The sequence below is a fragment of the Zhongshania borealis genome (assembly GCF_039539625.1).
Taxonomy (GTDB): Bacteria; Pseudomonadota; Gammaproteobacteria; order Pseudomonadales; family Spongiibacteraceae; genus Spongiibacter; species Spongiibacter borealis.
Map to the genome: position 1 here is coordinate 1,095,278 of NZ_BAABDM010000001.1, position 57,671 is coordinate 1,152,948.

Consider the following 57,671-nt stretch of genomic DNA (forward strand, 5'->3'; position numbering starts at 1 on the left):
GTCGCGGCAGGTAACCCGATTACCCGACCAATTATGAAAATATTCGTGGGCAACAACGCCCTCCACTCTCTGGAAACCCGCATCTGTTGTGGTTTCTGGCTTAGCCAATACACAGGACGTATTAAAAATATTGAGGCTCTTGTTTTCCATTGCCCCCATATTGAAATCATCGACAGCGACGATATTAAAAATATCGAGATCGTACTCGCGACCATACACGTCTTCGTCCCAGCGCATCGCGTTCTTTAACGACGCCATGGCGTGATCACATTTATCCGCGTCTTTATTTTCAACGTAGATCTTTAAAGCCACTTCTCGGCCATTCATGGTCGTAAATCGATCTTCAACACAGGCCAGCTTGCCTGCCACTAGAGCGAATAAATAGGCTGGTTTAGGAAAGGGATCTTGCCATACCGTTTTATGGCGACCATCCGCTAAGGTTTCGGTCGCACTTAAATTGCCATTAGACAGCAGCACCGGGTAGCGTTGGGCGTCGGCAATAATTTCAACAGTAAACACCGACATCACATCGGGCCGGTCGAGATAGTAAGTGATTTTACGAAAGCCCTCAGCTTCACACTGAGTACAAAACATACCACTGGATTTATACAAGCCTTCCAGCGAGGTATTGTCCTGGGGACGAATAAGGGTTTCGCAGCGCAGCACAAATTCTGTTGGGACATCCGCAATAATTAATTGCTCACCGCTTTGTGTCCATTCCGTCGCATCGAGAGTCCGGCCGTCAATCGCCAAGGAGATCAGGTCTAACTCGGTGCCGTGCAAAGCTAGAGGCGCATTGCTTGTTTTCGACGCAGGGTTACGACGAATATGCAATTGCGATGTCACCTTGGTGCTTTCTTCGCCTAAGTCAAATGCCAAATCCGTGGTATCAATCAGATACGCTGGAACTTCATAATCACTTAAATAAATCGTACTCGGCTGCGCGTCGCGCATGTAACTACTCCTGAGCCGCTAAGACTCACAACTTAATGCAATATGGTAACCAGCGTATTTACGAATATTAATTACGCCGGTATCAAAAATAAGGTACTGCGCTTTAATACCCATTAAGGTCCCTTCAATATTGGGAACCTTATCTAAATTAAAAGACTTTACCTTTACCGGGTATTCACTTACTGGATATTCAATGTGCTGAACAGGGACGCCTGTTATCGGCTGAATCGCCTGTAAACCAAAACGTTCCTGCAAGGCCGCAATATCATCTGCGCATTCAGCGGCAAGAGCATCTCGCCGCGCAGCAAGGTCTGCCGCACCAGGCGACCCTTTAAGCATTGCCTGCCAACTGGTTTTATCAGCAACGTGATTTTTATAAAGCGTCTCTACCAAGCCAGATTGCAAGCGCGTACTCACCCGAAATATCGGTAGTGCACTGACCGCGCCTTGATCAATCCAGCGCGTAGGCACTTGGGTGCCACGCGTAATACCAACTTTCACACCAGAAGAATTAGCCAAATAGACGATATGATCTATCATACAATGGCTTTCGCCCCACTCGGGCTCACGACACGTTCCCGCTGCGTAATGACATTTTTCTGGGCTAACAATACAGATATCACATTGCGCCAAACGCTGAAAACAGGGGTAACAGTAGCCCTGATTAAAGCTTTTCTTGGTTGCGCGACCGCAGTGCACGCAATTAATTTTCTGTTGAAAATCCAAACGCAAGGACTTACCGATGAGCGAGTTCATCGCTACCAACTGATCGCCGATCGGCATACTGTACTGCGCCAAATCACCCTCTAGGTGGGTTTTCATTTTGGCGACGGCACCAGCTATTAACTGCTCAGCCATGGGCTTATTCCGCCCACTTTAAAATTTGATCGCCATCGTCGTGGGTGTGGTCATCGCCGCACACTTCACCCTCAGCCTTTTTACCTCGATCGATATAACCGACTCGCGCGGTTTCATCTTGAATTTTCAAATCGTAGGCAATAACGCCTGCCATGCAGTGTTCACGCTGATCAACAGTTAATACCCGGCCATCGGGCCATTTGCCAATTTCCACCGCGCGTTTTAGCCCCTCGTAAATTTCCGGGGTGATATTGTCGACTAATTGTTCAAAATCCATAACACATTCTCTTGAAATCTGTGTTTAAAACACATCTATAGAATATCTACGCAGCAAACCGCGCGGCATTATATCAGCTAAGACTGGATTCTGGTTTTCGATCTAGCAATGCTGCAGCCAAACCCAAGATCAACCCCAGCACCAGTCCGCTAAGATGTGCTGTATTCGCAACCGCCCCTAAGCCCAACAGTTCGGTAAAACCGGCCATACATACCAGCAACCACACCACCATGACCACGGCTACGCCTTTAACAAGCGGAAACTGCGTCGCTGGTCGCAGGCGATTCCAGGCCACGATGTACCCCAATAAGCCGTAAATCACACCTGACATCCCGCCAAATAACGATACGCCGGTCATGGCTTGCGCGATATTGGAACCCGCCGCAATCAATAAAACCAAACCTAAAATTCGAATCGCACCCTGGCGACGTTCAATCATCCCGCCTAATTCCCACAACCATAGGGCATTAAATACAATGTGCATAAGGCCAAAATGCAAAAATGCAGGGGTAATCAAGCGCCACAACTCGCCACGCGGCCACGCGCCCTGCAGGTCGCTACCAACCACCTGCAATTGATAGAAACTCAGCAGCGGCAGAATCTCAAAATTACGGTCTAGGTAGGGCAAAATGCTCCCTGCCAGACTCAACAATAATAATACGACTACCACCGGCACAGCGGCTAATTTCTTGGACCACTGCGACGGGCCTTTTATGGTGGCAGGCGCAGTCTCGACTTTTATCTCTAGGTCACCAGACTCCAAGCGCTGATATAGGTCCTGCACCTGAGCAACATGGGCCTCTGTTCCAACCCACACCACCAACATACCGCGCTCTTCGCTAATTCGGTGAGGTAAAGAGAGCTTCCAGAGCAACGCAGAAAATTTTTCAAGATCAGCTGTCACCGGGATACGTAGGCCTACAAGTTCAGACATCGTCTTCGTCGTCCTCCTTACCTATTTGCCCACCCCAACCGAGCTTATCCCGGCAACTAGCATAAAAGCTGTGATCTAAAGGGTGCACCAAACGCATTTTATGAGGTTTTTTGCGCACATAGATAATATCGCCGGGCTCGGTCGTAATACGCAACTGGCCATCACAGGTCACGGGCGGCTGCACAATATTATTCTTACCGACAACCATTTTGATCTCGCTTTTACCGTCGATCACAATTGGTCGACTGCTCAGCGTGTGGGGGAACATTGGCACAATTACAATGGCATCTAAGCGAGGGTGCATGATTGGCCCCCCAGCCGACAGTGAGTAGGCGGTTGAGCCGGTTGGCGTTGCGATAATCAAACCATCAGAGCGTTGACGATATACAAACTCGCCATCGACATATAATTCAAACTCCATCATATGACCGGAGGTACCAGAGTTTAGTACCACGTCGTTCAGCGCATCACCTTTGCCGACAGGCTGACCGTTACGAGTCACTTCAACATCGAGTAAAAAGCGCTTCTCTAGGCGGTATTGCCCGTCCAGTACCGCGCCAACTTGAGTCTCAATTTCGTCTGGCGAAATATCCGTTAAAAACCCCAGTCGGCCACGATTCACACCCAATACTGGCGCATTATGGCGCGCCAAAGTCCGCGCCGCACCCAATAGACTGCCATCACCACCAACCACAATAACTAGGTCGCAGACTTCACCAATCATCCGCCGAGTACTAACCCGCAGACCATGGTCTGGCAATAACTCCGAAACCGCCTCGTCGAGCACCACATTGAGTTCACGGCCTTGCAAAAAGTCAATTAAACGCCGCAGGGTTTCTGCTACGCCGTTGCCTTCCCGGCCGATCACACCTATATTGCGAAACTGTTCCATAATACCTACTGTTTATGCTTGGCCGTCTATTATACAGAAGCAGGCTCAATATGACCGCCGCGCTGAAGTTTGCGACACAATAGCGCGTTAATGCAAACCAAACACCACTCCGAGCACGCGATTTTGCGCCCCTGGCGCCCCCAGCTTAAGTTAAAGAAATATGGAGACCGCTATTAATTCCGCCAAGCAGCCCCTATTCAGCTCGCCGTTAGTACGCGCACTCGCGTGGAGCTGCTTTAGCCCGCCACTGATTAACAGCATGCAGTGTGGCAAAACAACGGTCACCGCGCCGCAGCTAAGCCTGACAAGTGCGCGACAAGAATGGCTAGCCGCCCTAGACAGCAATGACGAACCTCTGCGCAAATACATGCTCGAACACTGTCACAGCAAACGCCTTGGGCTGGTATTTGAGAGCCTGTGGCATTTCTTTTTGACGCAAGACCCAGCCACGGAGTTAATAGCTCACAATATTCCGGTGCGCGACGAACACAAGACCCTCGGCGAATTCGATGTGTTGTATTACTGCCACCAAACAAAACAAACCGTTCATCTGGAATTGGCAGTTAAATTTTTCCTCGGTCTCAATTCAACACAACAGGCGCCCTCACTAAGCCATTGGTTTGGCCCTAATCGTGCCGATCGATTAGACCGAAAACTCGCTCGACTTCGCCAACATCAATTGCCCCTCGCGCACACTGAGGCAGGTCAAATCGCACTGCGAGAGTACGGCATTAACACACTTCGGCAGGAGCTCCAGGTGAGCGGCATTCTCTTTCACGCCAAGAACCAAACCCCACCCCACCACAGCCTTAACCCAGAACACCTGCGAGGTCGCTGGCAAACGGTTGCTGAATTTACATACAGCACGCGGAACAGTGACCGCCAGCAATGGCGATACCTAGCAAAACCCTATTGGCTAGAGGGGCGATACAGCACTGCAACAGAGTTAATAGACGAGCATAAGGAACTCGCCAGCGAGCGGCCGATTATGGCAATTAACGCCCTAGAAGAGCGGCTATTTATTGTGCCTAACCACTGGCCAGAAGCTGTGTAAGCCTCCGCAGTTACGCGCTAAGCGAGCTCGGGGAAACCGCGCCGCCCCTGTATTCCGCCAGTATGGATCGCCAGTACGCGAGAGCCCGCAGTGAACTCGTCGCAATCAATCATATGACGAAGACCATACATCATTTTTGCTGTATACACGGGGTCTAGCGCAATGTCATGAGCCAATTCAAAATCAAGTATAAATTTACGCAATGGCTCCGACAGTCGCGCATAAGCGCCGCCATGAAACCGATGGTCCAGAGTCCAATTCTGCCGGCAATGCCCGAGGTCAAGCTGCATTCGCTGAATATCTGCAGCCATGTAGGCCTCAGCCTTCAGCACGGGAATACCGATAGCTTTTACCCCATCCGCCAGCTGGGCCGACACGCCCGCCAACGTAGTCCCCGTGCCACATGCCAACACAACCGCTGAATACGCTCGTCCGTTATATGGAACCAGCGCTGCGATTCCACGACACCCCTCTGCACCCAATAAATTTGAACCGCCCTCAGGAATTAAATAGGGCCGAGAATATTGCGCCATAACTGCCGCCACAAACTCAGGGTCGTGACGACGCCGGTAATCGCTTCGGCTTAAAAAGTGCAAATGCATTCCCCAAGCCACCGCATCTTGCAGGGTTGGGCTCAATTCTTTATCAGGATCGGCCCGCACACAAGCCACCGCCGACACACCCTCTACTTGAGCGATGGCAGCTAAAGCATGAAGATGATTAGAATATGCCCCGCCGAAGCTTAATAAAGTTTCCGCGCCAGCATCCCTCGCCGCCGCCAAATTTAAGTGTAACTTAAACCATTTATTACCCGGCGCCAGGGTATTTAATGTGTCGAGCCGCAGAATATCAACGCTAATTCCGTTCCGAGTAAAGACCGCTTCAATCAAAGCTTACACCTTATCCTGACCCGACATTACAATTGATAACGCCACTAGCGCAGGGAATCACTGTGTTCGTGACAGCGATCGCTTTCACCCGGACGGAACAAGCGTGGTCGCATGATTTTAGGGATCGTCTCACCACAATACTGGCCATTGGCATCGCGATGTCGACAAATTGGCAGACGATAATGCGCCAGCCATTCGTGGTACTGACCACCAGGAACCTCGCAGCGTGAAGCAACAAACTCAAGAGGGTCGTTTAAATAAACCGGCATTTCTTCTTGCGAGATAACCAGATGCTCAACACCAGGATGGTATGCAACAAAGACCACACCTTTTTCCGACATTTGCTGTAGAAGCTGGTTGTCACTATTCAGCATCAAGCCTCGATTTTGCTCGCGCAGAATACTGAGCTCACGCCGTAAATCGACAATTTCTTTTGCGCGCGCATACAATTCGCGCTCACGCTCATGTATTGGTTCAGCAAGCTTCAGCGCCTGCTCCTTTAATTGCCGCTCCATACTTTCGGCGTATTCTGCCCGCAGTATCGCCACCTGCTGCTTATGATCACGGCCACCACGCTCCATCAGCGCTTCGATCTCTTCACTTTTTTGAACAACGAGCTGCTTGTGACTCCCAAGCTGAGCTTCGGCTTCTTTCACCCGCCTATTCAAATCAGCCAAATGCTGCTTCTGAGCCTTTATAACAGACTCGCGCTCGCGCAACTGGGTGGTCAAGTCCTCACCCTGCTGCTCTAGTTTGACCTGAAAGGCTTCCGCCTGCGTAAGCAAACTTAGGTTTTCTGCGCTGCGCCATGCCAGTAGCTTAGCGCGATACTTGCGATTAAATACGGGGCCGGAAGGACGTTTGAGCGCTTCCTTAGCGAGCTGCCGCTCAGGCCTCGATGCTTTCCCGCCCCCGACCGCCGCCACTGGTTCAGCAGCTGCGCTAGGTGAACTTGTATTAATAGGAGACTTAAAAAAATCGGCGACACCGGATTGTGGCGTATTCCGTGCGCTGCGATCGCTGATAATACCGAGGCGATTTCGCTCTGCGGCTGCGATCATTTTCTGAAAAGTAACACCCGAGCTCATCTCCGGATCCCACAACTGACGCCGGTACCAGGCCACAGGGCAGGCACTGCGGCAAGCCACTTTAATTGGGCCACCACCAAGATCTGGGCCAAAGCTAGCATGATCAAGCAAATGCCTAAGGGGAACATTCCAATTTCCCGTGACTCGGCCACGCGTATCAAAACTTATCGTAAAAAAAACGGCACCCAGAATCTTAAGCGTATCTTCAATTTGAACAAAAGCCGCCTGCACTTCGTCGCCAGCAAAATCCGGGACACCAACCACGTCATCCAAAACTGCTTCAAACTCAGCAAAAAACATTTCCTTAACGACATTGTCGTCCTTAAAGAAAACCACCGCTTCGGTTAATGCGCCCAAAGTGAACCTCCCAGCAATGCTAAATACTTAGCAACCAACACGGCTTATGAAAAACAACCGATAAGAAATCATTATAGGAAGACAATCAAGGGGCGGATAGTAAAACTGGTTTTATACAGGCAGGAATTTCGATTAACAGTAAATAAAGAATAAAAGATAGGCTTAACTAAGAGTTGGCGGACCGGACGAGACTCGAACTCGCGACCTCCGGCGTGACAGGCCGGCATTCTAACCAACTGAACTACCGGTCCAGTAACAGCATCAAACCTAAAACATGCTAGCCGCACCAATTAGGTAAGATTTTAAAAAGGAGGTCTAACAAAAAAGTTGGCGGACCGGACGAGACTCGAACTCGCGACCTCCGGCGTGACAGGCCGGCATTCTAACCAACTGAACTACCGGTCCGCATACTTTTACACGATAATGGTGGGTGATGACGGGATCGAACCGCCGACCCTCTGCTTGTAAGGCAGATGCTCTCCCAGCTGAGCTAATCACCCTTCTCATCAATCGAGTGAGGCGCATTCTACAGCAACCACTCCCCCTGTCAAACACTGAGGAGAAGTTTTTTACATTTTCTTTAAAAAAAAGCTATAACACTGATTTTGCTCATTTTTTATACAGAAAATAGGCAAAAATCTGCATTCAAATACCACGCCCCAAACAATGAGCTAGCGCCGCGCTGTACAGCAAGGCCAGAGCTGATTACCATTGGCGCAAAATTTAGTTAGGCAACGCCTTCTAGCACACCACCCCTCTTACTGACCCGCCAAGCCACCGGAGCGCCACGTGGAAATATACAAAGACTTCACCTTTGAAGCAGCCCACTTCCTTCCCAATGTACCCGCCGGTCATAAATGCGGGCGACTCCACGGCCACAGTTTTTTAGTACGCCTATATATAGCAGGTGATATTGACGCTCATACCGGCTGGCTGATGGACTTCTCTGAAATAAAACAGATTTTCAAGCCAATATACGAACGATTGGATCATTATTACTTAAATGAAATACCCGGCCTCGAAAACCCAACAAGTGAGAACTTGGCAATTTGGATTTGGCAACAATTAAAACCCAGCTTGGCCGCACTAAGTCAGGTCGAAATCCGGGAAACCTGCACTAGCGGGTGCATTTACAGCGGCGAGTAATTATTCAGCTTGCACCAGCTTCGAACAAATATCTGAGTAACTTTTCGCATAAGGGAAAATACGTAACACGTTACATTATTAAACTCTTGACGTAACACTTATTCACAGATAGGCGTTCGCGTCATCAAATCCACCACTTAAGCAATAATATTTAATACGAATACTTCAAAACTTAACTAACCCATTGTTTTATATACATTTTATTAAAATGACTATTTTTTGAACAATTTGTTAAGGTCCCGATAAGCTCTCCGTTTCAAGGCAGTACTTACAAGTTACCCACCAACTTATCCACAGATACTGTGGACAAGTCAGGGCAAATATTATTCCGCGCAGCGTTACCATAAGAAAAGCGTTAGATCTGCACCCGTATTTAAAACATCCGCCTAAATGCAATACTTTTTGCCATATATTTTTACTAAAACCAAAAATATCTACGCTCCTTGGACTATGCTGCGAATAAGCAATTTCCGGGAGTCACTTATTTGAAATATTAATGTAGCAATAACGTCACAAACTCCAGCCATTGTCATATTACTGTCATAAACACCCCCCACAATGGCCGCAGCCCAGAAGGTCGTGAGATCAATAATTGAGTCCACCCCCTTAATAGAAGGCTCACCACTTAACCTATTTAGTATGCGGAGAGAGATTAATGAAGCGTCTGTTATTACCAGCAAGTATCTTACTCGCCAGTGGCGCCCAACTAGCCCATGCGGACCTTAGCTTTTATGGTAAAGCCAATGTCTCTTACCAGCGTACAGAAATGGAGCTGAATGGCACTGAGCAGTGGGAACTCAACAGCAATGCCTCACGCGTCGGCTTAAAGGGCTCCACGCCTATTCAAGACTCTGGGTTTACCGTTATCTATCAAGCCGAATATGAAATAGCTGTCGACAGCGGCTCAACTGGCAGCGAGACCTTTAAGCAGCGCAACACCTTTGTTGGCATTAAAGGCAATTTCGGTACGGTGAGCGCAGGCCAATTCGATACAGCCACTAAGCTGTTAGCCAAGAAGGTCGACCTTTTCAACGATCTGGCGGTAGCTGACATCAAAAACATCATGGAAGGTGAAAATCGTCAAAAGAACATCATCCAATACTCAAGCCCAACAGTTCTTGGTGGACTGAGTTTCACCGCTGCGGCCTCTCCTGGCGAAAATCGCGACACCAATGAAGATAACACCGCCGACGGCAATGTTTTTTCCGTAGAATACCGAACCAAGCAGTTTCTATTAGCACTTGCGCACGACACTGATATTGGCGGCTACGATACTACCCGCGGCGTTGCCACCACTAGCCTAGGCCCCGTCGATCTGGGATTGCTGATTCAAACGGCGGAATTAGCCGATGACAGCGATGCAGAGCAAGAGGACAGCACTTTGATCAGCGCTGCATTCAATGCCAGCGATGTATGGGTATTTAAGGCGCAGTATGGCGTAGCGGAAACCGAACTGGCGACTGGCGACCAAGAGAAAATCCAAGCCGCTATCGGCGCTGATTATAAAGTAAGCTCAGAACTTACCATCTTCGCCTATGCCGCCCAAGTCGAAACAGATACGGTTGGCACTGAAAGCACCACCGACAGTACCGCAGGCGCGGGTATTTGGTTTAAATTCTGAAATAGCCCTGCAAAGAAAAGCCCCGCTAGGCATTACCTAGCGGGGCTTTTCTTTTTAAACATCGAACCACGCAGGCACTCTCTCACAGCAACATTTCCGAGCTTAAACACTATCGCCCCAAAACCGTAGCGCTAAGTCCTAGCGCGTACAATCCAACACGACCTTGCCAGCGATATCACCACTATCCAAGCGCCGATGAATCTCGACTATATCGTCCAAGCTAGCGCACTCAGCAATAGCGGGATGCAATTTCCCGTCCGCGAGCAATTGGAACAACGCGGCGAGATCTTCTTTAAAATCGTTTGGATAACGCTTGCGACGCGTTTGAATATTATAAAAGGACGAAGATTTGCCATCTGGCAACAATCGCCACAACAGCAGCAATTTTGAAAAGCCAAGCAGCAATTGCGGCACAGTTTCCTGCCCGGTAGTCAGCTGAAGCGCGCCGAAAGCAACTAAACGACCGCCTTTTCGTAAGCAATGATAAGACACAGACCAACTTTGGCCACCAAGAGTATCAAACACAGCGTCCACCCCGCCCGGCGCCAACTGCGCAACACGCTCACTAACGCTCTCGTTGCGATAATCGATAAACTGCGCACCAAAGCCCTCTATCAAGGCTTTTTTGGCTTGCGACCCCGTGCCAATCATCTCCAGCCCAAGTAGCGCACCCAACTCAAGTAAGGCGCTACCGACCGCGCCACCAGCGGCATGAACCAAGCAGCGCTGCCCACGCTGCAAGTGAACTTCACGAGTTAACATTTGATAGGCCGTGGTATAGGACAAAATCATACACACAGCCTCGGCGGGATCTAAGCCAGAGGGCGCGGCAACCAATTGGTCTGCCGCTACACAGAGGTATTGGCTATAGCCACCAATTACCGGCATATCTGCCACGCACTGGCCCAGCTCTACGCTCGACACCCCTTCTCCTAACCTATCTACCACACCAAACCAATCATAACCGAGGGTAAACGGCGGCTTGTCTTTGACACCAGGATATTGCCCCTGACGAATAATTGTGTCGGTAAAACCAGTGCCTGCACTTAAGACCCTGACTCTTACCTGGCCCGGTGCAGGCTCAGGCAAACTTGCCTCGGTCACAATCCGCAACACCTCTGGGCCACCCAGCGCAGTAAGCTCTACTCTTTTATACATATTTTCCTCAATTGGCATAAAACCGACGCCAGCTGATTTACATTATCAAACCGATCAACTGAGCGATCAGCGAGAAGAACCACGTTTTAACGCCTACCCACCAATCTGATTGCGCCCGTAATTCCTTGTCAACATTCGCACGTTCCAAAATAAAAGCATGAATAGCATAGGCGTCGTCCTCATTCAGCACATCGCCAAAACCGACCATACCGGCTTTACTCATTACGCCATCAAGCACAATTGCATTAAAACTATTATGGAAAGCTGTTGGCAAATGGCGCAGATCTGGAATCGCACCATTAGAGATCGCCTCAGTGCCATGACAGGCATTGCAATAGGCGTAATACAGGCCGCGTCCTTTTTCTAAAATCGCTTCGTCATTTGTTAAGCGCGCCGGCGGTTCATGCAACTGTTTAATCGGGTTTTCAGGCAGTGCGCCGTTGGCCCCCAATTTAAAGGTCAACACCCGGCTAGGTGGCGGCGTCACTTCCCGCTCCAAGCCCGCGATCAAACCAAAAGCACCACCCCAACCAGCGAGAATCGTTACATATTGTTCGCCGTCGACGGTATAGGTCACCGGGGGAGCCATGACGCCGGTTTTAGCGGCAAAGGACCATAGTTTTTCACCGTTGTCGGCCCGGAACGCGAGTACTTCACCGTCAGCAGATCCCTGAAAGACCAAGCCACCAGCAGTAGCCAAAACCCCGCCGTTCCACGTTAGTTTATGTGAGACCTGCCATGCAGCCTCCTGCTTTACTGGGTCCCACGCCAACAATGTGCCCTGGGTAATTTTGCTCGTCAGTAGTTGCGACAATATCGGGTCAGCCACCGCCGGCTGCTGCAAATATATGCCAAGATTCCATTGGCCCCATTGGTGGAGATACTCGTCCACCGAATTGTATTCAAAAAGGCTGCTAATCGCCGGGATATAAACTAGGCCAGTTTGCGGGCTATACGCCATTGCCTGCCAATTATGGGCCCCCATCGATGAGGGTCTAATCAATTCCGGTGCATCACGGTAACGCGCTTTGTCAGTTTCCACTGGCCGGCCCGTTGCCATATCGTAATGGCTGGCCCAATTTACCTCGGCATAGGGCTCGGCCGATAAGAGCTTGCCGGATTGACGGTCTATAACAAAGAAAAAACCATTTTTTGGCGCATGCCAAATAACTTTGCGCTGCTCACCCGCCACATCCATATCGGCCAGCATAATATGTTGGGTTGCAGTGTAATCCCAGGATTCAGCGGGGGTTTCCTGATAATGCCAAATATACTCGCCGCTATCAGGGTTTAGTGCCACTATCGATGACAGATAAAGATTGTCACCACCCTCAGGACTGCGTATTTTTGCATTCCACGGCGAACCGTTGCCCACCCCGATGTAGAGCTGATCTAAGTCGTCATCATAAACGATGGAATCCCATACCGTGCCACCGCCACCGTACTCCCACCACTTTCCGGTCCACGTTTTCGCCGCCCTCGCCATAGCCTCGTTTTCAAAGCCATCAGCGGGGTTCGCTGGAACGGTATAAAATCGCCAAAGCTGCTCACCGGTATTAACGTCATAGGCACTTACATAGCCGCGAACACCATATTCAGCGCCACCATTACCAATAAAAACCTTACCCTTAGCTACCCGAGGTGCGCCGGTAATGGTATAGGGATAAGCGCTCAAATCTGCGGTAGGCGTTTCCCATAGCACACTGCCGCTGACAGCATCTAAGGCAATAAGTCGTGCATCGAGGGTACCAAAAATAATTTTCCCCTCATAAACGGCAACCCCGCGATTGACCACGTCGCAGCAAGCCATCTTTGCCCACTCTTTCGGTACCTTTGGGTCGTATTTCCACAACAAACGTCCATCCCGAGCGTCCAGGGCATAGACAACGCTCCAATTGCCAGTTACGTAGATCACACCGTCTACCACGATCGGTGTAGCTTCAAGCCCACGATTGAACTCCGTGTCAAAAGCCCAGGCCAAGCCAAGCTGATTGACATTGCCAACGTTAATTTTATCTAACTCACTATAACGCTGTTCTTTGTAATCTTTCCCGTAGGACAACCAATTTGCACTGTCATTACGGCTAATAATCGCGGTATCGACGTCGCTAACCGAACCAGCATTGGCAGTAAATGAGCTAAATAAAAGCACGGCCGTTGCCAAAAGCCCGGCAAAACCAAAGAGCGTTTTCATCGCAATTCCCAGTGATCGTTATTATTAAAGAATGAGTTACGCGCGCAATGCCGATGGACTGCGCGCCACATATATTATTATTGATTATGGGGTGAAATTACCTACGCCAAACTCAGTAGAGACAGTTCACTCGCTATGCGATTTGAAGCCTTTCTTATCCGCGTAAAAAGCTCTTATCTCAACAATGTCCTTGTCGTAATCGCCACTGGGATGAAATGCCGGCCCCATTCCGACCACTTTTAAATTAGTATCGACATAGGCCAAATAAATCGGCACCCCCGCGCCAGCAGCAATATGATAGAAACCGGCTTTCCAGTGATTTACCTTGCTGCGAGTTCCTTCCGGAGTAATGATCACAACCAACTCATCGCGCTCATTAAAGTTACTGACCATCTGTTCAACGGTATTGTGCGCTTTTCTTCGATCAATACCGATACCGCCAAACCAACGCATCAACGCACCTAATGGCCCCGCCGGAAACAAGGTGTGCTTGCCGATCCAATGTACATCGAGGCCCAAAATAAAAGAGGCCGCCATCATTGTCGGAAAATCCCAATTGCTGGTATGTGGCGCAGCTATCAGTACATATTTCTTATCAGGGGGCTTTTTACCCTCAATGCGCCACCCTTTCAAACGAGTAAGCGCAATAAAGACCAAGCGGAAAAAGCCACTCACTAATGGCGTTTTAAAAATAGTTCGAGTTTGCATTAAATAAGTAAGCCTAAACGCAATGGCAAATTAACCAAGCGACACGTTGAATTCAGGGAAATACCAAATAGCTCAGTTCACACGAAAACCGAGCTGGTTAGCAGTGTAATTAAATTATTATTAATCTTTAAAGTCAGCTAGCTTGCCTTCACTACTCGCGCCAATCGCCAACATTACATCTTCAAAGCTGAGCATCCCCGCATTCCAAGTCGCTTGGTAATTTAGCGCATCGGCAACACTGTGATCACGGGTATACAGCAACATCTGCTTAGTGCCGCGGATCGCCAGCGGTGACTTGCGTGCGATATTCTGAGCGAGTTCAGAAACGGCTTCAATCATCTCCTCGTAGGAGTCATAGGCGTGATTAACCAAGCCTATTTTTTCAGCTTCAGCACCGTAAACATTGCGTCCAGTATACGCCAGCTCTCTAACAATTCCCTGGGGAACAATATGCGGCAAACGCTGCAATGTTCCAACATCCGCAACCATACCGATATCAATTTCTTTTATTGAAAATTTCGCGCCCTCACAGCAAAAACGCATATCGCAAGCGCTGACGATATCAACACCGCCACCGACACAGCTGCCCTGTATGGCCGCGATTACGGGCTTGCGGCAACGCTCTATCGCGGTAAGATTCCCCTGTAGGCGCAAAATTACCTTGCGGAACTGCTCAATAAACCGCGACTTTTCCAGACCTTCAGCACTCTGACCTAGGCTAGCAAACATCGCCAAATCTATACCTGCGCAGAAGTGCTTCCCCTCACCGCACAACACCACGGCGCGCACACTAACCTCGTCATCTAACCATTCAAAACAGCTTTGGATTTCATCCCACATAGCCTCATTCATGGCATTCGCTTTTTCTGGGCGATTTAACGCAACCCAAGCAACGTGTTCTTCTAATCGCACGGCTAAAGTGGTGTACGACGGAGGGTTTACAGTATTCATTATTAGCTCCAAACTTTTATAAAATCGCTTACTTCAAGAGTAGGCAGCGGCTTGGCTCGGCCATCGCGACTGCCAATATACAGAAAACCCGTTATCTCTTCATTGACTGATAGTCCTAAGCCAGTCTTTACATGAGAATCGAAAGCATTTGCCCCTGTGCGCCAAATACCGGCATAAGCCATGGCTTCCGCGGCCAGCAAAATACCGTGTGCCGCACATGCTGCCGACATTTGCTGCTCTATGCGTGGGACTTTAGGATGTTCTTGAAGACAGGTAATAACCACAATAATTAGCGGCGAGCGCAGCGGTTGTTGGCGAAAACGAGCAAGTTCAACCTCACCGAGCGTCGGATCCCGGAGCAAGGCAGCATCCGCAAACAAATCGCCTAAGGCTGTTAAGCCGTCACCACGAATCGACAAAAATCGCCATGGCCGTAAACGGCTGTGGTCAGGTGCACGAAGCGCGGCCGCAATTAGCTCGCTTAGTTCATCATCACTTGGTGCGGGTGCTACAAGCTTGGCAGCAGAATTACGGTTTTTAAGTAGATTCAAAGCATCCACTAGACTTCTTGCCTCGCACCAGCGCGCAACTGTTTTAATTGTGCATCGCCCACCGCTTCGCCCGACTCGTAAAACTGCTTCATGCTAATCGCCACATCGCGAATGACACCGCGGAACACTTTATGCAGCATCCGCTCATATAAAAACCGACCAACTGGGCCCCAGCGCATATCAAAAACGAGGCTGGTCGTTAGCGCAGTCCGACTATGACCAGCATCTTCTATTCGGTAGCGAAAATTAGCTTGCTGAAATGGCGCCGGCGCACCCTTCTCGCCTTTGTGAAGGCGAATAACGAAGCCATGCCCCTCATTCCATTCGGTCACGGTTTCATCCATACCTTTGCCAGAGCGCTGGTAGACACGCCGGCTTGCACCCAAACCCTCAACCTTCTCAGTGGTTATCTCAGTGCGGGTAATCCCGGGTACGTAGTTGTGGGCCAGAGACAAGTCTTTTAATAAAGTCCACGCCTCATCCTTGGGTAAATCAATAACTACGCGAGCCGTTGCCTCGTGCTTCATGGCTGTATTTCCTTAAGCAAAAAAAATCCCCCGACGCGGCGGGGGATATATTCAACCATGATTTCTATGCTCTGTCTTGAGCAAAAACGCCTGAGCGGCAGCCCGAGGCAGAATATTTTCAGTGAAAACTTCTAATCAAGTGGAAATAGGCGGTCAAAATCTGCCGCATAACGAGAAATCCATTCACTCGCGGCCTCTTCACTTGTCAGGAACCGCCCCTCTAAAGTCTCTACTTCGCGCCGATAATGCTCAATTTGGCACAATTGTTCGACCATTTTGGCCCTAAACGCGTCTTTTCCGGCGTGAAACTGTATACCGAGCTGGTATTTATCTCGTTTAGGTCTGCACCACATTACAGTGCCTCGGCCACTGGATTCATCTGAAACCGATGGCACGTAAAACTCCACCCGGCTTCCGGCCTTTATCTCACGAGCGACTACACAGGACAATCCGGCCACGCTCACATCTTGCAGATGCGCCTGACGCGAACCGGTTTCACTTAGTATTTTCACCGCCAGCGGAATATCACTGGGATGACGAACGAATTCTCTCATGATAGAAACTGCCTTTTACCGCTTGTATATGTCTATTAATACATATGCCAACCACAAGCTATATCAGTATTTTCCCTGAGGACACGCCCTCCTAACCCTTATTATTCAACCACTTCGCAAAAGGCGACTCTAGTTTAAGGTCTATCTTCGAGGCCCATCCTTTAATGCCAATGCCATCTCGGTCCATATCCAAATCTTCGCCATCTAAGACATTTTCACCAAATTTATACAATGCACTAAAACCGGTTTCACAGGCCTTATCGTCATAGACAGCAGCCTTTGCCTGACTTTCTTCCTGACGTTGCATATAACCATGCCAGGCTTTAGCGCCATGCCGTCCCTGTAATAATTTTTTACTTAAATTAGGCGACAACAGGGATACCGAGGCATTATTTCCGCCAAAGCCCTTAGCATTCAAGATTGCAACATCCAGACTGTCCGGCTCTACCTCTATGTGCGCTTTTTGCAATTGCAAGTTACTGCAATGAACATCGTCGGCAATATGGTCAATGGTGCCGATACCAGGAATAATATTGTCATTCCAAACCCCTAAGCTGGCAATTAGTTGGTCGCCTGAAGCCGCGCCAATACTATGGCCTAAATACGCCTTAATAGCCGCAACCGGCCACTTTTCGATACCGAAGGTTTTCGCAACTTCATTCAAGATATGGGACTCTGACACCCTGTTCTGCGGGGTACTGGTGCCGTGCGCCTGCACAAAGCTGCGGTGCTTAATAGCCTCATCACCAATAATACCTGCCGCCGCCGCCATCGCCTTGGCAACGGTAAAGTAGTTCCCCACCCCAGGAGAAGAAATCGATTTTTTATAGCCGTCAGCGTTAATAAACACATCAGGTACTGAACCGTGAATTTGCGCACCCAATTCCATGGCCAAATCATCGTCAAAGAGCACAATAAACTGCGCGGACTCGGACACTGTAAAACCGCAGTTACTGCTAAAAGGCCGACTGGCACGACGATAGTCCGGCTCGCTCAAACCTTTGCTCGCATCCAATTTTAACAACTCAACGTCAGAGGCTAAGGCGCCCATGGTGTAATAGCCGTCAATCACCCTAGGGTCTACACCGGACTCAGCGACACCCACCACCGCAACGCGAACACTACCGTTACGAATCTCATTTACTGCTTGGCGTAGGTTATAAAAGAAGGTTGCACACGCACCAAGACTCGGACTACTTGTGCCAACATTGCCCAACACATAGGCGCTCACAAAATCCGCCGGCATATCCGCTAGTCCTAGCGCCAAGTTTTTAGAACTAACACGGCCACCGTTCGCTCTAGCCGACAACAAACCGCCAAAGCCATTATCATCAAGCTGCGCCATAGCTGAGCTTGCATACACCCCCATCTGATCGGGTTTTATACGATCCATCACCGCCTGCCACTCTATTCCCATTGCGTTCAGTGCATCGGAAATACCACAAATTGCCAGCTGCAGGCCACGAGGATGATTACGCGATGCATATAAAGCGGCGGGATCGAAGCCTGTTGGAAACTGGCCTGCCGAAGACACTTCAATTTTACGGGTGGTTGGCAATAAAATATCGCAGCCGTTGTGGATACTGACAGACACTTTACCGCTACCCAAATCGACTACCGACCATCCTGCGGGAAGCGTCTCTGGCAGGTCTCGTGTCCTCGTTACAAATTGCAAATCTCCATTCGCGCCATTCAAGGCCATGCGTCTATTCCACGGCACCTGATCGGTATCAAATATATTCCCTTCAATCTTGCGAATAAGTGTGTGATCTAAGATATGACGGCGCGCGGTTTCATCATCGGCTGCCGCTGGTGGCAGCCCCATAATCGCTGATAAACTCCGGTAGGTTCGCGCTGCCTTGTCCGGAGACAACGCGTCAATCACCGTACGGCGATAACCGTGATGAAATGAGCTGCGACCAGCAGGATTAATACCACCAAAACCAACAATTACGGGAAGCTTACTCACACCTATTCCTTATCTATCGTGATCACCAAATCAGCCTGCAGTCTATCGGTATTGAGCCACTTGAAATATGATGTAACGGCCAGAAAATGAGATGATTACGCCAGATATGAAACGAGTTGCCCTTTTAGCATTCCATGACGCACTAGCGACCAGTATCAGCCTCCCCATGGAGCTATTAACGGCGGCCAATAGTGTTTCACGGTCAAACAAGCGTAAACCGTTAATTGAGATCCATGTCGTCGGTCTCGATGCCGCACCAATTAGAGTCTCTGGTGGCATGGAAATTGTTCCGAGCGTCGAATTTGACAAATACGCTGACTACGACCTTATCATTATCCCCAGCCGCTGGCGGCACCCCCACCGCGACGCGCCTACTCGGCCAGAAATTCAGGCCTGGTTAAAAAAACATGAGCAGCGTGGTGCTGATATATGTGCCGTGGGAAACGCGAGCTATTTTCTTGCTGAGGCGGGATTACTCAATAAACGCGTTGCCACAACACACTGGCATTACTTTGATGATTTTGCCGCACGCTATCCACAAGTGATACTGCAGCGCGACTACCTCATTACCCAAGCCGACAACCTTTTCTGCACTGGTAGCGTTAATTCAGCTGCCGATTTAGTCATTCACTTAATAGACCGCTACTGGGGCGCCGGTATTGCCCGCCGTGTGGCGCAGCAATTTTCGCCAGAAAGTCGCCGCCCTTTCTCGCGCAATAGTTATCGCGTAGATCGCAGCGATTTGCATCGCGATGAAACCATCGCCCTTGTCCAAAACTGGTTGGCGCGGCACATCAGCGAAGCCTTTAACATCAAGGATCTCGCTCGCCAAAGCGGCCTAAGTGAACGCAGCTTTCACCGCCGTTTTCGGCAAGTCACCGGCCTGGCACCCCTGCAATACATGCAAAAAATGCGCATGGAATTAGCGCAGGATCTGCTGCAGAACAGCAATTTGTCGGTAGAGGAAATTGGCCAGCAATGCGGTTACAACGACAGCAGTTATTTTTGCCGTTTGTTTAAGCATCACTGCACCACGAGTCCAGGTGAATACCGCCGTGCCGTGCGTCACAAGTTATTTGAGGTAAACAAACAAGAATAGTTAAAATTGAAAAAACAGGCAATTTATGGCCTAATGCGCCTCGATTTACACGCCACACTCATCGCCTGTTCCACCAGCTAACAAAGCAATTTGAACAGCACTTACGAGGAAAACACCCATGTCTGATTCCGTCTATATTGTTTCCGGAGCCCGTACCCCAATGGGCAGTATGCTGGGCTCACTCAGCGCAATGACCGCCGTTGAGCTTGGCACAACGGCCATTGCTGAAGCCGTAAAACGCGCTAGCATCGATCCAGCGAAAATTGACGACGTTATTATGGGCTGTGTGTTAGCCGCAGGCCTAAAGCAGGGTCCAGCACGCCAAGCCGCCATTATGGCCGGCATTCCCCAGTCAACCGGCGCCGTTACCGTTAATAAGCTTTGCGGTTCTGGGATGCAAGCAACTATCTACGCGCACGATCAAATTAAAGCAGGCAGCTACGACATCATCGTTGCCGGCGGCATGGAAAGCATGACAAATGCGCCGCACATCGTACTCAATGCCCGCAAAGGTGTTGGCACCGGTGGTAAAGGCTTTGAAGACCATATGTTCATTGACGGACTACAAGACGCTTACACCGGGCGCATGATGGGCAGTTTTGCCCAGCAAACCGCCGATGACAATGAGTTTACCCGCGAGCAAATGGATGCCTATGCCATTGAATCGCTGACCCGCGCCCGCACGGCGATTGAAAACGGCTCACTGAAAGCCGAGACCGCGCCAGTGACTGTCAAAACCCGTAAGGGCGAAACAGTTGTGACGGATGACGAACAGCCACTGAATGCGTCTATCGAAAAAGTGGCTACTTTACGCCCGGCATTCTCCAAGGACGGCACCATCACTGCCGCCAATGCCAGCTCCATCTCCGACGGCGCATCAGCAATGGTCCTGATGGGTGAAAAAGCCCTTAGCGAAACTGGCGCTAAGCCACTGGCACGCATTGTTGCTCACAGCCGTCAATCACTTGAGCCTTCACTGTTCACTACCGCACCTGTTGGCGCCATGCAAAAAGTATTGGCAAAAGCAGGTTGGAGTAAGGATGACGTTGACCTTTGGGAAATCAACGAAGCCTTTGCGATGGTATCGATGCTCGCAATCCGTGACTTGGAGCTAGACCACGCCAAAGTCAATGTTCACGGCGGTGCTTGTGCGCAGGGTCACCCAGTTGGCTCAACAGGCGCACGTATTATCATCAGCTTAATTTATGCCTTGCAGCAGTACGGTAAAAAGCGTGGCGTTGCCTCACTCTGCATCGGCGGCGGCGAAGCCCTCGCGGTAGCAATCGAGTTAGTTTAAGTTTTGATGGCGGCCAGCGCCTGCTGGCCGCCTATTAGTCACACTTCCCAGCTGTACTCAAATTGCAAGTCGCACTAGACTGGCTACTTAAAACTCCGAGGAATAATTCAATGCCCGATATTGGTCGTGTTAATCGGCTTACGGTCAGCCGCCAGTCCCCAGCCGGTTTTTACTTGGATGGTGGCAAGCTCGGCGACATCTTCCTAAGCAGGAAGAATGCCCCGGAGAACTGTGAAATTGGCGATGTTATTGACGGTTTTATTCACCACCACAGTGACGGCAGCTTAATTGCCAGTAGTAAAACGCCCCTTGCGCAACTCGGAGACGTTGCCATGCTAAAGATTTCGCAAATTAATGACACCGGCGCCTTTCTGGACTGGGGCTTAGATAAAGAGTTATTACTACCCTACGCGGAGCATATGGGCGAACTCACCGCAGGTAAAAAAGCACTCGTCAAAATTTACCTCGACAAAAGTTATCGTATTGTTGCGTCAATGAAACTCGATGAGTTTATCGAAGACACTGCGCCGCACTTAGCGCGTGGCCAGCGTTTCACCGTCATCGTTGCAGGTAAAACTGAACTCGGCTTTAAAGCGGTTATCGACAACGAATATTGGGGCCTGCTCTATGATAGCGACCTGATTCGCCCACTGCGTAAAGGTGAGAAAGTCACCGCTTATGTTAAGAAAGTCCGTGACGATGGCCGTATCGACCTCAGTATTCAACCGATTTTGACCAGCGGCCAAGGTGATGTCGGCGCCAAAATTATTGCCCAGCTCGAAGCCAATGATGGCTTTCTCGCTGTTGGCGATAAAAGTCCACCAGAAGCAATCTATAGCCTGTTTGGCGTAAGTAAAAAAATCTTTAAACAAGCCATTGGTCGACTATACAAGCAAGAGCGTATAAGCATCGAAGCTCAAGGTATACGCTTATTCAAACCGTAACCATCACTCACTACTCTAAACAGGGACGCACATGGACAGCATCGAGTTTTTGAACAACACCCTAGTCCCCGTGAGACTTGCCGCCATTGATAAAGACGGCTTTCCACTCATTTGTTCACTGTGGTTCATCCACCAAGATGGTGAGCTACTCTGCGCAAGTCACGCCTCAGCAAAAATTATCAGAGTAATAAAAGAAAATCCGCATTGTGCCTTCGAAGTTTCAACTAATGCAATACCCTATAAAGGCGTGCGCGGCAAAGCCGTTGCCACCTTAAAAAGCGACGCGGAAGGATTAGTCTTAAGCAAATTAATTGCGCGCTATTTGGCTAGCAGCCAACCCAAGCTGAGCAAATGGTTGCTAAGTCGACGTAAAGACGAATATGCGATTCACTTAAAAATAACATCGCAATCGAGCTGGGATTTTAGCAGCCGAATGCAAGGTGCTTAATTAATGCCGCGCCGCGTCACCTTTGCATCCGATGTAATACTGTACTATTTACTGCGTTTTAATTTTTCGCCCATGCTCGCAAATAAAACATAGAATAAAGGTACAAAAACGGTGGCGACAAATGTCGCGACTAGCATTCCGCCAATTACGCCAGTACCGAGCGAAACACGACTCCCTGCCCCCGCCCCACTGGCCATCGCTAAAGGCAAACAGCCCAACGTGAAGGCTAACGATGTCATCACAATAGGTCTAAAGCGCAAGCGAATCGCATCTACAGCAGAATCAACAATCGACATACCCTGTCGCTGCTTTTGCATCGCAAACTCAACAATCAAAATCGCATTTTTACTCGCTAAGCCGATAAGACAAACTAAGCCTATTTGAAAATAAATATCATTTTCTAAGCCACGCATCCAAGTAGCCGCTATTGCGCCTAAGAGCGCAAAAGGCACTGCCAATATAACCGCAGCCGGCACCATCCAACGTTCATACTGCGCCGCCAGAATTAGGAATACCATTAACACGGCAAGAACAAATGCCTGCCCACCAGAGCCATCTGATGATTTCTCTTGATAGGAGCTACCAACCCATCCTAAGGTGAAGTTACGACCAAGTACTTCGGCAGCAACGCGGTCAAGCGCCGCTATCGCATCTCCAGAACTAAAGCCCGGCGCCGGATTGCCCAGCACTTTCGCTGCAGGAAAACCGTTAAAGCGACTCACTGCATCCGGGCCAACAATTCGTTCAACACGCAATAGCGTGCGCAGCGATATAAGGCTGCCGCTCGCCGAGCGAACAAACACCTTAGAGAGATCTTCGGGGCTACCGCGAAAATCCTCTTCGGATTGTAAATTCACCTGAAAACTGCGACCAAATAAGGTGAAATCATTTACATACAAACTGCCAAATGTCGCTTGCATGGTGCTGAACACATCTGCAATCGGCACACCCAGACTTAGCGCTTTTTCACGATCTAAATACAAGCGGTATTGCGGGGTATTCATATCGAAAGTACTGTAGACACCTTGCAACTCAGGCTGCTGATTTGCCTTCTGCAGAAAATTACCAAGCTGGTCAGCCATCACCGCCATATCGCCATCGCCGCGATTCTGCATATAAAGCTCAAAACCACCGGTGGTGCTCAATCCGATAATAGGTGGCGGATTAAACGCGAACATTACACCATCAAGTAAGTCATGCCCCAAGCGCGGCAATCTCTGCGCTACGGCAACCGAACTCTGCTCCGACGTCGTGCGCTCCGACCAGTCTTTAAGCATAACAAAGGACACCCCAGCATTGGTTTTTTGCGCAGAAGACAAAATATCAAAGCCCGCAAAGGTCATGACACCCTTAACTTCATCTTCATCAATAATACGCTGACTCATGGCATCGGTTACCGCGGCAGTACGTGACAATGACGCCGCTGGCGGCGTTTTGTAAACCATAATCACATAGCCTTGATCCTCGGCCGGAACCAAACCCTTGGGAACCGTTTGGAACAAGAACCACATTGCGGCCATTAACCCGGCAAATATCAATAAACCAAGCGCGCGATGCTGTAGCACCCAGCTTGTTGCCGCCACATACCCGTTGCGAAGCCAGGCAAAACTGCGGTTAAAACCGCCAAGAAAACCGCGTTCAGTAGGTTTGTGGTCCTTGGTCTTCAGCATCATTGAGCACAAGGCTGGCGTGAGCGTAAGCGCGACGATGCCAGACAAAATTACCGAAACCGAAATCGATACCGCAAATTGGCGATACATTTCACCGGTTAAGCCCGCCATAAAAATAACTGGCAGGAAGACCGCACACAACACCAATACAATGGCAATCAACGGCCCGGAGACCTCCTCCATTGCCCGTTTTACCGCTGTATTCGCATCTACATGCTGTTCTTCCATGATGCGCTCGACGTTTTCAATGACAATAATCGCATCGTCAACCACAATACCAATAGCCAATATGAGGCCAAACAACGTCAGTAGATTAATTGAAAACCCGACAATATACAGACCCGCGAACGTGCCTATTATGGATACCGGAATCGCCAACAAAGGAATAATAGTCGCGCGCACATTCTGCAGAAACAAGAACATAACGAGCACCACTAATAGCAGTGCCTCAAAAAACGTCACTATGACTTCTTTAATTGAGTGTTCAACAAATACCGTGGTATCAAAAGCGAGGTCGAGATGAATCCCCTCAGGGAGTTTCTCCCGCACCGCGGCTAACACTGCCTGCGCTTCTGCGCCAGTTTCTAAGGCATTCGCGCCCGGCTGCAAATACATTGCGACGGGAACGGCTGGCTGGCCGTTAAAGGCGCCCTGGAAAGCGTAATCCTTAGCACCCAACTCAACGCGCGCAACATCACCTAGACGCAAGGTCGCACCAGAATTGCTCGAGCGCAAAATAATATGCTCAAACTCGGCGACGGTGGCCAAGCGCCCCTGCGTCGTAACCGTATAGGTAAATGGTGCATCCTCAACCATGGGTTCCGCAGCAAATTTGCCGGCGGCAAAGTTGGCATTTTGTTCACTCACCGCCCGAGCCACATCAGCTGGAGTTAATGCAAATTCCGCTAAACGATCAGGTTGCAACCAAATCCGCATAGAATAATCTTTGGCGCCCAATAAACGCGCATCGCCAATTCCGGGCAGACGCCGAAGCTCATCGACAATATTTAAAAGCGCGTAATTACTCAGGTAGATGGCGTCGTATTGGGGATTATCTGAGGTCAAGGCGTAGATCATCAAAATACTGGTCGAGCGCTTGCTCACCTGTATACCCAATCGCTTCACTGCCTCCGGAAGCCGGTTTTCAGCAACCGCCACACGGTTGCTAACATTGATTGCCGCTTGATCAGGGTCGGTACCGGTGGCAAAAACTACACTGATACTGACTACGCCAGAACTAGATGCCTGAGTAGACATATACAACATGCCGTCTACACCATTAATTTGCTGTTCCAACGGTGCGGCGACTGTCTCGGCAATAGTTTCGGCATTGGCGCCAGGGTAACTTGCGGTGACGACAATTTCCGGCGGTAAAAACTCCGGGTATAAGGCGATGGGCAGCCGCCCCATCGCCGTGGCACCCGCCAATAAAATCATTAGCGATAGAACAATCGACAATACCGGTCGGTCGATAAAAAATCGGGCACTCACTTGGCATTACCCTCAGTGGTAGCATCTTTATCAGCGCGCTCAACTGTGATCTCAGTGGGCGCCAACAGCGTGCCCGCTTGCACACGTGACACACCATCAACAATCACAACATCGCCAACATTTAAGCCGGATTCAATAATCACACCGTCCTCAGATTCCAGCCCTAGGCTTACGTTAACAATTTCTGCATGGTTATCTTTGTCGACACGAAATACATAGATGCCCTTCGCGCTTTGCATAATGGCCCGCGCTGGCACCACGATAGAATTGATACTCACCAAGCCATGTAAGCGCACACGTAAAAACTGCCCCGGTAATAGGCGGCTTTCAGGATTCGGCACAGTTGCCCGTAACTGGACCGTACCGGTCATCTTATCAATGGCGCTCTCGGTAAAATCAACATGCCCTAAATACGGATAGCGATCATCTGGGCCCAGAATAATTTCCACTTCGCGCTTGCCTTCGGCAAATTCAACTTCGCCGCGCTCAATCATCCGCCGAATACTCAATACCAATTTATCTGGCAGCGAAACATTAACGAGTATTGGGTCAAGCTGGGTTATCTCAGTGAGCAAGCTATTTCCCGGCCCTACCAGACTCCCCTCGGAGAGTTTCTCCCGGCTGGTCATACCCGCAATAGGTGCCCTGACCTGGGTATAATCTAAATTGATCTGCGCCGCCTCGACCTCGGCTTCGGCTAACTGCACCGCCGCCTGAGCAAAGTTCAAGTCAGACTCGGCGTCATCACGCTCGCGTCGGCTAATAGCATTGGTTTTAATAAGCTCACCAGTGCGCTCCCAACGCCGCATCGCGGCAGAAAGACCCGCATTGGCCTGGGCTAGCTGGGCTTTGCTGCGATTAAGGGCAACTTGAAACGGTGCCGCATCAATTTGAAATAACAGCTGGCCTGCTTTTACAGCCTGCCCCTCGGTATAGGTGCGGCGCAGTAAAATACCCTCTACCCGCGCCCGTATTTGAACTTCTTTTGAGCCCATTGCTCGACCTGGGTACAAGCCGCCGACGGGCACCGCACGCGCATCGATCGTTATTACATTTACCGGCACTGGCGGGCGCTTCGGCGCCGCTGGCTGCGATTGCTCGCAGGCACTTACCACAACAACTGAAATCAGCAACAACAAAACATGCGATAAAAAACGAAGGCGTGACTGTATGCCAATTACCATTTGCAACCTCTAGAGGGGGACTTACCATAATGGCGCTACTTTACATACATACGTGTATGTATGTAAAGTAGCGCCATTAAAAACCCCACATATAATTAGATTCTATGAGACGCTCTAAGGCTGACGCTGAAATAACCCGCTGCGCAATACTTGATGCCGCAGCAGATCACTTTGCAAAATTAGGCATAAATCGCACTCGACTCGAAGATATTGCAGTATCAGCGGGGGTAACCCGGGGGGCAATTTATTGGCATTTTAGCGACAAGGAATCATTAATTGCCGCAATGATTGACCGTGTCAGCAGGCCAACCGAAGCTGCGATCGCAGAGCTTAATAATATCCAGACATCAGAAACCCAATCCCTCGACACACTAAAGAACGTGGTAACAGATGCGTTTAACCGGATCTACAACAAACCCGCCGCCGCGCGAATTACAAGCTTTATGCTGCGCTACTCACTCAGCAAAGAATCTGAATGGCTTACCGGGCGCATTGAACAAGCTCGGCAATTAAACCTTGCCAATATAAGCCAGTTTATTAAGCGCGCGCAGCAAGCTGGATTATTAACCACAGAGTACGCGCCTGAATGTCTAGCCAACCATATACACGGCCATATTGTGGGCTTGCTCCACCAACACCTCAGCAGCCCTGCTCCAGGCCTCAGCCCAGAACATGTGGCCAACTCCATGGATTTAGTACTTAAAGGCCTCAGTCCAGCCAAGAAAAGGACATAGACTTAAGTCTCTGACGCATCAGACAGCCCCACGACCCCGATCAACAAACTTATTGATAGCTAATGGCAATACAATATCAAATCGCATCCCATGCTTCGGCTGAGTAACTACTGTTATCTGGCCTTGCAGCTGCTGCCGAACAATATTGTAAACAAGATGCAAACCCAAGCCGGTCCCGCCCGAGCCGCGACGAGTCGTGAAGAAGGGCTCAAAAATTTTCTTTGCCTGCTCCTCAGACATCCCCACACCATTGTCGCTAAACACGATTTTAACGGTCGAATCAACCTGGCTAATTTGCAAGGCGATACGACCGTGCTCGCCTTCCGGGAACGCATGAATCAAACTGTTATTTAATAAATTGATCACCACCTGCGCCAAACCACCCGGCACCGTGCGCAACATCATTGCATCAGGGCAATCCAATACGACCTCATGGCCACTGTGACGATAACTCGGCGACAGATGCACAAGCACATCACTTAGGTATTCATGTAAATTAATCTCACGGGTGTCGGTCGTCGATTGATCCACCGACACCTGTTTAAAACTACTTATCAAATTTCCCGCGCGCTGTATATTCGCCAACACGATTCGAGATGCCTCCGCCAAGCGCTGCAGCAAGCTGCCAAGTTCCGCAGAGGAATCGCCAAGATTAGGGAGCAACTCATTCAATCGCCTTAAATCTGCACTCAAAGTAGACTCGGCGGTAATCGCAATACCTAAAGGAGTATTTAACTCATGCGCGAAACCCGCCACCAAGCCACCTAGCGATGCCATCTTTTCGGCCTCGACCAAATGATCTTGCGTTTCCTGGAGCTGACTCAACATCAACCTTAGCTCTTCACCAGCCACTTCGGAACGGTATTTCTGTCCAGTAAGCACCAAAAAGGTCATTCCTAATAGCCCGGTAAACAACAGCCCTGCTGCCAATATACCCCAGGGCACGGCCGAGCGAGTGCCTACAAGAAACGACTGATTCGCGTCTGTCTGAAACCGCCATTGTTGATCTGCCACCTGCAGCATGCGGCGCTGACTAAACAAACCGTTATCGCTACTGGATAAATCGGCGCTGCGGTAAATAAGCGAACCGGCCGAATCGAAAACCGAGACAGACAAACCTTTTAAAAAGTTCGGCTGCAGTAAATAGCCGATCAGATCCCTTACCCTAAATACGCCACTCACATACCCAGCTAGCGCAGCGTTTCCGGCCTTAGTTTTATCGGACACAGGCAGATAAATAACGACCCCTTGCTGATCACCACTTTCTTGGACCAAGCGAATTGGATCAGTAACAGCCGGAGAACCTGTCGCCGCAGCGCGCAACAAGGCCTTGCGTGGCGCATCTGCCGACGCTATGTCATACCCTAAAGCCGCTACATTTACAGAAAGCGGTTCAATATAGCGAATAACAACGTAGTCATCTTTATCAGCCTGTAAAACCAGCTCACCATTCTGATCACGCCGTGTTACAAACACTGGCGCCTGACGGTCGGCACTCATCTGCGACTCTATTAACTCACGCTCACTCGCCGCTACACGCGCATTCCATGCCAGCGCATGAAAGCCCGAACTCCTCGCCAATATGCCTTCGGCGAACTCCCTAAAATCATCGTGAGATACATTTGAAGAAGCCGTAAACAAGCCCTGAACCGAGTGCAAAATCAACAAATGTGAATCTATCATCGCTTGCGCCCGCTGATACACTTGCTCACTGCGACCATCAAAATCAGTGTGCTGACGACTCAATTCCCAGCGACTTGCCGTAATGTACAAACCAACCACAATAAAGGTAACGCCGAGCAACACCGCAGACAAAATTCGACGGCGACTACGCCAGACATCACGCGGCTCCCCTATAAAAACGAATATCAGGGTCGCAAATATCATCACCCCTAAACCATCACCAACCCACCAGGTAAACCAATTAAACCCAAAATTCTCAGCATCAAGCTTTCCGGCAAGCCATAGTGCAGTCGTGCCAATACTTGCAGCCACAAAGCAACCTGCACCACATACAAATAAAATATATCGCCAAACAGACTGAACGGTATCTAACTCGCAGGGATATTTAACGAAACGTCGCAGCAACCACACGCTAAATATCGCCTGCAAACTCGCCCCCACGCCGATGACAATGGGCAACCAAAGCGAGGGATAAAACGCTAACCATGATTGCGCTTGAAACGCAGCCACATCAAAATTAACTAAAAAAGAACCCAGCAGAACACCAGGCCACAGACGATAACCATAGATAAGTAACAACGCCACGGCGATGCCAGCGGCAGGCCATATTGCTGTTGCATACCCAGGTGGAATAGCGAGCAGTAAAGCTAACTTACCAGCAAAAAAATAGCTTACCGCGGTTAGCATTACCCCCAGGACTGGACGATTAAACATTCGTCAGCCACTTAGTTGAAACTGTATTTCCAACATTCTCTACAACCATCCTTGCCTACCTGCATGTTCCACTGAGAAGATTAACCTAGATTTAGGCTGTAGCAGCAAACAGTGTAAAGTCCTGCACTAGCGCGCCACCATAAGTACATCTGCCTAAACCCACCCACAAAGCAGATCTCATCGACGACTATTTGATATTCAAAAAAACGACAAGCTGAAGATTTTCGACCAGCGTTTTTTCATAACCGGCAACGCCCCGCCAACTATCAATATGAAGCATGGTGCCATCACCTTGATTTATGTGGCTTCTACTCGAATTAGATAGCCAATATGACGCACACATTTATCGCATATTCACGCCACTTGTAATATCCTAGGTCGTTTACCCCATAACAAAATAGTTAACCACAATGGATCTACAACGATGCTCATAGGAATCCCAAAAGAACTCGCCACCGGTGAAAACCGGGTAGCGATCATTCCGACAGATGCCAAAAAGCTAATCCGGGCCGGCGCAACATTGCAAATCGAAGCTGGCTTGGGCTTAGGCAGCGGCTTCAGCGACCAGGAATATATCGACGCTGGCGCAACCGTCAGCAGTGATCGCAACGCTATTCTCGCGGCAGCAGAAATTATTCTACGGATCAGTAAACCGAGTATAGATGAAATCAGCCAAATGAAAGCTGGCTGCATCCATATTAGCTACTTAGACCCATTCAATGAGCACGCGCTAATTAAGGCTTTCCGCGATCAAGGCGTAAGCGCTATCAGCATGGAAATGATCCCACGCAGCACCCGCTCGCAGAAAATGGACGCTCTTAGCTCACAAGCCAGCTTAGCCGGTTATGTAATGGTGCTGCTTGCCACAACTAAACTGCCACGCATTCTACCCATGATGATGACACCTGCTGGCACACTAAAGCCATCGACTGCCTTTATCATCGGCGCCGGTGTTGCAGGTCTACAGGCGATTGCAACCGCAAAACGGCTTGGCGCCAAAGTTGTTGCCTTTGACACTCGTTCGGTTGTTGCAGAGCAGGTTCGCTCCTTGGGCGGCAAGTTCCTAGAGATCGATCTTGGGGAAACTGGCCAGACTAAAGACGGCTACGCGCTCGCGCTAACCGACGAGCAGATGAAATTACAGCTCGAAGGCCAGAAAAAGCAGATTGCCGAGTCTGACATTGTCATCACTACCGCTCAGCTGTTTGGCCGCAAGCCACCCGTACTGGTCACTAGCGATATGATTAAGGGCATGAAACCCGGCTCCGTTATTGTTGACATGGCAGCTGAGAGCGGCGGCAACGTCGAAGGCTCTGTCGCCGGAGAAACCGTTGTAGTTGATGGCGTAACAATTATCGGCGATGGCAATTGGTCCAATTTCGTCAGCCGCGATGCTAGCCAGATGTACTCAGCCAACCTGTTCAACCTAGTTGATGAAGGCTGGAACGGCGATGACAAGAAAATGGTTATCGATATGGAAAACGATATTCTACAAGGCTGCGTGATCACTCATGGCGGCGAAATCGTTAACGAAACCATTCAAAAACTGATTAACTAGGAGAAGATGATGGAAATAGCAGTTTATCTAGCTTTCATCTTAATGCTGTCTATATTTTTAGGCTTTGAGCTGATCAATAAAGTCCCCGCCACGCTGCACACGCCATTAATGTCGGGCTCTAACGCGATCTCAGGCATCACCTTAGTAGGTGCACTAACCTCTGCTGGCGCGGAACATTCTGGCCTCGCCACCATTCTTGGCACCATCGCCGTCGCAATGGCAACCATCAATGTAATCGGTGGTTATATGGTTACCGACCGCATGCTGGCTATGTTTAAGAAAAAAGGGAGCGCTAAGTAATGGGTATTGAATTACTGGTGAATCTGTCCTACGTGGCAGCTGCCGTCCTGTTTATTTTTGGCTTAAAAATGTTGGGCTCCCCAGCGACTGCACGCAAAGGTAACTTAGTGTCTGCAGTGGGTATGTTTATTGCTGTTGTAGTCACTCTGCTCGACCAGAGCATCATTGACTACAAATGGATTATCGCAGGTATTATTGTCGGAGGCTTAATCGGCGCCATGATCGCGCGCAGCGTCGAAATGACGGGTATGCCAGAAATGGTCGCCCTGTTTAACGGCTTTGGTGGTATCGCCAGCTTGTTCGTCGGCTGGGCAGCCTTGTACGGCCTTCCTGATGCCAGCGCCTTCGTATTAGTCACTATCGTGCTGTCAATTCTGATTGGTGGTGTGACCTTCTCTGGCAGCATGGTGGCCTGGGGCAAACTGAGCGAACGTATTTCAGGCAAATCGATTGTGTTCGGCGGCCAGCGCGTGTTCAACATCCTGCTGATTCTCGCCATTATCGCCACTTCAGCGATGTTCACGCTCAACCCCGATGTCGCTATCTACCTTTATGTAGTTATCGGCCTGTCGCTGCTACTCGGTATTATGCTGGTTATACCCATCGGCGGCGCCGATATGCCTGTCGTTATATCGCTTCTGAACAGCTACTCTGGCTTAGCTGCTTGCGCAGCGGGTATTGCGATCAACAACATCATCCTAATTGTGGCAGGCGCACTTGTTGGCGCCAGCGGTATTATCCTCACACAGATTATGTGTAAGGCAATGAACCGCTCACTCACCAACGTTCTGTTCAGCGGCTTTAGCGCCGTCTCTGCTGGCGGCGCCGCAGCGAAGATCGAAGGTGAAGCCAAGCCAATGAGCGCAGAAGACGCTTATTACATTCTTGAAGCCGCAGCTAGTGTTGTTATCGTTCCGGGTTACGGCATGGCCGTTGCCCAAGCGCAACACGTCGTTAAGGAGCTTCAAGAGCTGTTGGAGAAAAACGGCGCGGAAGTGGTTTACGCAATCCACCCCGTTGCCGGTCGCATGCCAGGCCACATGAACGTATTGCTTGCTGAAGCTGACGTTTCCTACGACCTACTATTGGAAATGGACGCGATCAACCCCCGCATGGAAACCTTCGATGTTGCGATCGTTATCGGCGCCAACGACGTGGTTAACCCCGCCGCTCGCGAAATGGAAGGCAGCCCAATCTACGGCATGCCGGTCATTAACGTGGACATGGCCCGCAATGTCTTTGTTATGAAGCGCTCAATGGCTTCAGGCTTTGCCGGTATCGACAACCCACTGTTCTTTAAAGAGAACACGCGGATGCTGTTCGGTGACGCAAAAGAAATGCTAGGCAATATCATTAAAGCGTTTAACTAAGCGATAGATATTGCACAGCAAAACGGGCTCCTTGGAGCCCGTTTTTTTATGCAAAAAAATATGCAAGATCATTCAATTATCTATATGCTCGCAAAGCGCCGGGAATATCTCATCCAACAGCTTTTTCAAACTCAGCAGTGCCGCAGGCTCTACGCCGAGCTTGGTCACCAACTGCGCTGGAATCTCACTACACTGTTGCTGCAATACCACACCGGCCTCGCTTAGGTGAATCAGCACCATTCGCTCATCACTATCTGCCCGCTGCCGATGAATATAGCCCAGTTGCTCCAAGCGCTTTAGGAGCGGCGTCAGGGTATTCGTATTGAGTAGGGCTTTATCGCCAACCACTTTAATTGAACACGGCGCATGCTCCCACAAAATCATCATGACAATATATTGCGGGTACGTCAGCCCAAGCGGTGTCAGATATTCTTGATATAGCCGCGTGATAAGGCGCGAGCTCGCATACAAGGGAAAACACAATTGATTCCCCAGCTGTAGCTGCGTCAGCATCGGCGTCGACTCCAAACCTACATTCATGCAGTAAGCGCCGCTTCAATATCCGCGACGATATTTTCCGGCTTTGTAGTGGGTGCAAAACGCTTAATTGCAACACCGTCTTTGCCGACAAGGAACTTGGTAAAATTCCATTTAACCGCGTTGCTTAACGTTCCCGGCGCAGCCTTTTTCAAGTACGCAAATAACGGATGTGCATTCTTACCATTCACATCAATTTTCTCAGTAATCGGAAAGCTAACCCCGTAATTGATAAGACAGCTGCCCTCAATCGTACCGGCATCGCCTGGCTCCTGATTCGCAAATTGATTACAAGGCGCGCCCAAAATCACCAAACCCTGCTCTTGATATTTTTCATATAACGCTTGCAAACCTTCGTACTGGGGCGTTAAGCCACACTTACTGGCGGTATTCACAACGAGCACAACCTTGCCCTTATACGCAGTTAAGTCCAGCTCTTTACCCTGCAAATTGCTAATTTCAAAATCGTATAGTGTTGTCATAATGCACTCCCTGAAGCCAATCACAGCCAGTAAAAATCGTTTTAATAGACCATACATTGAAACAGATATTTGTATCGCGCACAATTATATCGTGCACGATACAATTAAATTCAAGCTTAGCCGATAAATGCCGCTAATATGAGATACTCAAGCGTTAAGCAAATGAACCACTTATGGTAATTATTAATCCGAGCAACGCGACACAGCCAGCGGCATTTAATCGCCCGGCTGGGCCGGCGCCGATCTTGCCGACTGACAAGGTGCTTAATGCCGTTGTTATGGGCCAACGCGCGGAACACCTATACGAACTTGCATCGGGTAATTTGCGGTTAATGGCAGAGAGCCAAACGGCTCTGCGTCGCGGTGAACAGCTATTACTGCAAGTGACTGGCAAAGACGCCAATCAACGTCCAACGCTACAAGTACTTAACACCAATAACAGCGCGATAGCACCCCTGCTCAAAGCCATGCTACCCCAACAGCAAAGCGTCAATCAGCTAGTCGCCAGCATAAATCAGCTACTAAGTAGCCCCGGCGACCCCGCACTAAAGAATTTAACTAGCGGCCTTTTAAACACCCTTCCCTCCCGCCAACAAGTATCCGACCCCGCCGGCTTACGAGAGGCTATTCTTAGTAGCGGATTTTTTATGGAAGGTCAGCTAGCTGCGGGCATCGCGCCGCCAAACGATTTAAAAAGCGCCCTATTACGGCTGGCCCAACAACTTGAGAACCTCCGCTTGAGCAACGCGTCGAATTCACAGGAAGGCGCAAACAAAACGAATAAGCTCATTCAAGACTATAGCGGGCTTGCACGTGGCGCAGCCACAAAGCCCGAGCTATCACTACCTACAAATAGCCCAGCAAACCCCAGCGCAACACCGAGCAATGCGAAATCAAATTTGAGCACCAGCTACAGCAGCCAGCCGCCAAGCAGTGATTTGCCCGGCGTATTACGTTCACAACCTCGGCTTCCAACAGAATTACTCGACCCAAAACTTAATCACGAAGCTGTGCTCAAACAACTGCTGCAAGATAGTCGCGGCGCAATCGCTCGACTCGAATCCCACCAGCTGCTTCACTTGCAACAGAAAGACCCACAACAGAGCCAATATCTCGTCGAGCTGCCGGTACGAAGCAATGACGGTGTTGATATCTGGCAGATACAGCTGCAATGGCAGCGCTCACCAGATGAACAGGAACAGGAGCCCAACGACACCGCAAGTGAGGATAAACATCTAAGACGCTGGCAAATTAACTTAAATTTCGATTTGCCGGGTTTAGGGGCAATCAACACCAAAGTTATTCAGCACGGCAAGCAACTAGCCATTACCTTTAACACTGAAAATCAGGCAACGCGCGCCCTTATCGAACAGCGCCAGCATGAGCTCAGTCAAAGTTTAGAAGAGCAAGGAATTACCGACACCGAGATTCTTACCCACACAGGAATTAGCCCTGCGGCAAGTTCGCCACTGAGCAACCACTCGCTACTAGAGGACAAAGCATGAGTCGGGCACCAGGCGAAATTGCCGTTTCGCTGCAGTACGACGGAAGCACCGCCCCAACAGTCAGCGCTAAAGGTGAGGGCGAAGTTGCAAAACAAATATTGTTATTGGCCACTGAGCACGATATACCTATCTACCGAAATCCACAGCTCATTCAGCTGCTTAGCCAGGTAGAACTAGACGACGAAATACCGCGAGAACTCTATGTTGCCGTTGCCGAAATTATTGCATTCGCCTACCGGCTAAAAGACAAGACACCAGAACCGGTAGAGAAAGAGGTAAACACAGAACCCGCCGAAAAAGAATAATTCGACAGGTAAAAAAGATTTTAAAGAATGGCTGACAAGGTCATCTACTCTCGCAAATGACCTAAATTCTAACGCGTTAGCTTCCAAGTAAAGCGCAGCTGCGTTAAGGATTCTACCGGTTTTCCGTTCACAAGTTCTGGCTCAAACTTGCATTTGGACAAAGCCGACAAGGCACGATAGTCAAGACGCCGAGTTCCGCTAGACTCTATTATCTTACCGTCCTGAACTACGCCCAAAGTATCAAGCGAGAACTCCATGGTAACCGTACCCTGCTGCCCTAGTCGGACAGATTCGTCGGGGTACTGAGGCCGTGCACAGCTATCCCAGTCTATCGTTGCAGGACGACGGCTAACCACGGCTGGCTTAACCTCCTCCTTTGTGGCCGGCAACTCTTCACTCGGCGGTGCAACAACTCGGGCACGCGCCGATGCAAGCGCTTGTTGACGCGCCTTTTCAGCATTATTGGCGCGGGTTTCAGCGGCTTCAGCGGCACGAGCCGCCGCTTCCGCCGCGGCCTGAGCAACCGCTAATGCTGCAGATTGCTCTTGCAGCGTAGCCAGCTGTTGCTGTTGAAGCTGGCTTTGCTCATGCTGACTGAACTCCCCGTCCAAACGGCGCTGCCATTCTGCTAATACCGCTTGCTCCTCGGATTGCAATGCCTCATCATTTTGCGCCGCAGACAATTCAAATGTCGCGGCCTCACTGGCGGCGGTCGGCGTTGCACTCTGCTCACTACCAGACGATAGAAATGCTGCTAATCCCGCTGCAGCACACACTCCCAGCAAAGAAATAGCAATGACTGATTCCGCTGATTGCCCAAACCCGGTTTTTCTTGGCGACGCCACTGCATCCATCATTTCACTCACAATATAACCTCCGCTCTAGTGCAGCTATGCCGTCAATCCAAACAAACGCCCAATTCGCTTAAATACCCCACGAGTATCATTTGCTGGCGGTGGTGCCGCTTCAGCGGCAATGCGTAATGTTTGAGCGGGATTCTTATGCAAGATTTCGTAGCGACGCATCGCCAAGTTAACACTGCCGCGCAATAAACCTTCACTAATCGGCTTGCTTAAGAAGCGGTAAATTTGGCCGCGGTTTATTAGATCAATACCCTGCTCGGCATCAGATTGCCCAGTTAGAACAATCGCAACTAAACTTGGATGATACTGGCGTAACGCACTAAGCAGATCAATAACGGCTTCACCGCCAACGGTGAGCTCTGTGATAATCACACCAATTTTATGCTTCTCAAGCTGTTCAAAGGCCTCATCCAAGTTTTTTGCAGAATAAACAGCACGCTCTCGACCTAGCACCCGCTGCAAGGTATCGCGGGTCCCTGCATCGTCATCTAAAATCAGGGTGCCAACATCATCTACACCGGGAATATAAACTTTCTCATTAACGCCTTCTTCAACAGCCGATTCAACGTGTTCTATCGCAGAGGCCTTTACCGCTGCGGCAATAGTCTGGCGCAAATCTACATTCGACCACGGCTTATTAATAAAGCGAAAAATCTCGCCGTCATTAATTGCTGCCAATATTGCACTTAGATCTGAATAACCGGTAAGTAATACGCGAATAGCACGAGGTCGAATATCTTTAGCAGAACGCAACACTTCGACGCCGGTCATTTCGGGCATACGCTGATCACTGACGACGACATCGACATCTCCTGCGCGCAAGATGTCTAAAGCTGCTGGGCCAGAATTAGCTGTAACTACATCGTAGTCTCTACGAAATAAAGCCTTTAGCGCCACTAAAATCCGAGGTTCGTCGTCTACAAACAAAATGCGCGGTTTAGCTTCTGTCGTTTCCATATTTGCTGGTTCAAGCATTATTATTCTCCAAGCAGAACTACGTCATTCGCAGGTGAAACATCTGCCACTTTTACTACGCTTTTTACCGGAAGGCGAACCACAAACTCAGTACCTTTACCAAGCTCAGATTCTACCTCTATTGTGCCACCATGATCTTCAATAATTCGGAATACGATCGACAAGCCCAATCCCGTTCCCTTGCCCACTGCCTTGGTCGTAAAGAATGGTTCAAATATATGGGCGCGAGTATCAGCGTCCATACCACTACCGCTGTCGCGAATAGCAACTTCAACATTCTCACCAACTTGCCGCGTTGTAATTTGAATTAGGCCGTGGCCATCCATCGCTTGAGCGGCGTTATTAATGAGATTAAGAAAGACCTGATTCAATTGTGATGGCGCGCAACTAATCTCCGGCAGTTCAGCATAATTACGCTCAACATTAACGCCATCTTTCAGCTGGTTATTACAAATTTTAAGCGCGGTATCAATGCCCGCATTTAAATCAAAAAGCTGAGATTGAGAGCGATCTACACGACTAAAGTCCTTAAGACTCAGAACCAATTCAGATATCTGATTTAAACCATATTCAACATCTGCTAAAAGCACATCAAATTCTTCGATACTTTCCGCATCAACCTCTTGCCCCATTTCCTGAATGGACTCGCGAATGATTTCGACGTTACTACTGGCGTAGCCTAGCGGCGTATTAATTTCATGGGCGACACCCGCCACCATCTGACCTAACGATGCCATCTTCTCAGATTGGATCAACTGACCCTGCTGCATTTTTAAATCATCTAGTGCTTTACTCAGGGCTTGGGTCCGCTTGTTAACAATTTCTTCCAGATTACTATTAGTGTCCTGCAATTCATTATTCGCGCTATCGAGTGCCGAGAAGCTTGACCGTAAACGCACCGCAATCAAGCCAAATGCCAGTAGTAAGGCCACGGCATATACCGCGAGGGTTTGGCGATACCGGCGGGCAGTATCTTGTAAGCCTTGGAAATGCTTTTCATATGCGGCCTGTAAGCTCTGCAGAGCTATACCAGTTTCAATCGAGTCAAACTGAGCTATCAACGACTGTAACTCATCGCGACTACTGCGCAATAAATCGACAGTTTCTAACAGGTGCCGCAACGCGCCGCGTGCCGCGTCATTATCAAGCTGCTCGGCCGCCTCACTAACTTCTCCGCCAAGACGATTAATCAGATCGGCGTTCTCAGGCGACGATTGCAAGCTGTAAGCGGTTGCCTCTTGGAGCAACATCATTACACGTTTACGAAGTGACTCAGACTCATTAACCACTGGGGCGTTAAGCACCGAGATTCCGGCTACCCGCATCACTGAGAAATGCTGCGCCAAGCGCGCCAAACGAGCCGAATAATCATTTAACAGGCTCAATTTGTCGCTCGCTTGCAGGCGATAAGCCTGTAAGGCGTCGTCCATTTCGTCATTCAAACCGCTCAAACCCGCCTGACCACTGCTCAACGCACTTTGAGCAATATCAAATCGGTCACGCGCCAATTCCAAGTCTCTAGCGCCAGACTCAAGCGCCAAACGTGCTCGCAATATTTGCTGATTAAGCTCGACGTCGGCTTTGGCGGCACTGTCTATTTGCTCCAGGCGTATTACATGAAGCCCAGTCTCTAAAGGGTTACGGAGCATCTTCCACAACAGGAATACGATTAAACTCAAGGCGAGCGACACCGCCAAGATCACTAGCATTCGCTGCAGGGTAAAACCACGAGATCGACCATCAATAGCCGGTGTTTTCTTGGGGTTTGCCATAAAATTCATCGACGCTTCACTTATTATTATGGTGGAACATTAATTTCAGCTATTCGCAACGATAAAAACATTAGCGTTGCGCCCCACCTCGGATTATCTAAAATTTATTATGTATACAAGCTGTTATCAGAATGACTTACGCTAACTTATTATTGGAATTTCGAATACGAAGGAGAATAAAAGGTCGCCATGGAAATGTCTAGTACCAATGACACAGGTAGGACACTATATGCGACATAGTGACTATCCTGAAGTGAGACCGACACTCTACAGAATCGATAAAACACGTTTTTTCCTGTTAAAAAAGCACTCAGGCCTAGGCCTGAAGCGACTCTCAGCTAGGGGCAAATCTTGCGCTGACACACGAATTCAACATGTCTTCGCCGTTTTGTTATTGCAATATATAGACTGCATGAGCGTTGTCCGTCACACTCCCACTTAATACTTTACATGAACGAATAGGGATAAATCACATGAACTCCTCTGTTGTCATAAGCGGGGTGGGCCTATGGACTCCAACACATAGCATTAGCAATGAAGAGCTCGTTGCAAGCTATAACGCCTGGGCTGAGAACTTTAACCTTGAAAACAAGAGCGCGATCGAAGCTGGTGAACTGGCCGAAAAACCGTTTTCTAGCCCAGCCTTTATCGAAAAAGCCTCTGGTATTAAAAGCCGCTACGTCTACGCCAAAGATGGCATTTTAGACATAAAGCGCATGCGCCCCATATTGGACGTACGCGATGACGAGCAAGTCTCGCATCAAGCGGAAATGGCTATTTCTGCGGCGAAAGAAGCCCTGAAATCCGCGAACAAAACAGCCGCCGACATCGACATGGTCATTGTTTCCTGCGCCTACACTCAGCGCTCCTACCCTGCCATTGCGATAGAAGTACAGGCTGCACTCGGGATCAAGGGATTTGGCTTTGACATGCTCGTTGCCTGCTCCGCAGCGACCTTTGGCTTACAGCGAGCGGTTGACGCGGTTAAAAGCGGAACGTCAAAAGGCGTATTGGTTATCAACCCTGAACTCACTACCCCGCAAATAAATTTCACTGATCGAGACTCACACTTCATCTTTGGTGACGTCGCGACCGCCGTAATTGTCGAAAGTAGCGACACCTGTCAATCAGACCACGCTTTTGATGTGCTTAGCAGTAAATGCGTCACCGCCTACTCGAATAACATCCGTTCTAACTTTGGCTATACAACACGCACAACGGATGAAGACCCGTACTCAGCCGACAAACTGTTCCATCAAAATGGCCGAAAGGTATTTAAAGAAGTTTGCCCAATGGCAGCAGAGCACATCGAAAGCCATCTACAGAGCGAAGGTATCCAAGTATCTGACTTAAAGCGCTGGTGGCTCCACCAAGCTAACATCAACATGAACTTGTTGATCAGCAGACGCTTATTAGGCCGCGATGCCACAATTGAAGAGGCACCGGTTGTATTAGATGAATATGCAAATACTGCTTCAGCGGGCTCTATAATTGCTTTCGCCAAATACCATGACGATTTCATTACCGGTGATATTGGCGTTATTTGCTCCTTTGGCGCAGGCTACTCAATTGGCAGCTTAATTCTCCGGAAACGATAAGCTCTCATGGCCAAACCTGCCGACAATCAGCGCCGACTCCTCTTGGACGGCGCGCCCAATATTCGCGACCTCGGCGGCTATCCAACCCACGACGGTGGCACAACACGCTGGAAGAAATTACTGCGCGGCGGACGCCTATCTGGACTTAGCCCCAGCGATCAGCATCTACTGAGCGCATATGAGATTAAAATCATATGCGACTTTCGCAATGCAAATGAATACCAACAAGATGTCACCAAACTCAGCCAGCAATCGAATGCCGTAATACACAACCTTAGTATTAGCCCAGGCAACCAGCAAAATTTTGTCGATATCAGTTTGATTAATGCAAACGACATGGCGCTTTGGATGCAGCAGATCAATCGCGAACTCGCATTAAATCACAGCCAGCGATTTCGGCAAATGTTCGAGCTATTACTAAGTACAGACGGTGGTGCGTTTCTTTTCCACTGCTCTGCCGGCAAAGACCGCACCGGCTTCGCCGCTGCGCTAATTTTGTCGGCGCTGGATGTCCCGCGCAGCACCATAATGGAAGACTACCTTCTCACCGCGCAATACTACCCACCGGCAGGGGAACTTGATTACCTCACTAACAAGTACGCAGCAGACAATCCCGAAGTTGACCTAGAACTATTTGCAACACTCACATCGACCCGCCGCGAATTCCTCGACGCCGCATTGAACGCAGTTGATGAAAATTACGGCTCTATTAACAATTATCTCGAAACAGAAATAGGCCTGGACGCCCAGAAACGCAGGCAGCTAAAGCAGTATTATGTAGAGTAACGGTCCAGCTTCAAGAAAAGTAAATATGGGAAATATTCCGGCAAAAGGTGTAAAAACATCAGCACCCTTTGCCGAAATACTCCACGGGATCAGTTGGGCAGCGCGAGTGCTACCGCCACAACCATCCGCAACTTAACAATTTATGGTAATTTCACCACATCACCTGTTAAGGCTACGCCAGTAATGATCGCACCGGTATGGCATTCATACTCAGTGGTACTAGAAAACGCATTCTTGTTATAAAAACTTCTGATGTTAACCACCGCATTACCGCCAGCAGCGATTGCGCTCTTCTCCAGTGCCAGCAATGCAGATAAAAGCACCCATTCACAGCTTTCGCGATCGGTTTTATTAAAGCCGTTGGTCTTTTTACTGGTGACACGTTCGCCAAAGCGCTGAGTAGGCGTGGGATGGGCTTGATCGCCAAAATAAAAGCGTACAGACGAATTCAAGCGCTCTTTAAAATCCGCCCGCGCCATCGCAGATTCAATCGACATTAAATGTTTGGTATCTCTAGCATTTACGTTAATACTTACTGCCATTAACGCCACAACTAAAATTAAAATCCGTTTCATTCTGTTCACTCCTACCCGATGTCTATACGAAGATCCAAGCATCCTACGTAAGCCAAAACCACGAATCAAGCCCCCTATCACTATTACCCTAAGCCGCAAAGGCCCTCGAGACAGCTTGTTACGAGTCTAATATCTGGTAGAATTGCTGCGCATTCAGGTAGTTGGCGATTAATCAAACAACCACTACCTGTCGAAGTACTTCACAACGATGGACTAGGGATGTCTATACCGTTTGCAATTTCTAGCTGGTCAGGGTGGGCAGGTACGCCAATAGCTGGACTGGAGCCGAACTCCAAGCTCACCTATTCATCGACCCCAGACGTCCAGAACATACCGCCACTGCTTCGTCGACGCCTCAATCTTCTCGGGCGGGCGGCCGCCAGTGAAATTTTGCGACACAGCGAAAAAAATGATGACACCCCCGTGGTATACGCCAGCAGGCACGGTGACATCGAACGCACTCTTGCAATATTGCAGGAATTGGCGGACCAACAAACCGTCTCACCAATGAATTTCAGTTTGGCAGTACACAATGCTATTTGTGGTGTCATATCTATCCACCAAGCATTGCGCGGCAATATTTCAACCATTGCGGCTATCGATCCCCTTGTGCCAGTGCTGCTCGAAGCTTGCGGCTTATTGGCTGAAGGTCACAACAAAATATTGTGTGTAATCTGCGACGTCAGTACACCGGAGATTTATCGTGAAGAGCAGGAACTAGTCGAAACGCCTTATGCCACCTGCTTCGTTCTAACGAGAGGTAACAGCTTGCTATTGTCGCCAGAACAAAACCCCGTTAGCAACAACAATCAAGACGAAATGCACATTGAGCTACGGTTCAATAATTTCTTAAGCTCAAACTCATCCAACTTTAACCTCAAGCACAACGGTCAAAGTTGGAAAATATGCAAGCAGTAAGCTTATGAATATTCTCAAGCGTATTAATTACTACTGGCGCCTAATCGCAACTGCAATTTCGTTTTCACTCTTTGGTATTGGCGGAGTGATTATTCCCATTATTAGCACGCCAATACTGTTCCTTATCGCCCGAGGCCAAAGGCGACGTCAATTAGCAAGGCGCCTCACTCACCTTTCTTTCAAAACTTTTATTCACATGATGCGTGCCTTAGGCATCTTACGTTGGGATATTCGCGGCATCGAAAAACTGCAGCGCAGCAGCGGCTTGGTTTTGGCAAATCACCCAACTTTAATTGATGTAGTATTTTTGGTCGCCCTAATCCCAAATGCTAGCTGTATTGTTAAGGGTAAACTCCTCAGCAATCCGGCTATGCGTGGATTTATAACACTCGCGGGCTATATAACCAATGACGGTAGCGATAATTTGCTCGATAGCGTAATAGCCGACGAAGGCATACTTATTGTATTTCCAGAAGGGACCCGTAGCACCGTGGGCCAACCATTACACATGCAACGCGGCGCAGCCAATATTGCCATTAGAAGCAATACCAACATTACGCCAATTATTATACGCTGCGAACCGATTACTCTCAGTAAACAGCACAAGTGGTATCATATACCGGATCGGCCATTTGCAATATCAATCGATGTTAAAGACGATATTTCTATTGCGCAATTTACCGAGGGGCCAGCCACCCTTGGCGCACGCCGGTTAACCAAATACCTAGAGCATTATTTTTCACAGGAAAGCCAGCCATATGAGTACACAAGAAATAATTCAGGAGCTGAAAGCCCTGTTGATCGAGACATTGGACTTGGAAGACATCTCAGTTGACGATATCGCTGACCATGATCCACTATTTAATGAAGGCCTTGGACTCGACTCAATTGATGCTCTGGAAATTGGCGTTGCGCTGCAAAAAAAATACGGCATTAAACTAAACCCAGATACCGACGACGTGAAATCCTACTTCGCCAGCGTCAGTCAGTTAGCAAAATTAGTTGAAAACAACAGCAAAACTGAGGTTTAAAAACTATGCATTCACGCGCTGACATCTACCAACATATCGTTACAGTGATGAGTGAACTGTTTGAGATCGAACCTGAAAAGCTCCGCGAAGATGCCGAGCTTTACGATGAACTAGACATTGACAGCATCGACGCCGTTGATCTCATAGTCGAACTCAAAAATTTTACAGGCAAAAAAATTGCCCCTGAAGATTTTAAAGCGGTGCGAACTGTCGGCGACATTATCGACGCGGTGGAAGAACTGCTGAAAAATGACTAAGCAGCTCGGTATCCGAATCTGCCTTGCGCTTCTTTTTCTGCTCTATCCTTTTATGGTCTATGCAGGTTTGGCATTTTTCGATCCAAGGTGGTTAATCTTGCTACTTCTTGCCAGCGCAGGGGCGCGCTTACTCGGCGGTAAATTTCCACGCCGAGTTATGCTACTGTGGCCAGCGGCGGCAATCGTAGCAGCCTTAATCACCTTGTTTAGCGCCACAGACACAGGGCTGCTTCTCTACCCCGTTTTGGTCAATGCTGTTTTCCTCTGTCTCTTCATGTGGAGCTATCTGCAACCCCCCAGCATTATTGAATTAATTGCTCAAAAAACTGACCCGGATTTACCCCCCAGCGGGGTTGTTTACACTCGCAAAGTAACTCTGGTGTGGTGTGTATTTTTTCTACTCAATGGTCTTATATCCCTGTTTACACTATTTCAAAGCCGCGAACAGTGGATACTATATAACGGTTTTATCTCGTATATTTTAATGGGCTTGCTCATGGGCGGCGAGTGGCTTGTCCGACAAGGCGTCAAAAAGAGAAATGCCGGTGCTTAAATCCCTTAGCCTCTTTTATGGCGAATCTGCCACAAGCATATACAGAGATAAACATATTGTCGGTTATCGCGGCAATGAAGCGATTTGCTGGCAATTTGTGTGCGAGCGCCAGAAATATTGGTTGCAATATATTGCCCAGATGCCGGTGCCGGCTGTCGCTGTACAACAGAGTAGCGGAATTGAATTTGTTGCCGCCCTACTCGCTACCTGGCAGCTCGGCAAAATTGCCGTGGTTCCCGGAAGCACCCGCCGCAGTCAGCTGAACAGTATCCTTGGCGAAAACGCCATGAGCAAAGTACACGATTGCGAAAACTTTGTTGCCCCAGCTTTATCGCTCACACCCATAACAAACCAAAATGCGACACATAGCCCCGCAGACCTAGCCTTAATTATTTACACTTCCGGATCCAGCGGCGCGCCCCAAGCCTGCGACAAAACATTTATACAATTAGACGCGGAGTTATTGATTTTAGAACAGTGCTGGGGAGATACCGTAGCCGATAGCCTTTTTCTTAGCTCGGTATCGCGACACCACATGTACGGGCTGCCATTTAGCCTATTGTGGCCACTGTGCCGCGGCAACGCTTTTGTCGACAAGTCACTGCCCTATATGGAATCAATCGACCAGTTGCCCAGCCCCTCATTCACCCTAATTACCAGCCCTGTCCAGCTTGCTAATTTACCGCCAGCTTTAGATTGGCGGTATTTAGCACAGCACTGCGCCGCGGTGTTTAGTGCCGGTGCGCCACTAGACGAGGCCGCGGCCAAGGATAGCCTAGAAAAATTTGGCTTACAGGTGAACGAAATTTATGGCAGCACGGAAACCGGTGCCATCGCCCAGCGTCAGCAGCTTCTTAGTCCTGCTTGGCAATGCCTACCCGAAACCGAGATGCGCATTGACCCGACCAGCAGACAAATAGAAATCAACTCCGTTGCGGCGGGCACCACTGATACCAACTGGCTAGCCCTATCAGACAAAGCAGAGGAAGTCGGGCCGCAGCAATTCATGCTAAAAGGCCGCAGCGACCAAATTGTCAAAGTAGGTGCCAAACGGGTCTCCCTTAGCCACATAAACGCCCTACTTGCATCTCACCCCTTGGTGCGAGAAGCCCGAACGGTAATATTGAACGAGCGAAAATCTCGAATTGGGGCGGTGCTTTGCCTTACCCCAGATGGTAATCGACTATTGACTGACCAAGGCCGCAATGCGACCAATAAAATGCTAAGCCATCATTTAGGCGATGAACTTGAAAGTATCGCACGACCGCGCTACTGGCGGTATTTGTCATCGATGCCAAGCAATACCCAAGGTAAAGTCCCGCGCAAACTTCTCGAAGAATTGTTTTACAGTGAACACCAGCCTCGCCTACCTGAGCTCGTTAGCAGCAGCCTAGATAGCGACGGCCAAGAAGCGAGTTTTACTATTTTTGTGCCCCACCAGCTCCGCTACTTTAATGGCCACTTTCCCGGCAACGCAGTGCTGCCCGGAGTAGTTCAATTAAGTTGGGTTTTGCATTTCGCGCAGCAAACTTTCCAAAAGTTAGGTATTTTTCAGCGCCTCGAAGTAATTAAATTCCAGCAAGTGATTCGTCCCGGCGATACCGTCAGACTTAAGTTACGCTGGGACCCGCATAAATATTATTTACAGTTTGTGTTCGACACAGATTCAGAATCCACTCATTCAAGTGGTCGCATAGGTTTCAAGCCCCATGACGAATAACAACAGCGTCGGCTTCGCGCCATGCGCGCTCATACCAGTTTATAACCACTCATTGGTATTAGAGAAAACCTGCAAGGCACTATTAGATCTCAATCTCCACGTAATACTGGTTGATGATGCCAGCGACAACGCGTGTAAAGCGATAATGCAGTTTATTGCCGATCGCTATGAAGATGTCAGCCTAATAACGCGGGCCACTAACGGTGGCAAAGGCGCGGCGGTCAAAAGCGGCCTACGTTTCGCGCAGCAAAAGGGTTATAGCCACGGCATACAAGTCGATGCCGACGGCCAACACAATCTAGCTGATGTGAGCGAATTCATCAGCGCAGCAAGTCGGGAGCCTAACGCCCTTATTCTTGGCTACCCGGCATACGACACCAGTGTACCCAAGCATCGCTACTACGCCCGCTATCTCACCCACATCTGGATTTGGATCAACACCCTATCCTTCAGTATTCAAGACACTATGTGTGGCTTTAGGGTATATCCCGTAACCGCCAGTAATGTACTAATAAACTCATCTAAAATTGGCGATCACATGGACTTTGACTCCGAATTTGTAGTTCGCTGGTATTGGGCGGGGCTAGAAATCGTCCAGCGCGAGACCAAAGTTATCTACCCAGCTGACGGCATTTCACACTTTCGTCTCCTCAAAGACAATGCGCTAATTTCCGGCATGCATGCCAAACTATTCTTCGGTATGTTGTGGCGAATCCCCATACTTTTAGGGCGTAAAATCAGGGCGAGATTTCCATGAGCGACACGAGAGGCTGGTTTGCTATTCGGGAATACGGCTCCAAACACGGCATGCAGTTTTTACTCGCCTGTTACCGTGTTGGTGGCCGTGGCGTGTTTGCCGTATGTTTATTTCCCGTCATTGGATTTTACTTTTGCCTACGCCGCGACGCTCGCCGCGCATCCTTGCAATATTTGCAGCTAATGCACGAGGCCAACCCGGACTTCCCCAAACCTTCATTGCGCTATAGCTTTTATCATTTCTGGTGCTTCGGCCTCGCCCTGCTGGATAAATTTAGCGTGTGGATGGGACAAATCCAGCGTAAAGACGTATCCGTTCATGGCGGCGAGCTGATCGACGCCATGCTAAGCAGCGGCCGTGGCGGTATACTACTAACATCCCATCTCGGGAATTTCGAAATCTGCCACGCCTTGTCAAATAACAGAGCGGGCATGAAATTAACAATTCTGCATCACAGCCAACACACCGCCAAATTCAATAACTTACTGCGTCGCTATAGCAAGGAATCCAGAGTCGAACTGATGGACGTCAGCAATATCGACACGGCTGCCGCGATATACCTCAGTGCAAAAATTTCGAACGGCGAATTTGTCGCTATCGCAACCGACCGCGTACCCATAAACAACCCGTCGGCGGTGCGCGAATTAGACTTCCTTGGCAAATCAGCCCTGTTTCCCACAGGCCCCTTTGTACTTGCGCTAGCACTGCATGCACCGATATTTTCACTACACTGTCTTAAGCAAGACGGCCGATACCATATTTATTTTGAACAATTAAGCGACGCCCATGCAACGAGTCGCAAGCAACGACAAGCGTTGATGAGTTCACTGATGAATAAGCAGGCAGCACGACTAGAATATTATTGTCGGTTGGCGCCTTGGCAATGGTTTAATTTTTACCCATTTTGGCCAAACAAGACCCCAGACACGGAATGTAAAAAATGAGTATTCAGAGCAGCGCAACGCCAAATCAACACAGCCACGACGTCATTATCAACGTACCGTTTCACGATGTAGATTCCGCGCAAATTGCGTGGCACGGCCACTATGCAAAATATTTTGAGGTCGCGCGCTGTGCGCTATTAGAAACGATAAACTACAACTACTTGGAAATGAGCGAATCCGGGTATTTTTGGCCCGTTGTCGACATGCGTATTCGCTATATTAATCCGGCCTTGTTCGGGCAAAAAATTCGCGTTAACGCCACTATTACGGAATGGGAAAATCGACTGCGCATTGACTATCGGATTTTCGATGCAGAGACTGGAAAGCGACTTACCAAAGGCCACACCGTGCAAGTGGCGGTATCCATGACAACAAAAGAACTACTACTCGCCTCGCCACCAATACTCGCACAAAAGCTCGGCTTGGACACGACGCCATGAAACGCTTTGTCTTAGCTACAGCTATACTGCTACTCGGCACGCAGACCTATGCCGATGTGCTTAGTGAACTTACTACGCGTGCCCGCCAAGTAAACAGTATTTCTGGAAATTTCGCGCAGTCGCGGCATATCGCGGTATTGAGAGTACCACTTCAATCGTCTGGCAATTTCCAATATCTCCGCGCACAAGGGCTACGCTGGCACAGTATTCAACCGGTGGAAAGCACCCTGCAAATATCTACCGACCAAGGTATCCGCGTACTCAACGCCCAGGGCGATTCCCAAACGCTGGCGGCGCCGGAAATTCTGTCACAACTATTTCTTGGGCTGTTTTCCGGTGAGCTAAGCGCCTTGCAGGATATATTCACAATCACCGAACAGACTGTCGAACACGGCTGGCAATTGCGGCTAAGCCCCAGGAGCACCGCACTCAAACAACACCTATTGTATATCGACATTAGCGGAACTGAGCTCGTAGAAACAGTATTAATAGCTGATGCCAACGGCGACCGAAACGCGATTAGTCTACTCAATCAAGTCGTGGAAAAGTCCGCTGAATGAGCAAATTGACTAACGCAATAAAGCAAAAATTTGCTTTCGCTGTATGGCTAAGTGTTCTGCTTACCGCAGCGCTATATTGCACCAGCAAAATCCAGCGTGGTGACGCATTTGAAACGAACATTCTCGGCTTACTCCCCGCGTCCGTCACCGAGGACGTTCAGTCAGAGCTGAATAAAAAAAGTGGCTTTGACCGAAAATTCGCGATACTGATTAGCGCAGATATTGATTCAGACGCCCTCGCCGCCGCCGCAAGTCTTGGTACTCAGTTAAATACCCTGAACAATGTTAGTATCGACCAGCACGATGGCGACCAAGTAACCGCGCTTCGGAATTTTTACCGACCCTATTTACACCAACTACTTAGCCCTGATTGGCGCCACCGGTTACAACAAAGCACACCACTTGAGATTGCGAACATTGCATATCGAGAGCTGTTTAATCCCGTCGCCAAATTCCGCCCTTACAGCATGGCCATCGACCCTTTCAACCTTGGTGGCGATTGGTTCGCCTACATCCTTCCCCAGCAAAATCGCTTCCGAGCATCGGACCTTCCTTCAGTAAAAAATGGCGACAATATTTGGTATATAGTCAGTGGTGAATTGACGGGTAGCCCATTCTCACCTGTGGTCCAAACACCAATTAGCTCGACCCTAGCGCAATTTAGCGAGAAACATTCCGAACTAAGAATATTGCGTTCAGGCCTCGTCTTTCACGCTGCCGAAGCCACTGCGTTGTCTAGCCGGGAAATATCAACGGTCGGCCTTGGATCGCTGCTGGCAATTGTTTTTTTAGTCGTCACCGTATTTCGCTCTGGCCCCGCACTGCTCGCAATAGCGTTGACCATGAGCGCCAGTGTACTCGGCGGCCTAGCCTGCTGCTTGCTTATATTTGATCGGGTTCACTTAATCACCATTGCCTTCGGCTCAACCTTGCTTGGCCTGGCAGTCGATTATTGTTTCCACTTTTTGATTAAATATCGCCAAGTGGCAGACGCACCACTTGCCGGCAGACTTCTCGCACGCGGGCTGCTGTTCAGCGCCGCATCAAGTATCTTCGCCTATGTTTTTCAGTTGCTATCCCCGCTCGCCGGTTTACAGCAATTTGCTGTATTTATGTGTGCAGGCTTAGCAGCTGCTGCACTCAATATTATTGTGCTTAGCCAGTATTTCCGCGAGGCGCCCTCGCCTTCATTTAATCGTTGGCTTAATATTTACCCACAATATGTCGCACCTATCTATCGCCGTTTGAGCCTCCCTTACAAGACCATCAGCGTTAGTTTATTTGTACTGACCGTGGCGCTAAGTACGCTGCTACTCAATCGTGAAAATAGCGACGACATCCGCGATTTAAATTCATCTAGCATGGCGCTAATGGCTTCGGAAGCAAAAGTACAAAATCTACTTGGCATTGCCGGTACCCAGCGCTATCTGCGGATTACAGCAAGCAATGAACAAGAACGGCTTGAGCAGAGCCTTAATATAGCGAATCAGTTTGATACATTGCGTCCCAGTCAGCCGCTCCCTGCAAGTCATGTCTTGGGCCGTTTGATTCCCCCTGATGCCCAGCAACGCGCGGATTTTGAATTACTGCGCGACAAACTTTATGGCAAGCAGGGCGCAATATATGAGCTCTGTCAGCTCCTAAATAACGATTGCAGTACATGGCAGGGGCTCGCTGCTAGCTTCCAGCCAGATCTTCGGCCATCTAGCCTGCCTGCTGACTTGCGCCCGCTCTTCCCCGCCAGCCTCTTTAGTACTAGCAAAGAAACACGAATTTTAATCAACCTAGACAACGATACGGCAGTGGCACTAGAGGACTTGCTCGCAAACAATCCAAAAATAAGTTACGTGGACAAGGTCGCGCAACTATCCACCAGTTTGCAATTATTCCGACACAATACCAGTATTGCCCTCGCTGTATTCCTGCTTGCCTTCACCGTGGCCATGTTCATTATTTATCGTACTCGCGCCTTGGCGCCGCTCATTACACTCGGTATAGTCATCGCAGTGAGTTTAGTCTGCGCGACCGGCGCGGGTATCAGCCTATTCCATATTTTAGCTTTACTCTTGGTTATTGGGCTGGCGGTAGATACCTCTGTTTTCTATTTAGAACTGGGGCTCACTGCAGAAACGTGGCTAGCCTCCACTTTATCGGCAATTACATCGGTACTGGCCTTCGGTTTACTCGCCCTAAGTGAAGTACCCGTGTTACACCAATTCGGTAGCGTAGTGTTCGCCGGTTTATTGTGCAGCTGGCTGCTAAGCCCATTAATTTTTCATCTGTTCCGCTTAACGCCAACTAATGAGCTAGCGGTTAGGCCAATTTCAACAAACAAGGATATGTTGTCATGACTGAAGTATGCGATGTTGCGATCATCGGTGCTGGCCCAGCGGGCAGTATTGCCGCTGCACTCCTGCGTAAAGCTGGCCATAAGGTAGTAGTGTTAGAGCAGAGTCAATTTCCTCGATTTTCCATTGGTGAAAGTCTACTACCTCAATGCATGGCTTTTATCGAGGAAGCCGGCATGCTCGACGCCGTTAATAAAGCCGGTTTTCAGTTTAAAAATGGCGCCGCTTTTAGTCGCAACGACCAACCTGGCTCCTTTGATTTCACACAAAAATTCAGCGACGGCCCAGGCACCACATTTCAAGTACAGCGCGCCGATTTCGACCTACTAATCGCAAACCAAGCCATTGCCGCCGGTGCAGATATTCGTTTTGGTCAACGCATTGAAGGTTTCGATTACAACGAACAAGGCCTACCCGTTCTACACTACCGAAATAAAGAAGGTAATGAACTTCAATTACAGAGTAAATTTGTGCTCGACGCATCGGGGTTTGGCCGAGTGTTACCTCGCTTATTAGATTTAGAAATGCCCTCTGACTTCCCTGTACGGCGCTCATTGTTCACCCACATTGAAGATAATATTGTGGATCCCGACTACGACCGCGAAAAAATTCTAATTGTCGTTCACCCCGAATTTAAGAACGTATGGTACTGGCTTATCCCCTTCAGCAATGGTCGTTGTTCCCTTGGTGTTGTTGCTGCAGAAGAATTTTTTGACCTCGAGGCCAACACCCCAGAACAGTTATTGAAAGACGCCGTCAACGCCAGCCCTGAACTTCGGCGCCTACTCTGCAATGCCAAATTTGATACACCGATAACCGTTCTTGGCGGCTATGCCTGTAAAGTTAAATCCTTGTGGGGAAAACGCTTTGCCCTACTCGGCAATGCCGGTGAATTTTTAGACCCGGTGTTTTCATCCGGCGTCACCATCGCCATGAAATCAGCTAGCCTTGCCGTACCCCTAGTGAATCGCCAGCTGGCAGGCGAGGATATCGATTGGCAGACAGACTACGCAAGGCCCTTACAAAGCGGTATAGACACATTTCGGGTGTACGTGTCGGCTTGGTACGACGGTTCGTTTCAAGATGTTATTTTCTCTAGCACCCAGCAGCCCAAAGTTCGCGCCATGATCTGCTCAATATTGGCCGGCTACGCTTGGGACAAAAACAACCCCTTTGTAAAACAACCTGGCCGACTGCAAACAGTGGTGGCACTTTGCCAAGACTAATTTTACGCCTTGCGCTTGTCATGTTCCTAACGAGCTGTGCGACGCAACAACACTCTTCCATAGAAGCGCTAAGGCTGCCACCTCGGTCAACACTTGCGTGCTGCTGGCAATCCCAGGAGTCAATCCAGATTACTATTACGCAAAATTCAGCGATCAAGAAGATTGCTTTGCTAAGCGCCCTAGAAGTCACGCCTACGCAACTGACTGTTGTCATCTTCGACCCCTTAGGTCGAAGACTAGCCTCCTTTGCACAAGACGACGCGGGCCTGCACACCCACTCAGCCCCGCCGGAGTGGGATACACGCCTCGCTCAACAAATGTTACTGGCCATCTATTTACATCATATACCCAGTTCAGCGTGGAATTTTCAAGGGAGTGACTGGAGCATTACGACAACTCAACGCTCCCGCGCTTTGTTATTTCGCCAACAAATTCAGTTACAGATAGACTACGCCGACGACAGCAGCAAACAAGACCGCCGAATTAGCTACCCTGGGCAGCCGCTCGTTTTAGACATACGGACCTTATCGAGGACCGCACTTTGAACCGTACTAACGCACCCATTTTTCTCAATCATGCCGGCATTTGCTGTGCTTTAGGCAACACCATCGACGACGTCGAAAGTGCACTTTTCGCGGAGGGAATTAGCAGCCCGCTACGTAAAAGTGACCAGTACTCACCTGGCACAATACAACCCTTAGGGCAAATTCACAGCGAATTTCAAACGATCGATATCGCCGATGAAAATAGCCGCAACAATCGGATACTAGCTCAAGCTTTGCGTCCACTTCGCGACGAGATTGAACAGCTAAAGTCACGCTATGGCAGTGATCGAATAGGCGTTATTATCGGTACAAGCACCTCAGGTGTTGCCGAAGGCGAGACCGCGATGCAACATATTGATGGCGAGTTTCAACTCGCTGCCGGCTATCGTTATCGGACCCAAGAGCTTTCGGCCCCCAGCCGCTTTGCCGCGCGCTGGCTAGGATTAAACGGCCCTACTTGGAGCGTATCTTCCGCCTGCACTTCCGGCGGCAAGGCGCTCGCCAGCGCCGCCCGCTTACTTAAAACCGGCGCAGTCGACGCTGTCATCGCCGGTGGCGTCGACAGTCTATGCAAAATGACCGTCAATGGCTTTGGTTCACTCGCCGTCACCTCCACCGAACTTTGCCTACCATTTAGCCAAAACCGACGTGGCGTCAATATTGGCGAAGGTGCGGCCGTGTTCGTTGTTAGCCACGAGACCGGACCAGTGTGCCTCGCTGCCTGCGGTGAAACATCAGACGCCCATCATATTTCATCGCCTGAGCCCGAAGGTCGCGGCGCCGAAGCCGCCATGCGCCAGGCCCTAGCCGCCGCATCTTTAACTCCCGCAGATATCGCTTATATCAATCTTCACGGCACCGCAACAAGACAAAATGATCTTATGGAAAGCTTGGCGATTCACCGGGTTTTCGGCGAAGATGTCGCCTGTAGTTCAACAAAACCCCTAACTGGCCACACATTAGCCGCAGCGGGCGCCATCGAGGCTGCATTTTGTTGGCTCACGCTAAAGCGCAAAGATGGACGCCTGCCACCGCACCTTTGGGACGGCGTACGCGACCCAGACATATGCGGAATGCAGGGACTTGGTCACCGACAATTAACAACGCAACCCAAAGCGGTAATGAGTAATTCATTTGCATTCGGTGGCAATAATTTATCTTTAATCATGACCGGAGAGCCGCGTGATTAACACCGCGACCAAGGCCTTAACAGCGCCGTTAAACATTGAGCAATTTATTCCTCATGATGGCGATATGTCGCTCTTAGACGAGATCATTGCAGAGCGTGATAACGGCATTTGTGCCGCAGTAACTATTGGCGAACACTCGCTCTTTGCAGATCAAAAAGGTGTACCTAGTTGGGTTGGAATTGAGTATATGGGTCAAGCAATTGCCGCCTATGCTGGCCTTAAAGCCAGAAAAAAAGGTGAAGCCGTCAAAATCGGATTTCTCGTCAGCTGCCGTCGCTATATCCCAAACCTCAGCTATTTCCCGCTTGGCGCACGCCTAGAAATATCAGCCGACGCAGTGACAGACGGCGATACCGGCCTACAAATTTTTGAATGCCAAATCAAAGGCCCTGAATTTAATTTCTGCGCTAATTTAAACGTATTTATGCCAGAGGATGTTGAACAGTTTATGCAGGAGAATATGCGATGAGTGCAACCGTTCTCGTTACCGGCTCAAGTCGGGGTATAGGGCGTGCGATAGCACTAGAACTTGCTCAAACAGGCTATGAATTGGTTATTCATTGCCGCAGCCAAATTGAGCAAGCGACGTCACTACAAACTGAGCTTGAACAGCTTGGCGCCAAATCACGAATTATCCAATTCGACGTTGCCGACCGGGCCCAGTGCAAAGCAATACTCGAAGCCGATATCGAAGCCCATGGCGCTTATTATGGTGTGGTCTGTAATGCTGGCATTATTCGCGACGGCGCCTTTCCCGCCTTAAGCGGCGAAGATTGGGACGACGTAGTACACACTAATTTAGATGCTTTCTACAATGTATTACACCCCCTCATAATGCCTATGGTAAGGCGCCGCCAGCCCGGGCGTATTATCACCTTAGCGTCGGTATCGGGGATTATGGGCAATCGTGGACAAACCAATTACAGCGCGTCTAAAGCCGGTATAATCGCCGCCAGTAAATCCCTTGCCCTTGAACTGGCAAAGCGCGAAATCACCGTAAATTGCGTGGCGCCAGGGCTTATCGACACAGATATGAGCGAGGCCGCAATTGGCAAGGAAGTCATGGCCATGATTCCGGCCCGACGTGCAGGAAAACCCAGCGAAGTCGCCGCCTTAGTGCGCTTCTTACTTTCTCCAGAAGCGGCATACATTACCCGCCAAGTTATTTCCGTTAACGGAGGCATGTGCTAATGAGGCGCGTCGTCATAACCGGCATGGCCGGATTTTCACCTATCGGCTCTGACTGGGAAACCATTGAACAGCACCTTCGTACCGGTAAAAATGGTATTAAAGTCATGTCCGAATGGGATAAATACACCCAGCTCAACACCCGTTTAGGCGCTCCAGTGATGGACTTTGAGCGTCCAGCCCATTACTCGAGGAAAAAAATCCGGAGCATGGGTCGCGTCGCCCTTATGAGCACCCGGGCGACTGAATTAGCACTAGAACAAGCCGGTTTATTAAATGACCCAATAATCAAAGATGGGCGCATGGGGGTAAGCTATGGGTCCTCGACGGGCAGCCCTGATGCGGTAGCGGATTTTGGCGATATGCTCATGAATCACGCCAGCGCTGGCATTAACGCAAACTCCTATTTGAAGATGATGAGCCACACCGCTGCCGTCAATATTGGCGTTTTCTTCGAACTCAAAGGCCGAGTGATTCCCACATCCAGCGCCTGCACCTCTGGCAGCCAAGGCATCGGCTACGCTTTTGAAGCCATTAAATATGGCCACCAAGACCTTATGGTAGCCGGTGGCGGCGAAGAACTCTGCGCTACAGAGGCGGCGGTATTCGATACCCTCTATGCCACTAGCACCCGCAATTCTGAACCTCAACTTACACCACGCCCCTTCGACCGCGACAGAGACGGCTTGGTAATCGGTGAAGGTGCTTGCAGCCTTATCCTCGAAGAGCGTGAACACGCCCTTGCCCGTGGCGCGACTGTCATTGCTGAAATCGTCGGCTTTGGCACCAACTCCGATGGCAGTCACGTCACCCAACCGCAAACTGAAACCATGTATCTCGCCATGCAACGCGCTCTAAAAATTGCAGACGTTCCCGCCTCTGCTATCGGGTACATCAGCGCTCATGGCACAGCCACCGACCGCGGCGATATCGCCGAGTCGCATGCGACCGCAAAAATGTTCGGCAGCACTACCCCAATCAGCGCGCTAAAAAGCTTTACCGGTCACACACTTGGCGCCTGCGGCTCGCTAGAGGCCATGGTCGCGGTGGAAATGATGAATAGAGACTGGTTTCACGGCACAGCGAACCTTGAAAACATCGACCCAAGCTGCGCTGAACTCGACTACATTACCGGTGCGGGACGCGCCATGACGGTGGACTATGTGATGAGCAATAACTTTGCATTTGGCGGGATCAATACGTCGCTTATTTTTAAAAAATCACAGTGATTGTAACTATAATCAATTGCAAATAATGGCGTGCAGTAGCCAGAAAACACTGCCTGGCTAGTCTCACCCGAAAATGCGGGCGAGACTAGCCTTTACTATTCCTTGTCGTCCTTAGCAGTGACAAAAGTTTCTCGTTTAAGCCCGTATTTCTGCATTTTTTCATTTAGCGTTCGGCGGGGTAAATCAAGCACC

The 57,671-nt window shown here is 49.5% G+C and carries 57 protein-coding genes and 3 tRNA genes (2 of these 60 running past the window's edge); 32 read left to right on the forward strand and 28 right to left on the reverse strand.

What is annotated here, in order from left to right:
* The 5 genes from pepN to ABD836_RS05190 form a co-directional block, all read right to left on the reverse strand.
* Positions 1-954, reverse strand: the beginning of a protein-coding gene (pepN, locus tag ABD836_RS05170) for an aminopeptidase N (protein WP_344933042.1). 1,716 nt of this gene lie to the left of the window's left edge; the window shows 954 of its 2,670 coding nt (coding positions 1-954); it begins with the start codon at positions 952-954; its stop codon lies beyond the left edge, outside the window.
* An 18-nt stretch (positions 955-972) separates the two neighbouring features.
* Positions 973-1,812 (reverse strand): DUF2797 domain-containing protein, encoded by an 840-nt coding sequence (locus ABD836_RS05175; protein WP_344933044.1) that lies wholly within the window; start codon positions 1,810-1,812, stop codon positions 973-975.
* A gap of 4 nt (positions 1,813-1,816) precedes the next feature.
* Positions 1,817-2,089 carry a YeaC family protein gene (locus tag ABD836_RS05180; RefSeq protein ID WP_344933046.1) on the reverse strand — a complete coding sequence of 91 codons (273 nt, stop codon included), beginning with the start codon at positions 2,087-2,089 and terminating at the stop codon, positions 1,817-1,819.
* A gap of 73 nt (positions 2,090-2,162) precedes the next feature.
* Positions 2,163-3,023 carry a rhomboid family intramembrane serine protease gene (locus ABD836_RS05185; protein WP_344933048.1) on the reverse strand — a complete coding sequence of 287 codons (861 nt, stop codon included), beginning with the start codon at positions 3,021-3,023 and terminating at the stop codon, positions 2,163-2,165.
* Complete coding sequence (locus tag ABD836_RS05190; RefSeq protein WP_344933050.1) at positions 3,016-3,915, reverse strand: NAD(+) kinase; 900 nt, start codon at positions 3,913-3,915, stop codon at positions 3,016-3,018. The genes ABD836_RS05185 and ABD836_RS05190 overlap by 8 nt, the downstream gene beginning before the upstream one ends.
* A 160-nt stretch (positions 3,916-4,075) precedes the next feature.
* Between ABD836_RS05190 and ABD836_RS05195 the strand changes: the two genes are divergently transcribed.
* Positions 4,076-4,969 (forward strand): DUF1853 family protein, encoded by an 894-nt coding sequence (locus tag ABD836_RS05195; protein ID WP_344933052.1) that lies wholly within the window; start codon positions 4,076-4,078, stop codon positions 4,967-4,969.
* Positions 4,970-4,986: 17 nt separating this feature from the next.
* Here ABD836_RS05195 and ABD836_RS05200 read toward each other — a convergent pair whose 3' ends face one another.
* The 5 genes from ABD836_RS05200 to ABD836_RS05220 all read right to left on the reverse strand — a co-directional run bounded on the left by ABD836_RS05200 (position 4,987) and on the right by ABD836_RS05220 (position 7,804).
* The gene (locus tag ABD836_RS05200; protein ID WP_344933054.1) at positions 4,987-5,859 is read right to left on the reverse strand and encodes a 1-aminocyclopropane-1-carboxylate deaminase/D-cysteine desulfhydrase; all 873 of its coding nucleotides are present in this window, start codon (positions 5,857-5,859) and stop codon (positions 4,987-4,989) included.
* A 44-nt stretch (positions 5,860-5,903) separates the two neighbouring features.
* Positions 5,904-7,304: a hypothetical protein gene (locus ABD836_RS05205; protein ID WP_344933057.1), complete on the reverse strand. Its 1,401-nt coding sequence runs from the start codon at positions 7,302-7,304 to the stop codon at positions 5,904-5,906.
* 174 nt (positions 7,305-7,478) lie between these two features.
* Positions 7,479-7,555 (reverse strand) — tRNA-Asp (locus ABD836_RS05210).
* 77 nt (positions 7,556-7,632) lie between these two features.
* Positions 7,633-7,709: transfer RNA gene (locus tag ABD836_RS05215), tRNA-Asp, on the reverse strand.
* Positions 7,710-7,728: 19 nt separating this feature from the next.
* Positions 7,729-7,804 (reverse strand) — tRNA-Val (locus ABD836_RS05220).
* A 289-nt stretch (positions 7,805-8,093) separates the two neighbouring features.
* On the opposite strand from ABD836_RS05220, the gene queD reads away from it, so the two are divergent.
* Positions 8,094-8,450, forward strand: a complete 357-nt coding sequence (queD, locus tag ABD836_RS05225; RefSeq protein WP_344933059.1) for a 6-carboxytetrahydropterin synthase QueD — start codon at positions 8,094-8,096, stop codon at positions 8,448-8,450.
* Between the two features lie 655 nt (positions 8,451-9,105).
* Positions 9,106-10,071, forward strand: coding sequence for a porin (locus tag ABD836_RS05230; RefSeq protein WP_344933062.1), 966 nt, complete (start codon positions 9,106-9,108; stop codon positions 10,069-10,071).
* Between the two features lie 138 nt (positions 10,072-10,209).
* Here ABD836_RS05230 and ABD836_RS05235 read toward each other — a convergent pair whose 3' ends face one another.
* The 8 genes from ABD836_RS05235 to ABD836_RS05270 form a co-directional block, all read right to left on the reverse strand.
* The gene (locus ABD836_RS05235; protein ID WP_344933065.1) at positions 10,210-11,247 is read right to left on the reverse strand and encodes a zinc-binding dehydrogenase; all 1,038 of its coding nucleotides are present in this window, start codon (positions 11,245-11,247) and stop codon (positions 10,210-10,212) included.
* 19 nt (positions 11,248-11,266) lie between these two features.
* Positions 11,267-13,423 carry a PQQ-dependent dehydrogenase, methanol/ethanol family gene (locus tag ABD836_RS05240; protein ID WP_344933067.1) on the reverse strand — a complete coding sequence of 719 codons (2,157 nt, stop codon included), beginning with the start codon at positions 13,421-13,423 and terminating at the stop codon, positions 11,267-11,269.
* A gap of 126 nt (positions 13,424-13,549) precedes the next feature.
* Complete coding sequence (locus ABD836_RS05245; protein ID WP_344933069.1) at positions 13,550-14,131, reverse strand: lysophospholipid acyltransferase family protein; 582 nt, start codon at positions 14,129-14,131, stop codon at positions 13,550-13,552.
* A gap of 120 nt (positions 14,132-14,251) precedes the next feature.
* Complete coding sequence (locus ABD836_RS05250; RefSeq protein WP_344933071.1) at positions 14,252-15,082, reverse strand: crotonase/enoyl-CoA hydratase family protein; 831 nt, start codon at positions 15,080-15,082, stop codon at positions 14,252-14,254.
* Between the two features lie 2 nt (positions 15,083-15,084).
* On the reverse strand, positions 15,085-15,642 hold the full coding sequence (locus tag ABD836_RS05255; protein WP_344933073.1) for a nitroreductase family protein: 558 nt from the start codon (positions 15,640-15,642) through the stop codon (positions 15,085-15,087).
* Positions 15,642-16,160, reverse strand: coding sequence for an SRPBCC family protein (locus tag ABD836_RS05260; RefSeq protein ID WP_344933075.1), 519 nt, complete (start codon positions 16,158-16,160; stop codon positions 15,642-15,644). Before ABD836_RS05260 ends, ABD836_RS05255 begins: the two co-directional genes overlap by 1 nt.
* A 131-nt stretch (positions 16,161-16,291) precedes the next feature.
* On the reverse strand, positions 16,292-16,714 hold the full coding sequence (locus ABD836_RS05265; RefSeq protein WP_344933077.1) for a PilZ domain-containing protein: 423 nt from the start codon (positions 16,712-16,714) through the stop codon (positions 16,292-16,294).
* A 91-nt stretch (positions 16,715-16,805) separates the two neighbouring features.
* Entirely contained in the window at positions 16,806-18,683 is a 1,878-nt protein-coding gene (locus ABD836_RS05270) for a beta-ketoacyl synthase (protein ID WP_344933079.1), read from the reverse strand.
* A 91-nt stretch (positions 18,684-18,774) separates the two neighbouring features.
* Here ABD836_RS05270 and ABD836_RS05275 point away from each other — a divergent pair, with 91 nt between their 5' ends.
* The 4 genes from ABD836_RS05275 (at position 18,775) to ABD836_RS05290 (ending at position 22,471) form a co-directional block, all read left to right on the forward strand.
* On the forward strand, positions 18,775-19,782 hold the full coding sequence (locus ABD836_RS05275; RefSeq protein WP_344933081.1) for a GlxA family transcriptional regulator: 1,008 nt from the start codon (positions 18,775-18,777) through the stop codon (positions 19,780-19,782).
* Between the two features lie 118 nt (positions 19,783-19,900).
* Positions 19,901-21,079, forward strand: a complete 1,179-nt coding sequence (locus ABD836_RS05280; protein ID WP_344933083.1) for a thiolase family protein — start codon at positions 19,901-19,903, stop codon at positions 21,077-21,079.
* Between the two features lie 110 nt (positions 21,080-21,189).
* A complete protein-coding gene (locus ABD836_RS05285; RefSeq protein ID WP_344933085.1) occupies positions 21,190-22,023 on the forward strand; it encodes a CvfB family protein in 834 nt (277 codons plus the stop codon).
* A gap of 31 nt (positions 22,024-22,054) precedes the next feature.
* The gene (locus tag ABD836_RS05290; protein WP_344933087.1) at positions 22,055-22,471 is read left to right on the forward strand and encodes a pyridoxamine 5'-phosphate oxidase family protein; all 417 of its coding nucleotides are present in this window, start codon (positions 22,055-22,057) and stop codon (positions 22,469-22,471) included.
* Positions 22,472-22,515: 44 nt separating this feature from the next.
* On the opposite strand, the gene ABD836_RS05295 is transcribed toward ABD836_RS05290, so the two are convergent.
* Entirely contained in the window at positions 22,516-25,632 is a 3,117-nt protein-coding gene (locus tag ABD836_RS05295; protein ID WP_344933090.1) for an efflux RND transporter permease subunit, read from the reverse strand.
* Positions 25,629-26,816, reverse strand: coding sequence for an efflux RND transporter periplasmic adaptor subunit (locus ABD836_RS05300; protein ID WP_344933093.1), 1,188 nt, complete (start codon positions 26,814-26,816; stop codon positions 25,629-25,631). Before ABD836_RS05300 ends, ABD836_RS05295 begins: the two co-directional genes overlap by 4 nt.
* A gap of 104 nt (positions 26,817-26,920) precedes the next feature.
* Here ABD836_RS05300 and ABD836_RS05305 point away from each other — a divergent pair, with 104 nt between their 5' ends.
* Positions 26,921-27,550, forward strand: coding sequence for a TetR family transcriptional regulator (locus ABD836_RS05305; RefSeq protein WP_344933095.1), 630 nt, complete (start codon positions 26,921-26,923; stop codon positions 27,548-27,550).
* Positions 27,551-27,568: 18 nt separating this feature from the next.
* On the opposite strand, the gene ABD836_RS05310 is transcribed toward ABD836_RS05305, so the two are convergent.
* Positions 27,569-29,947 carry a CHASE domain-containing protein gene (locus ABD836_RS05310; RefSeq protein ID WP_344933097.1) on the reverse strand — a complete coding sequence of 793 codons (2,379 nt, stop codon included), beginning with the start codon at positions 29,945-29,947 and terminating at the stop codon, positions 27,569-27,571.
* A 424-nt stretch (positions 29,948-30,371) separates the two neighbouring features.
* Between ABD836_RS05310 and ABD836_RS05315 the strand changes: the two genes are divergently transcribed.
* From ABD836_RS05315 to ABD836_RS05325, 3 genes are read left to right on the forward strand one after another with little or no spacing between them, the layout of a single operon-like run.
* A complete protein-coding gene (locus tag ABD836_RS05315; protein WP_344933099.1) occupies positions 30,372-31,505 on the forward strand; it encodes an NAD(P) transhydrogenase subunit alpha in 1,134 nt (377 codons plus the stop codon).
* Positions 31,506-31,514: 9 nt separating this feature from the next.
* A complete protein-coding gene (locus ABD836_RS05320; RefSeq protein ID WP_344933101.1) occupies positions 31,515-31,805 on the forward strand; it encodes an NAD(P) transhydrogenase subunit alpha part 2 in 291 nt (96 codons plus the stop codon).
* A complete protein-coding gene (locus tag ABD836_RS05325; protein ID WP_344933103.1) occupies positions 31,805-33,175 on the forward strand; it encodes an NAD(P)(+) transhydrogenase (Re/Si-specific) subunit beta in 1,371 nt (456 codons plus the stop codon). Before ABD836_RS05320 ends, ABD836_RS05325 begins: the two co-directional genes overlap by 1 nt.
* A gap of 72 nt (positions 33,176-33,247) precedes the next feature.
* On the opposite strand, the gene ABD836_RS05330 is transcribed toward ABD836_RS05325, so the two are convergent.
* Both ABD836_RS05330 and ABD836_RS05335 read right to left on the reverse strand, forming a co-directional pair.
* Positions 33,248-33,715 carry a MarR family winged helix-turn-helix transcriptional regulator gene (locus ABD836_RS05330; RefSeq protein ID WP_344933104.1) on the reverse strand — a complete coding sequence of 156 codons (468 nt, stop codon included), beginning with the start codon at positions 33,713-33,715 and terminating at the stop codon, positions 33,248-33,250.
* The gene (locus ABD836_RS05335; RefSeq protein ID WP_344933106.1) at positions 33,712-34,194 is read right to left on the reverse strand and encodes a glutathione peroxidase; all 483 of its coding nucleotides are present in this window, start codon (positions 34,192-34,194) and stop codon (positions 33,712-33,714) included. The genes ABD836_RS05330 and ABD836_RS05335 overlap by 4 nt, the downstream gene beginning before the upstream one ends.
* Before the next feature lie 173 nt (positions 34,195-34,367).
* Between ABD836_RS05335 and fliK the strand changes: the two genes are divergently transcribed.
* A complete protein-coding gene (fliK, locus tag ABD836_RS05340) occupies positions 34,368-35,699 on the forward strand; it encodes a flagellar hook-length control protein FliK (RefSeq protein WP_344933108.1) in 1,332 nt (443 codons plus the stop codon).
* Positions 35,696-36,004, forward strand: coding sequence for an EscU/YscU/HrcU family type III secretion system export apparatus switch protein (locus tag ABD836_RS05345; RefSeq protein WP_344933111.1), 309 nt, complete (start codon positions 35,696-35,698; stop codon positions 36,002-36,004). The genes fliK and ABD836_RS05345 overlap by 4 nt, the downstream gene beginning before the upstream one ends.
* Positions 36,005-36,072: 68 nt before the next feature.
* Here the strand turns inward: ABD836_RS05345 and ABD836_RS05350 are convergent, their stop codons facing one another.
* The 3 genes from ABD836_RS05350 to ABD836_RS05360 are packed head-to-tail and all read right to left on the reverse strand — an operon-like array spanning position 36,073 to position 39,623.
* On the reverse strand, positions 36,073-36,861 hold the full coding sequence (locus ABD836_RS05350; RefSeq protein ID WP_344933579.1) for an energy transducer TonB: 789 nt from the start codon (positions 36,859-36,861) through the stop codon (positions 36,073-36,075).
* Positions 36,862-36,894: 33 nt separating this feature from the next.
* Positions 36,895-37,842, reverse strand: a complete 948-nt coding sequence (locus tag ABD836_RS05355; protein WP_344933113.1) for a response regulator — start codon at positions 37,840-37,842, stop codon at positions 36,895-36,897.
* A 2-nt stretch (positions 37,843-37,844) separates the two neighbouring features.
* Positions 37,845-39,623 (reverse strand): ATP-binding protein, encoded by a 1,779-nt coding sequence (locus tag ABD836_RS05360; protein WP_344933115.1) that lies wholly within the window; start codon positions 39,621-39,623, stop codon positions 37,845-37,847.
* 464 nt (positions 39,624-40,087) lie between these two features.
* Between ABD836_RS05360 and ABD836_RS05365 the strand changes: the two genes are divergently transcribed.
* Both ABD836_RS05365 and ABD836_RS05370 read left to right on the forward strand, forming a co-directional pair.
* Complete coding sequence (locus ABD836_RS05365; protein WP_344933118.1) at positions 40,088-41,212, forward strand: beta-ketoacyl-ACP synthase III; 1,125 nt, start codon at positions 40,088-40,090, stop codon at positions 41,210-41,212.
* Between the two features lie 6 nt (positions 41,213-41,218).
* Positions 41,219-41,998 (forward strand): tyrosine-protein phosphatase, encoded by a 780-nt coding sequence (locus ABD836_RS05370; RefSeq protein ID WP_344933120.1) that lies wholly within the window; start codon positions 41,219-41,221, stop codon positions 41,996-41,998.
* A 140-nt stretch (positions 41,999-42,138) separates the two neighbouring features.
* Here the strand turns inward: ABD836_RS05370 and ABD836_RS05375 are convergent, their stop codons facing one another.
* The gene (locus ABD836_RS05375) at positions 42,139-42,573 is read right to left on the reverse strand and encodes an excinuclease ATPase subunit (protein ID WP_344933122.1); all 435 of its coding nucleotides are present in this window, start codon (positions 42,571-42,573) and stop codon (positions 42,139-42,141) included.
* A gap of 219 nt (positions 42,574-42,792) precedes the next feature.
* Between ABD836_RS05375 and ABD836_RS05380 the strand changes: the two genes are divergently transcribed.
* From ABD836_RS05380 to ABD836_RS05460, 17 genes are read left to right on the forward strand one after another with little or no spacing between them, the layout of a single operon-like run.
* Positions 42,793-43,491: a beta-ketoacyl synthase chain length factor gene (locus tag ABD836_RS05380; RefSeq protein WP_344933124.1), complete on the forward strand. Its 699-nt coding sequence runs from the start codon at positions 42,793-42,795 to the stop codon at positions 43,489-43,491.
* A 4-nt stretch (positions 43,492-43,495) separates the two neighbouring features.
* Positions 43,496-44,326 (forward strand): lysophospholipid acyltransferase family protein, encoded by an 831-nt coding sequence (locus tag ABD836_RS05385; protein ID WP_344933126.1) that lies wholly within the window; start codon positions 43,496-43,498, stop codon positions 44,324-44,326.
* Positions 44,289-44,522, forward strand: a complete 234-nt coding sequence (locus ABD836_RS05390) for a phosphopantetheine-binding protein (RefSeq protein ID WP_344933128.1) — start codon at positions 44,289-44,291, stop codon at positions 44,520-44,522. Before ABD836_RS05385 ends, ABD836_RS05390 begins: the two co-directional genes overlap by 38 nt.
* A 5-nt stretch (positions 44,523-44,527) precedes the next feature.
* A complete protein-coding gene (locus tag ABD836_RS05395; RefSeq protein WP_344933130.1) occupies positions 44,528-44,779 on the forward strand; it encodes an acyl carrier protein in 252 nt (83 codons plus the stop codon).
* Entirely contained in the window at positions 44,772-45,332 is a 561-nt protein-coding gene (locus ABD836_RS05400) for a COG4648 family protein (RefSeq protein ID WP_344933132.1), read from the forward strand. Before ABD836_RS05395 ends, ABD836_RS05400 begins: the two co-directional genes overlap by 8 nt.
* The gene (locus tag ABD836_RS05405; RefSeq protein ID WP_344933134.1) at positions 45,319-47,052 is read left to right on the forward strand and encodes an ApeI family dehydratase; all 1,734 of its coding nucleotides are present in this window, start codon (positions 45,319-45,321) and stop codon (positions 47,050-47,052) included. The genes ABD836_RS05400 and ABD836_RS05405 overlap by 14 nt, the downstream gene beginning before the upstream one ends.
* Positions 47,042-47,809 carry a glycosyltransferase family 2 protein gene (locus tag ABD836_RS05410; RefSeq protein ID WP_344933136.1) on the forward strand — a complete coding sequence of 256 codons (768 nt, stop codon included), beginning with the start codon at positions 47,042-47,044 and terminating at the stop codon, positions 47,807-47,809. Before ABD836_RS05405 ends, ABD836_RS05410 begins: the two co-directional genes overlap by 11 nt.
* Positions 47,806-48,753 carry a lysophospholipid acyltransferase family protein gene (locus ABD836_RS05415; protein ID WP_344933138.1) on the forward strand — a complete coding sequence of 316 codons (948 nt, stop codon included), beginning with the start codon at positions 47,806-47,808 and terminating at the stop codon, positions 48,751-48,753. Before ABD836_RS05410 ends, ABD836_RS05415 begins: the two co-directional genes overlap by 4 nt.
* Positions 48,750-49,193, forward strand: coding sequence for an acyl-CoA thioesterase (locus tag ABD836_RS05420; protein ID WP_344933140.1), 444 nt, complete (start codon positions 48,750-48,752; stop codon positions 49,191-49,193). The genes ABD836_RS05415 and ABD836_RS05420 overlap by 4 nt, the downstream gene beginning before the upstream one ends.
* Positions 49,190-49,753 carry a LolA family protein gene (locus tag ABD836_RS05425; protein WP_344933142.1) on the forward strand — a complete coding sequence of 188 codons (564 nt, stop codon included), beginning with the start codon at positions 49,190-49,192 and terminating at the stop codon, positions 49,751-49,753. The genes ABD836_RS05420 and ABD836_RS05425 overlap by 4 nt, the downstream gene beginning before the upstream one ends.
* On the forward strand, positions 49,750-52,104 hold the full coding sequence (locus tag ABD836_RS05430) for an MMPL family transporter (protein ID WP_344933144.1): 2,355 nt from the start codon (positions 49,750-49,752) through the stop codon (positions 52,102-52,104). The genes ABD836_RS05425 and ABD836_RS05430 overlap by 4 nt, the downstream gene beginning before the upstream one ends.
* Complete coding sequence (locus ABD836_RS05435) at positions 52,101-53,327, forward strand: NAD(P)/FAD-dependent oxidoreductase (RefSeq protein WP_344933146.1); 1,227 nt, start codon at positions 52,101-52,103, stop codon at positions 53,325-53,327. The genes ABD836_RS05430 and ABD836_RS05435 overlap by 4 nt, the downstream gene beginning before the upstream one ends.
* 20 nt (positions 53,328-53,347) lie before the next feature.
* The gene (locus ABD836_RS05440) at positions 53,348-53,872 is read left to right on the forward strand and encodes a DUF3261 domain-containing protein (protein ID WP_344933581.1); all 525 of its coding nucleotides are present in this window, start codon (positions 53,348-53,350) and stop codon (positions 53,870-53,872) included.
* Complete coding sequence (locus ABD836_RS05445; RefSeq protein ID WP_344933148.1) at positions 53,869-55,062, forward strand: beta-ketoacyl-ACP synthase; 1,194 nt, start codon at positions 53,869-53,871, stop codon at positions 55,060-55,062. The genes ABD836_RS05440 and ABD836_RS05445 overlap by 4 nt, the downstream gene beginning before the upstream one ends.
* The gene (locus tag ABD836_RS05450; RefSeq protein ID WP_344933151.1) at positions 55,055-55,531 is read left to right on the forward strand and encodes a hotdog family protein; all 477 of its coding nucleotides are present in this window, start codon (positions 55,055-55,057) and stop codon (positions 55,529-55,531) included. Before ABD836_RS05445 ends, ABD836_RS05450 begins: the two co-directional genes overlap by 8 nt.
* Positions 55,528-56,253, forward strand: a complete 726-nt coding sequence (fabG, locus tag ABD836_RS05455) for a 3-oxoacyl-ACP reductase FabG (protein ID WP_344933154.1) — start codon at positions 55,528-55,530, stop codon at positions 56,251-56,253. The genes ABD836_RS05450 and fabG overlap by 4 nt, the downstream gene beginning before the upstream one ends.
* Positions 56,253-57,479 (forward strand): beta-ketoacyl-ACP synthase, encoded by a 1,227-nt coding sequence (locus tag ABD836_RS05460; RefSeq protein ID WP_344933156.1) that lies wholly within the window; start codon positions 56,253-56,255, stop codon positions 57,477-57,479. The genes fabG and ABD836_RS05460 overlap by 1 nt, the downstream gene beginning before the upstream one ends.
* A 95-nt stretch (positions 57,480-57,574) precedes the next feature.
* On the opposite strand, the gene ABD836_RS05465 is transcribed toward ABD836_RS05460, so the two are convergent.
* Positions 57,575-57,671 carry the final stretch of a sigma-54-dependent transcriptional regulator gene (locus ABD836_RS05465; RefSeq protein WP_344933158.1) on the reverse strand. 1,289 nt of this gene lie beyond the right edge of the window, so 97 of the gene's 1,386 nt are visible here — the last part of the coding sequence; the start codon falls outside the window, past its right edge; its stop codon occupies positions 57,575-57,577.

Excerpts from the sequence above, each read along its gene's own strand:
- ABD836_RS05175 (WP_344933044.1), bottom strand. The coding sequence starts at position 1,812 with ATGGCTGAGCAGTTAATAGCTGGTGCCGTCGCCAAAATGAAAACCCAC.
- ABD836_RS05180 (WP_344933046.1), bottom strand. The coding sequence starts at position 2,089 with ATGGATTTTGAACAATTAGTCGACAATATCACCCCGGAAATTTACGAG.
- ABD836_RS05185 (WP_344933048.1), bottom strand. The coding sequence starts at position 3,023 with ATGTCTGAACTTGTAGGCCTACGTATCCCGGTGACAGCTGATCTTGAA.
- ABD836_RS05190 (WP_344933050.1), bottom strand. The coding sequence starts at position 3,915 with ATGGAACAGTTTCGCAATATAGGTGTGATCGGCCGGGAAGGCAACGGC.
- ABD836_RS05195 (WP_344933052.1), top strand. The coding sequence starts at position 4,076 with ATGGAGACCGCTATTAATTCCGCCAAGCAGCCCCTATTCAGCTCGCCG.
- ABD836_RS05230 (WP_344933062.1), top strand. The coding sequence starts at position 9,106 with ATGAAGCGTCTGTTATTACCAGCAAGTATCTTACTCGCCAGTGGCGCC.
- ABD836_RS05235 (WP_344933065.1), bottom strand. The coding sequence starts at position 11,247 with ATGCCAATTGAGGAAAATATGTATAAAAGAGTAGAGCTTACTGCGCTG.
- ABD836_RS05240 (WP_344933067.1), bottom strand. The coding sequence starts at position 13,423 with ATGAAAACGCTCTTTGGTTTTGCCGGGCTTTTGGCAACGGCCGTGCTT.
- ABD836_RS05245 (WP_344933069.1), bottom strand. The coding sequence starts at position 14,131 with ATGCAAACTCGAACTATTTTTAAAACGCCATTAGTGAGTGGCTTTTTC.
- ABD836_RS05250 (WP_344933071.1), bottom strand. The coding sequence starts at position 15,082 with ATGAATACTGTAAACCCTCCGTCGTACACCACTTTAGCCGTGCGATTA.
- ABD836_RS05260 (WP_344933075.1), bottom strand. The coding sequence starts at position 16,160 with ATGAAGCACGAGGCAACGGCTCGCGTAGTTATTGATTTACCCAAGGAT.
- ABD836_RS05265 (WP_344933077.1), bottom strand. The coding sequence starts at position 16,714 with ATGAGAGAATTCGTTCGTCATCCCAGTGATATTCCGCTGGCGGTGAAA.
- ABD836_RS05275 (WP_344933081.1), top strand. The coding sequence starts at position 18,775 with ATGATTACGCCAGATATGAAACGAGTTGCCCTTTTAGCATTCCATGAC.
- ABD836_RS05280 (WP_344933083.1), top strand. The coding sequence starts at position 19,901 with ATGTCTGATTCCGTCTATATTGTTTCCGGAGCCCGTACCCCAATGGGC.
- ABD836_RS05285 (WP_344933085.1), top strand. The coding sequence starts at position 21,190 with ATGCCCGATATTGGTCGTGTTAATCGGCTTACGGTCAGCCGCCAGTCC.
- ABD836_RS05290 (WP_344933087.1), top strand. The coding sequence starts at position 22,055 with ATGGACAGCATCGAGTTTTTGAACAACACCCTAGTCCCCGTGAGACTT.
- ABD836_RS05300 (WP_344933093.1), bottom strand. The coding sequence starts at position 26,816 with ATGGTAATTGGCATACAGTCACGCCTTCGTTTTTTATCGCATGTTTTG.
- ABD836_RS05305 (WP_344933095.1), top strand. The coding sequence starts at position 26,921 with ATGAGACGCTCTAAGGCTGACGCTGAAATAACCCGCTGCGCAATACTT.
- ABD836_RS05310 (WP_344933097.1), bottom strand. The coding sequence starts at position 29,947 with ATGTTTAATCGTCCAGTCCTGGGGGTAATGCTAACCGCGGTAAGCTAT.
- ABD836_RS05315 (WP_344933099.1), top strand. The coding sequence starts at position 30,372 with ATGCTCATAGGAATCCCAAAAGAACTCGCCACCGGTGAAAACCGGGTA.
- ABD836_RS05320 (WP_344933101.1), top strand. The coding sequence starts at position 31,515 with ATGGAAATAGCAGTTTATCTAGCTTTCATCTTAATGCTGTCTATATTT.
- ABD836_RS05325 (WP_344933103.1), top strand. The coding sequence starts at position 31,805 with ATGGGTATTGAATTACTGGTGAATCTGTCCTACGTGGCAGCTGCCGTC.
- ABD836_RS05330 (WP_344933104.1), bottom strand. The coding sequence starts at position 33,715 with ATGAATGTAGGTTTGGAGTCGACGCCGATGCTGACGCAGCTACAGCTG.
- ABD836_RS05335 (WP_344933106.1), bottom strand. The coding sequence starts at position 34,194 with ATGACAACACTATACGATTTTGAAATTAGCAATTTGCAGGGTAAAGAG.
- fliK (WP_344933108.1), top strand. The coding sequence starts at position 34,368 with ATGGTAATTATTAATCCGAGCAACGCGACACAGCCAGCGGCATTTAAT.
- ABD836_RS05345 (WP_344933111.1), top strand. The coding sequence starts at position 35,696 with ATGAGTCGGGCACCAGGCGAAATTGCCGTTTCGCTGCAGTACGACGGA.
- ABD836_RS05350 (WP_344933579.1), bottom strand. The coding sequence starts at position 36,861 with ATGATGGATGCAGTGGCGTCGCCAAGAAAAACCGGGTTTGGGCAATCA.
- ABD836_RS05355 (WP_344933113.1), bottom strand. The coding sequence starts at position 37,842 with ATGCTTGAACCAGCAAATATGGAAACGACAGAAGCTAAACCGCGCATT.
- ABD836_RS05360 (WP_344933115.1), bottom strand. The coding sequence starts at position 39,623 with ATGAATTTTATGGCAAACCCCAAGAAAACACCGGCTATTGATGGTCGA.
- ABD836_RS05365 (WP_344933118.1), top strand. The coding sequence starts at position 40,088 with ATGAACTCCTCTGTTGTCATAAGCGGGGTGGGCCTATGGACTCCAACA.
- ABD836_RS05370 (WP_344933120.1), top strand. The coding sequence starts at position 41,219 with ATGGCCAAACCTGCCGACAATCAGCGCCGACTCCTCTTGGACGGCGCG.
- ABD836_RS05375 (WP_344933122.1), bottom strand. The coding sequence starts at position 42,573 with ATGAAACGGATTTTAATTTTAGTTGTGGCGTTAATGGCAGTAAGTATT.
- ABD836_RS05380 (WP_344933124.1), top strand. The coding sequence starts at position 42,793 with ATGTCTATACCGTTTGCAATTTCTAGCTGGTCAGGGTGGGCAGGTACG.
- ABD836_RS05385 (WP_344933126.1), top strand. The coding sequence starts at position 43,496 with ATGAATATTCTCAAGCGTATTAATTACTACTGGCGCCTAATCGCAACT.
- ABD836_RS05395 (WP_344933130.1), top strand. The coding sequence starts at position 44,528 with ATGCATTCACGCGCTGACATCTACCAACATATCGTTACAGTGATGAGT.
- ABD836_RS05400 (WP_344933132.1), top strand. The coding sequence starts at position 44,772 with ATGACTAAGCAGCTCGGTATCCGAATCTGCCTTGCGCTTCTTTTTCTG.
- ABD836_RS05405 (WP_344933134.1), top strand. The coding sequence starts at position 45,319 with ATGCCGGTGCTTAAATCCCTTAGCCTCTTTTATGGCGAATCTGCCACA.
- ABD836_RS05410 (WP_344933136.1), top strand. The coding sequence starts at position 47,042 with ATGACGAATAACAACAGCGTCGGCTTCGCGCCATGCGCGCTCATACCA.
- ABD836_RS05415 (WP_344933138.1), top strand. The coding sequence starts at position 47,806 with ATGAGCGACACGAGAGGCTGGTTTGCTATTCGGGAATACGGCTCCAAA.
- ABD836_RS05420 (WP_344933140.1), top strand. The coding sequence starts at position 48,750 with ATGAGTATTCAGAGCAGCGCAACGCCAAATCAACACAGCCACGACGTC.
- ABD836_RS05425 (WP_344933142.1), top strand. The coding sequence starts at position 49,190 with ATGAAACGCTTTGTCTTAGCTACAGCTATACTGCTACTCGGCACGCAG.
- ABD836_RS05430 (WP_344933144.1), top strand. The coding sequence starts at position 49,750 with ATGAGCAAATTGACTAACGCAATAAAGCAAAAATTTGCTTTCGCTGTA.
- ABD836_RS05435 (WP_344933146.1), top strand. The coding sequence starts at position 52,101 with ATGACTGAAGTATGCGATGTTGCGATCATCGGTGCTGGCCCAGCGGGC.
- ABD836_RS05440 (WP_344933581.1), top strand. The coding sequence starts at position 53,348 with ATGTTCCTAACGAGCTGTGCGACGCAACAACACTCTTCCATAGAAGCG.
- fabG (WP_344933154.1), top strand. The coding sequence starts at position 55,528 with ATGAGTGCAACCGTTCTCGTTACCGGCTCAAGTCGGGGTATAGGGCGT.
- ABD836_RS05460 (WP_344933156.1), top strand. The coding sequence starts at position 56,253 with ATGAGGCGCGTCGTCATAACCGGCATGGCCGGATTTTCACCTATCGGC.